Origin of the sequence: Segatella copri (assembly GCF_002224675.1) — a bacterium.
Classification (GTDB): Bacteria; Bacteroidota; Bacteroidia; order Bacteroidales; family Bacteroidaceae; genus Prevotella; species Prevotella copri_U.
In genome coordinates, this window is sequence record NZ_NMPZ01000011.1 from 1 (window position 1) to 57671 (window position 57671).

The 57671-nt window shown below is 45.7% G+C and carries 40 protein-coding genes and 1 pseudogene (1 of these 41 running past the window's edge); 12 read left to right on the top strand and 29 right to left on the bottom strand.

The genetic code is table 11. The features are described from left to right. The coding region (locus CFT61_RS08275; RefSeq protein WP_367379334.1) for an undecaprenyl-phosphate glucose phosphotransferase at positions 1–1413 on the top strand (1413 nt) is incomplete at its 5' end. 2 nt (positions 1414–1415) lie between these two features. Here the strand turns inward: CFT61_RS08275 and rmuC are convergent. Next, a complete protein-coding gene (rmuC, locus tag CFT61_RS08280; RefSeq protein ID WP_089543973.1) occupies positions 1416–2795 on the bottom strand; it encodes a DNA recombination protein RmuC in 1380 nt (459 codons plus the stop codon). Positions 2796–2992: 197 nt separating this feature from the next. Here rmuC and CFT61_RS08285 point away from each other — a divergent pair, with 197 nt between their 5' ends. Then, positions 2993–4279, top strand: coding sequence for a M18 family aminopeptidase (locus CFT61_RS08285; protein WP_089543974.1), 1287 nt, complete (start codon positions 2993–2995; stop codon positions 4277–4279). Positions 4280–4318: 39 nt separating this feature from the next. Here the strand turns inward: CFT61_RS08285 and CFT61_RS08290 are convergent, their stop codons facing one another. From CFT61_RS08290 to CFT61_RS08315, 6 genes and pseudogenes are all read right to left on the bottom strand, one after another. Next, positions 4319–5389: a RagB/SusD family nutrient uptake outer membrane protein gene (locus CFT61_RS08290; RefSeq protein WP_176425550.1), complete on the bottom strand. Its 1071-nt coding sequence runs from the start codon at positions 5387–5389 to the stop codon at positions 4319–4321. Between the two features lie 225 nt (positions 5390–5614). Further along, the gene (gene dnaA / locus CFT61_RS08295; protein ID WP_089543976.1) at positions 5615–7036 is read right to left on the bottom strand and encodes a chromosomal replication initiator protein DnaA; all 1422 of its coding nucleotides are present in this window, start codon (positions 7034–7036) and stop codon (positions 5615–5617) included. 350 nt (positions 7037–7386) lie between these two features. After that, positions 7387–8286, bottom strand: coding sequence for an MlaD family protein (locus CFT61_RS08300; RefSeq protein WP_089543977.1), 900 nt, complete (start codon positions 8284–8286; stop codon positions 7387–7389). A 75-nt stretch (positions 8287–8361) separates the two neighbouring features. After that, entirely contained in the window at positions 8362–9585 is a 1224-nt protein-coding gene (locus CFT61_RS08305) for an N-acetylmuramoyl-L-alanine amidase family protein (protein WP_089543978.1), read from the bottom strand. A 51-nt stretch (positions 9586–9636) separates the two neighbouring features. After that, positions 9637–10020 (bottom strand): dihydroneopterin aldolase, encoded by a 384-nt coding sequence (folB, locus tag CFT61_RS08310; protein ID WP_089543979.1) that lies wholly within the window; start codon positions 10018–10020, stop codon positions 9637–9639. Continuing rightward, positions 10001–10522 (bottom strand): annotated as a pseudogene (locus CFT61_RS08315) (adenosylcobalamin-dependent ribonucleoside-diphosphate reductase); the annotation flags it as partial. The gene folB and the pseudogene CFT61_RS08315, both read right to left, overlap by 20 nt. A 365-nt stretch (positions 10523–10887) precedes the next feature. Here CFT61_RS08315 and CFT61_RS08320 point away from each other — a divergent pair. Beyond that, positions 10888–11628 carry a nitroreductase family protein gene (locus CFT61_RS08320; RefSeq protein WP_089543980.1) on the top strand — a complete coding sequence of 247 codons (741 nt, stop codon included), beginning with the start codon at positions 10888–10890 and terminating at the stop codon, positions 11626–11628. A 51-nt stretch (positions 11629–11679) separates the two neighbouring features. Here CFT61_RS08320 and CFT61_RS08325 read toward each other — a convergent pair whose 3' ends face one another. From CFT61_RS08325 to CFT61_RS08340, 4 genes are all read right to left on the bottom strand, one after another. Then, positions 11680–15162: a glycosyl hydrolase 2 galactose-binding domain-containing protein gene (locus tag CFT61_RS08325; RefSeq protein WP_089543981.1), complete on the bottom strand. Its 3483-nt coding sequence runs from the start codon at positions 15160–15162 to the stop codon at positions 11680–11682. 214 nt (positions 15163–15376) lie between these two features. After that, positions 15377–17854 (bottom strand): bifunctional UDP-N-acetylmuramoyl-tripeptide:D-alanyl-D-alanine ligase/alanine racemase, encoded by a 2478-nt coding sequence (locus tag CFT61_RS08330; protein ID WP_089543982.1) that lies wholly within the window; start codon positions 17852–17854, stop codon positions 15377–15379. Between the two features lie 42 nt (positions 17855–17896). Continuing rightward, a complete protein-coding gene (locus tag CFT61_RS08335) occupies positions 17897–18739 on the bottom strand; it encodes a GSCFA domain-containing protein (RefSeq protein WP_089543983.1) in 843 nt (280 codons plus the stop codon). Then, on the bottom strand, positions 18717–21227 hold the full coding sequence (locus tag CFT61_RS08340; RefSeq protein WP_089543984.1) for a YfhO family protein: 2511 nt from the start codon (positions 21225–21227) through the stop codon (positions 18717–18719). The genes CFT61_RS08335 and CFT61_RS08340 overlap by 23 nt, the downstream gene beginning before the upstream one ends. A gap of 201 nt (positions 21228–21428) precedes the next feature. Here CFT61_RS08340 and CFT61_RS08345 point away from each other — a divergent pair, with 201 nt between their 5' ends. From CFT61_RS08345 to CFT61_RS08365, 5 genes are all read left to right on the top strand, one after another. Continuing rightward, positions 21429–22106, top strand: a complete 678-nt coding sequence (locus CFT61_RS08345) for a porin family protein (RefSeq protein WP_089543985.1) — start codon at positions 21429–21431, stop codon at positions 22104–22106. A gap of 134 nt (positions 22107–22240) precedes the next feature. Further along, positions 22241–22939: a 5'-methylthioadenosine/adenosylhomocysteine nucleosidase gene (locus CFT61_RS08350; protein WP_089543986.1), complete on the top strand. Its 699-nt coding sequence runs from the start codon at positions 22241–22243 to the stop codon at positions 22937–22939. Between the two features lie 26 nt (positions 22940–22965). Beyond that, positions 22966–23451 (top strand): S-ribosylhomocysteine lyase, encoded by a 486-nt coding sequence (locus CFT61_RS08355; RefSeq protein ID WP_089543987.1) that lies wholly within the window; start codon positions 22966–22968, stop codon positions 23449–23451. A gap of 192 nt (positions 23452–23643) precedes the next feature. Next, positions 23644–25161 carry an alpha-L-fucosidase gene (locus CFT61_RS08360; protein ID WP_089543988.1) on the top strand — a complete coding sequence of 506 codons (1518 nt, stop codon included), beginning with the start codon at positions 23644–23646 and terminating at the stop codon, positions 25159–25161. A 22-nt stretch (positions 25162–25183) separates the two neighbouring features. Further along, positions 25184–26092, top strand: a complete 909-nt coding sequence (locus tag CFT61_RS08365; RefSeq protein ID WP_142990597.1) for a hypothetical protein — start codon at positions 25184–25186, stop codon at positions 26090–26092. A 58-nt stretch (positions 26093–26150) separates the two neighbouring features. Here CFT61_RS08365 and CFT61_RS08370 read toward each other — a convergent pair whose 3' ends face one another. The 6 genes from CFT61_RS08370 to typA all read right to left on the bottom strand — a co-directional run bounded on the left by CFT61_RS08370 (position 26151) and on the right by typA (position 39456). Next, positions 26151–27113 carry a bile acid:sodium symporter gene (locus CFT61_RS08370; RefSeq protein ID WP_089543990.1) on the bottom strand — a complete coding sequence of 321 codons (963 nt, stop codon included), beginning with the start codon at positions 27111–27113 and terminating at the stop codon, positions 26151–26153. Between the two features lie 105 nt (positions 27114–27218). After that, complete coding sequence (locus CFT61_RS08375) at positions 27219–28997, bottom strand: RagB/SusD family nutrient uptake outer membrane protein (protein WP_089543991.1); 1779 nt, start codon at positions 28995–28997, stop codon at positions 27219–27221. Positions 28998–29018: 21 nt separating this feature from the next. After that, positions 29019–32072, bottom strand: coding sequence for a SusC/RagA family TonB-linked outer membrane protein (locus CFT61_RS08380; RefSeq protein WP_089543992.1), 3054 nt, complete (start codon positions 32070–32072; stop codon positions 29019–29021). Positions 32073–32111: 39 nt separating this feature from the next. Continuing rightward, positions 32112–34511 carry a glycoside hydrolase family 2 protein gene (locus CFT61_RS08385; RefSeq protein WP_089543993.1) on the bottom strand — a complete coding sequence of 800 codons (2400 nt, stop codon included), beginning with the start codon at positions 34509–34511 and terminating at the stop codon, positions 32112–32114. A gap of 145 nt (positions 34512–34656) precedes the next feature. Then, positions 34657–37482 (bottom strand): two-component regulator propeller domain-containing protein, encoded by a 2826-nt coding sequence (locus tag CFT61_RS08390; protein WP_089543994.1) that lies wholly within the window; start codon positions 37480–37482, stop codon positions 34657–34659. Positions 37483–37653: 171 nt separating this feature from the next. Beyond that, complete coding sequence (gene typA, locus CFT61_RS08395) at positions 37654–39456, bottom strand: translational GTPase TypA (RefSeq protein ID WP_089543995.1); 1803 nt, start codon at positions 39454–39456, stop codon at positions 37654–37656. 179 nt (positions 39457–39635) lie between these two features. Here typA and rpsO point away from each other — a divergent pair, with 179 nt between their 5' ends. Further along, positions 39636–39905 (top strand): 30S ribosomal protein S15, encoded by a 270-nt coding sequence (rpsO, locus tag CFT61_RS08400; RefSeq protein WP_022122065.1) that lies wholly within the window; start codon positions 39636–39638, stop codon positions 39903–39905. 99 nt (positions 39906–40004) lie between these two features. Here the strand turns inward: rpsO and CFT61_RS08405 are convergent, their stop codons facing one another. Next, complete coding sequence (locus CFT61_RS08405; RefSeq protein ID WP_089543996.1) at positions 40005–40919, bottom strand: hypothetical protein; 915 nt, start codon at positions 40917–40919, stop codon at positions 40005–40007. A 379-nt stretch (positions 40920–41298) separates the two neighbouring features. Between CFT61_RS08405 and CFT61_RS08410 the strand changes: the two genes are divergently transcribed. Next, positions 41299–42879, top strand: coding sequence for an ATP-binding protein (locus tag CFT61_RS08410; protein ID WP_089543997.1), 1581 nt, complete (start codon positions 41299–41301; stop codon positions 42877–42879). A gap of 122 nt (positions 42880–43001) precedes the next feature. On the opposite strand, the gene folK is transcribed toward CFT61_RS08410, so the two are convergent. The 11 genes from folK to CFT61_RS08465 form a co-directional block, all read right to left on the bottom strand. After that, positions 43002–43406 (bottom strand): 2-amino-4-hydroxy-6-hydroxymethyldihydropteridine diphosphokinase, encoded by a 405-nt coding sequence (gene folK / locus CFT61_RS08415; protein WP_089543998.1) that lies wholly within the window; start codon positions 43404–43406, stop codon positions 43002–43004. A gap of 95 nt (positions 43407–43501) precedes the next feature. Next, the gene (gene queA / locus CFT61_RS08420) at positions 43502–44686 is read right to left on the bottom strand and encodes a tRNA preQ1(34) S-adenosylmethionine ribosyltransferase-isomerase QueA (RefSeq protein ID WP_089543999.1); all 1185 of its coding nucleotides are present in this window, start codon (positions 44684–44686) and stop codon (positions 43502–43504) included. A 62-nt stretch (positions 44687–44748) separates the two neighbouring features. Then, a complete protein-coding gene (truB, locus tag CFT61_RS08425; protein ID WP_089544000.1) occupies positions 44749–45462 on the bottom strand; it encodes a tRNA pseudouridine(55) synthase TruB in 714 nt (237 codons plus the stop codon). A gap of 9 nt (positions 45463–45471) precedes the next feature. After that, complete coding sequence (locus CFT61_RS08430) at positions 45472–46317, bottom strand: undecaprenyl-diphosphate phosphatase (protein ID WP_089544001.1); 846 nt, start codon at positions 46315–46317, stop codon at positions 45472–45474. 32 nt (positions 46318–46349) lie between these two features. After that, on the bottom strand, positions 46350–46577 hold the full coding sequence (locus tag CFT61_RS08435; protein WP_089544002.1) for a DUF3098 domain-containing protein: 228 nt from the start codon (positions 46575–46577) through the stop codon (positions 46350–46352). A 57-nt stretch (positions 46578–46634) separates the two neighbouring features. After that, a complete protein-coding gene (locus CFT61_RS08440; RefSeq protein ID WP_089544003.1) occupies positions 46635–47513 on the bottom strand; it encodes a cell division protein FtsX in 879 nt (292 codons plus the stop codon). A gap of 430 nt (positions 47514–47943) precedes the next feature. Next, positions 47944–48726, bottom strand: a complete 783-nt coding sequence (gene lpxA / locus CFT61_RS08445) for an acyl-ACP--UDP-N-acetylglucosamine O-acyltransferase (RefSeq protein WP_089544004.1) — start codon at positions 48724–48726, stop codon at positions 47944–47946. A 30-nt stretch (positions 48727–48756) separates the two neighbouring features. After that, positions 48757–50151, bottom strand: a complete 1395-nt coding sequence (locus tag CFT61_RS08450; protein WP_089544005.1) for an efflux transporter outer membrane subunit — start codon at positions 50149–50151, stop codon at positions 48757–48759. Between the two features lie 27 nt (positions 50152–50178). Continuing rightward, positions 50179–53445: an efflux RND transporter permease subunit gene (locus CFT61_RS08455; protein WP_089544006.1), complete on the bottom strand. Its 3267-nt coding sequence runs from the start codon at positions 53443–53445 to the stop codon at positions 50179–50181. Positions 53446–53478: 33 nt separating this feature from the next. Then, complete coding sequence (locus tag CFT61_RS08460) at positions 53479–54690, bottom strand: efflux RND transporter periplasmic adaptor subunit (protein ID WP_089544007.1); 1212 nt, start codon at positions 54688–54690, stop codon at positions 53479–53481. A 157-nt stretch (positions 54691–54847) separates the two neighbouring features. Then, positions 54848–56296 carry a CCA tRNA nucleotidyltransferase gene (locus CFT61_RS08465; protein ID WP_089544060.1) on the bottom strand — a complete coding sequence of 483 codons (1449 nt, stop codon included), beginning with the start codon at positions 56294–56296 and terminating at the stop codon, positions 54848–54850. 192 nt (positions 56297–56488) lie between these two features. Between CFT61_RS08465 and CFT61_RS08470 the strand changes: the two genes are divergently transcribed. Together CFT61_RS08470 and CFT61_RS08475 are read left to right on the top strand one after the other, a co-directional pair. Further along, complete coding sequence (locus CFT61_RS08470; protein WP_256625819.1) at positions 56489–57037, top strand: DUF1599 domain-containing protein; 549 nt, start codon at positions 56489–56491, stop codon at positions 57035–57037. 57 nt (positions 57038–57094) lie between these two features. Beyond that, positions 57095–57671, top strand: the 5' portion of a protein-coding gene (locus tag CFT61_RS08475; protein WP_089544009.1) for a BT_3928 family protein. Its footprint extends 1508 nt past the window's final position; 577 of the gene's 2085 nt are visible here — the first part of the coding sequence; it begins with the start codon at positions 57095–57097; its stop codon lies beyond the right edge, outside the window.

Here is a 57671-nt window from a genome sequence, read left to right on the forward strand (position 1 = left end):
AAAGGAAACATACTGATTAGAAGGTTGGTGGTCTTAGTTGACTTCATCATCCTCAACTGCTTACTATTGGGCTTTATCAACATCGAATTCATTCATGTTCCCGACTACCTAGATCTGAAAACAAAGATTACATTCTTTATAGCAAACGTTGCTCTCGCCATCGGCGAATACAACTACTGTACTATCATTCATGTAAGACGAATCGGTTTGCAGCAAGTACTCAAACGTACTTTCTTCCTGGCACTTTGTACTACCTTCTGTTTCATGGTCTTCCTGAAATTCTTCAGTCATGGTGGAGAAATATTTACGTTCGGATTCTACTTCGGCATCTCTTACTATCTTGCTCTGATCATCAGTCGATTCATCGAGCTCAAGGTTCTGAAATATCACCGTGCCAGAGGTAGAAACAGTCGTACCGTGATCTTCGTGGGTAGCGATCCTGCCGTAAGAGAAATGTACATTACCATGACAGAAGATCCTTCTGCGGGTTATATCGTAAAGGGTTATTATGCCGATGACGACATCGCCGGAGCGCCACAGGAACTGAAAAAACTGGGTACCATGCAGGATCTTAACAAAATTTTAGAGTCCAAGATGAACGATACCATCAACGGTTCATGTTATGGTCTGGATGAGATTTTCTGCAGCTTGTCGCATAAGGAATCTGACCAGATTGTGAAGATCATGCGTTTCTGTGACAAGAACGTGGTACACTTCTATTATCTGCCTCGTCTGTTCGGCGAATATAAGTTGCATCTGGATTCCAAGAACTTTATGGGTAAGACGGTTTACACGAACCATCGTGAGCCGCTGTCTTCTATCTCAAACCGTATTCTCAAGCGTGCTTTCGATATCGCCGTGAGTGGTGTAATCTGTCTCTGTTTCTTGCCTTTCATTCCAATCATTGCGCTGATTATCAAGATTCAGAGTCCGGGTCCTATCTTCTTCCGTCAGGCTAGAACGGGTCTGAATGGTGATACATTCATGTGTCTGAAGTTCCGTTCGATGCATGTGAACAAGGATTCTGACAAGGCTCAGGCTACGAAGAATGACCCAAGAAAGTTTGCGTTCGGCAACTTCATGAGAAAGACGAATATTGATGAGTTCCCTCAATTTATTAATGTATTGAAGGGCGACATGAGTATCGTGGGTCCTAGACCTCACATGTTGTATCACACTGAGGTTTATGGCAGTTTGATTGATAAGTATATGGTTCGCCACTTCTCGAAACCTGGAATTACCGGTTGGGCCCAGGTAACGGGTTTCCGTGGTGAGACGAAGGAGCTCTGGCAGATGGAGGAGCGCATCAAGCGTGATATCTGGTATATCGAGAACTGGTCGTTCTGGCTTGACATCCGTATTATCCTCCTGACAGCCAAGAGTATTATCTGCCCGGATAAAAACGCTTATTAAAATTACTCCTCTAATGCCTTGATCTGCTTTTTGGGAGTTACACCCAGATTCTTCAGGCTCTCTACCCTTCTCATTACATTGCCGGTACCATCATAAAGCTGCTTTTTCGCTTTATCATAGGTACCGGAGAGGCGGGTGAGGAGATCGCCTATGCTCGTGAAGGTGTCCTCAAAACCTACGACCTTGTCGTAAAGATCGGCTGCCGTCTTCACTATTTTCTCTACATTCTTGTTCTGACGGTCATACTGCCAGAGATTATACGCTAACTGCAACGCCATCAGGAGATTGCTAGGAGATATGATGATGATCTTCTTCTGATAGGCATAACGACTCAAATCCGGCTGCTGCTTCATCGCTGCGATATAACTCGTTTCGTTAGGGATGAACATCAGGACGAAGCCGATGGCATCATCCACCAGTTTGGAGTAATCCTTCTCGGCAAGTTCATCGATATGCTTGCGCACACTCAGGGCATGCGACTTCATCAGCCTCTCCCGCTCCTCATCGGTCTCTGCCGCCAAGGCATCGGTATAGGCGGTGAGAGATACCTTGCTATCTATCACCACGCTCCTGCCTTCCGGGAAGCGCACGATGACATCGGGACGGAAGTTCTTGCCGTTCTCATCCTTGGTGTTCTCCTGGATAAAGAACTCCTCGTCCTTGCGCAAACCGCTGTTCTCCAGGATGGTTTCCAATACCATCTCGCCCCAGTCGCCCTGCATCTTGCTGTCGCCCTTCAATGCCTTGGTAAGGTTGGCGGCATCGGAACCAATCTTCGAGGTCTGCTCCTTCAGACTTGTTACAGCCTGCTGCTGTTCCTGCTGGAAGAGTTTCATCGTAGCCTCGAAGGTACTCTGCAGTTCCTTCTTATTCACCTCGTTCTGGGTCTTGCTCTCTTCTACCGATTTCTTGAAATCGGCAAACTGCTCCTTGATAGGTTTCAGGAGTTCATCCATCTGGAGTCGGTTGTTTTCCTGGAGGGCAGACTGCTTGGCAGCGAGCTGTTCGGCAGCAGCCTTCTGCTGTTCGATGGTCATGCGATGCATCTCCTGCTTCAGGCTTTCGAGTTTCTGCGCCCACTGCTGGTCGCTTTCTGCACGGAGCTTTTCGGCAAACAGCCGTTCGTTCTCCATCTGGGCTTTCAAGCCCTGGATCTCTGAGATATGGGATTCCTTTAAGCCCTGGATTTCTGAAGCATAAGATTGTTTCAATGATTGAACCTCAGCAGCATGATGCAGATTACTCTGTTCGATGTTAGCCTGCAGCACCTGAGCCTTCGCAATGAGCTGCGTTTTCTCTTCTCCCGCCTTTTTTCCTTCCATCAGCTTGCCCACGAAGAATCCGATGGCAAGACCTATAACGATTCCTATTACTATTTCCATTTATCTTTGTTTTAAATGATTCTGTATATCTGCCAAAATTATGAAGTGCAAAATTAATACTTTCAAAACATAACACCAAACATCATGGGGGATTCTTGTAGATATTTAACTATTATGGAAAAAACAAGTAGAAATATGAGATTAAATGAAAATTTTGCATTATCTTTGCAGCATAATTAATATATAAGATATAGACTATGATCAAAAGATTATTATCCTTTTTAGACGCTTCGCCAGTGAACTTCCTGGCTGTGAAGAATATCTCCGAGGAATTGGAGAAAAATGGGTTCAGACGACTGAACCCTCAGGAGCCGCTGGGCAAGGTAGAGGCTGGTGACAAGTTCTTCGTTACCAAGAACGACTCTTCTATCTATGCTTTCCAAATCGGAAAGAAGGCGCTGGCGGATGCCGGCTTCCACATGATCTGCGCTCACTGCGACTCCCCTACCTTCCGCATCAAGCCTAACGCTGAGATGACTTGCGAGGGCGGTATCGTGAAACTGAATACCGAGGTTTATGGCGGTCCGATTATGTCAACCTGGTTCGACCGTCCACTTACTCTGGCGGGTAGAGTGATCGTAAAGGGTGAGGATGCGATGCATCCGAAGACTCTCCTACTCCATATCCAGCGACCTCTGCTGCAGATCAGTAATCTCGCTATCCACTTCAACCGTCAGGTGAACGATGGCGTGAAGCTGAGCAAGCAGAAGGATGTGCTTCCTATCCTCGGCATCATCCATGATGAACTGGAGAAGGGTAATCTGCTGATGAACGTGATTACCGGCGAACTGAATATCCAGAAGGAGGATATCCTCGACTTCGATCTCTACCTGGCTGATGCCACTCCTGCCTGCACCTTCGGTGTGCACGATGAGTTTATCTCTTCGGGAAGACTCGATGATTTGTCGATGTGCTGGGCGGGCGTAGAGGCTCTGACGGCGGCTGATGCCCAGGATACTACTCAGGTGCTGGCGATTTTCGACAATGAGGAGACGGGGTCGCAGACTAAGCAGGGTGCGGGAAGTCCTTTTCTCTCTTATATGCTACAGCGCATCGCTCTTGCACAGAGCGGAACGGAGGAGGCGTATTATCAGGCAGTGGAGCGTGCTTTCATGATTTCAGCGGACAATGCGCATGCCTGGCATCCTAACTACAGCGAGAAGTTTGACCCAACGAATCATCCGATGCTGGGGGGCGGTCCGGTCATCAAGTTCAATGCGGCACAGAAGTATGCGAGTGATGCGGTATCTGCTGCCATCTTTGCGAATATCTGTGAGGCAGCGGGTGTGCCTTGTCAGCGTTTCGTGAACCACAGTGATGTGGCTGGCGGAAGCACTTTGGGCAATATCCTCGCCTCTTCCATCCCATTGAAGGGCGTGGACATGGGTAATGCCATCCTCGCCATGCACAGTTGCCGCGAAACCGGCAGCGTGATTGATCACGAATACTGCGTGAAGGCTTTCACGAAATTCTATCAGTTATAAGGGAGTTAGGGGAGTTAACTCCTTTAACTCCCTTAACTTTCATCTCTTTTCATACCCCTTATTCTGCACGAGCTTGGGATTCAGGTCGAGGCATTTCTGAGGAATCGGGAAAAGAATACTGGCTTTATCACCCTTGCAGACCTTTGCCTTCTCCTTCATCAACAATACATCGAGATAACAGAAACGGAAGAGCGGCTTGAGATGCTCCGTTTCTACCAGATGGGAACCGCCATTCTCACGAAGCAACCTTGCATAAGTGGAACTATCGAATATCTCATTCTCCTCCAAGCCATACCCTTCTGCGGCCAATTTATCACAATAGAAGATACAGGTTTCCCAGGCATTCAATTCCTTGCTGCGATTCTCACCAGCCGTTCCACCATTGAGCAGAGAAGCACCATCGGCCGTCTGAACCACAAAGTGGATTTTCTTACCTTTAGGACGTTTCTTATATCCTCTGGTCCAATCATCAAACGTATAGATCTCAGCATTGAAAGCCAACTTTGCCAACAGGAAGTTGATTACCGGTTGCGTGATTCTTCCCTCATAAACTCCAGCATTGGCGCTATGCTCATTCGGAAGGTAAGGCAACGCCTGCTGCAACTCACTGAAGATAAAGCGGAACACCTCGCTCCTTTCGCTTTGCGCACAGAGGTTGACGTCGGTAAGCGAAGCCACGGCAATGCCTGAAGCCGCCTCATAGATGGCCGCCTCGCCAGAAGACAGAATCACGGGAATCCTGCCAAAAAGCTCCATCGCCTCGTAATACATCATAGCTCTGATGGCACGCACCTCAGCCTTAAACTGGTCTTTTTGATTCACAGAGAGCAAATCAGACTTGTAATCGATGATATCAAGCGACTGATTCGCCTTTCCTATCACCTGATAGAGATGACTCCACACTGCATAGAGCGAGTCATCCTCCTCGCTATGCTCTACAAAGTCTATGTCCTGATAGAGAGAAGATACGGTATGGTTGTAGATTTCAGACGCAGAACCATACATGGCATTCCCGTCGAGCTGCTCCTTAGGATGCTCATTCGCACAAGAAGAGAATACCATGACAGTCCCCAGCATGAGGACCCAAATGCAAATACGTGAAATCTTCATAACCATATCTACAGTAATTGGGGTAAAACATAATCCGACTGCAAATATACAAAAAAAGAAAGATAGAAGATGTAAAAAAGACAGAAAACTTACGCAAAATTTGCGTATAGGCTGAAAGAAATGGAAAAAGGAAGCCAAGACAAATACAAACTTGTCCGACTTCCTTTTGTTTCATTTATATAAACGAGAACCACTATACCAAGGTTCCGTGCTTATCTATGTTAATTATCTCTTCACTCTCAATCCATTCTCGATGCTAGAAAGTTCATCGAAGAACTCGGCATCAATCTTCAGTCGCTCCTCTACCTTGGCGCAACTGTGGATAACCGTGCTATGATCGCGATTACCAATGAGTTTGCCCACTCTGGAAGCAGGCATCTTGATGAGTTTCTGAGCCATGAACATCGCCACCTGACGCGCCTCCACGTACTCACGCTTGCGGCTCTTGCTGTTGACTGCAGCCACCGTTACCTTGTAATGATTGCAGACCGCCTCCACGATTTCATCGAGAGTGAGCACCTTGTTGCTCTCCTCAACCTTGACGGCACGCTTGATGACACGCTCAGCCAATCGGATATCGATGCTGCTGTTATATACGATACTGTAAGCCAGCAAACCATTGATAGCACCCTGGAGATCACGCACACTGCCGTTGCAGGTCTGTGCGATGAAGGAAACCACATCCTTCGGAATCTTCAGTCCGTCCTTGCGCACCTTGTTGCTCACGATATCGACGCAGAGTTCCACATTCGGCTTCTCCAACTCCGCCACCAGTCCACAAGAGAAACGGGTGATGAGTCGGTCTGGCATATCCTTGAGTTCTACCGGAGGTCGATCGCTCGCCAGAATGATACGCTTTCCGTTGCGGAAGAGGTGATTGAAGATGTGGAAGAAGGTATTCAAGGTCTTCGCCTTGCCTGCCCAATCCTGCACATCATCCACGATGAGCACATCGATAGACTGGTAGAAATTGATGAAATCATTGCTCGCATTATGCAGCACCGCATCGGTATATTGTGTCTGGAAGAGGCGGGCACTGACATAGAGCACACGCTTCTGCGGATACATCTGCTTGGTTTTCAGACCGATGGCATTCACCAGGTGAGTTTTTCCGCTACCAGAAGGACCATAGATGAACATCGGGTTGAACTGCGTGGTATTCGGATGCTCAGCGATAGACAATCCCACCGAACGTGGCAGCTTGTTGCTGTCACCCTCCATATAATTATTGAAGGTGAGTTTCGGATCAAGTTGGGTGTCAATGTCTTCAGGCTGCTGTGGTTCTGCCGGGGTAGTTTGTGTCTGTGGCTGCTGTGCCAATCTCTTGCGCTCAGCCTCATCAATATCAGCCGGATCAGCTTCCACATCCTGGGTCAACCTGTGTTCCTTATCCGTTACCACACGATAAGTGAGCCGGATGCCATCGCCGAAATTGCGATGAAGGACCTTGCTCAACAAGCCAACATAGTTCTGTTCCAAGTATTCATATACAAATGGACTTGGAACTTGAACCAACAGAGTCTTGGTCGAAGGCTTGTACGACTCAAAGACTATCGGTCGAAACCATGTATTATATTGCTGCTCTGACACATTATCCTTTATAAGCAAAAGACTATTGTCCCAAAGCGCTTTTGGACTTGCTAACATTGACACTATTTACTACTTATTTAATTGATTTTTTACCTTAACACTACATCAGATTGCACCACCTGATGCAAATCGACTGCAAAATTACAAAAAAAAGCCCAAAGTAGCAAATCAGGCTATTTATAATATTTTAAGACTCACCTGATAACTATCTAATAATCAAGCATCTAAGAAAGTTATCCACAATTGCGTTTTAGGGGCGGTGAAACAATTTTGAAACACCCCGAAATAGCTAAAAAACAACAAGTTCTGTAGCTATTCCGGGGCGTGAAACATTGCCTTTGTTATTTAGACAAAATTTATTTTGGCATTTTCTTCAAAGAAGCCTTTAAAACGGCATATCCGAGTCTCTACTTGTCTTTCTTTCCAAAAATTGAGAAGTGAACATAGCGCTTTGGATGCGCCTTGAGATCGATGACCAGAGAGTCGGCATGCGACATGGTTGAGTTCAGATTCTCATAGAGGCGGGTATCGTTCATGAGGAGACCGAGGCTACCCTTTCCGCTGTTCAACTGCTCGGTGAACTTCTGTGCACCATCTAGGGTGGCATTCACACGGTCGAGTGTGCCCTGCACATCGAGGCTCGCCAGATTAGAGGTGAGTCGGTTGGTATTGTCGAGAACGCCATTCGCCTTCTTCATCATACCCGGAACCTGGTTGTTCAATCCAGCCATCAGGGTATTCAGCTCACGGGTGGAAACGGTGAGGTTGCTGGTGATGGTCTCCACATTGTGGAGGGAAGCAGCCAGGGCAGGATCAGCCAGGAGTGCATTCACACTGGTGAGGATGGAATCCAGCTTAGGCAGCATCTTCTCAACTACCGGAATCATTTCGGCAGCCTTGCCCATCATACCGGAATTCACCATACCAGGGATGATGCCGCCCGGTTCGATACGCTCACGAGGATTGTTGGCAAGCAGGAGACTAACCTGGAGATTGCCCATGATATCCTTAGAAATCTCTGCGGTACTACCTGCAGGGATTCTCAGATCCTTGTTGATATCCACCTTGACCTTGATGGGACCCTTTCCGGAATAGTCGAAATCCAGCTGATCCACGGTACCCACCTTGTAGCCATCGGCATAGATAGGGGTAGAAGCACCCATACCCTGGATGTCATCAAACGTCATATAGTAGGTGTTATTGGTAGAGAACAAGTTGATGCCCTTCAGAAAGTTGATTCCGAAGTACATCACCAAGATACCTACAATAGCGACCAACGCTATCCTAATTTCCTTTGTCAGTTTCATATTTATCTATTTTTGTTCTTTTTATTATACCTATTTATATAGAGCGAATCACAGGCTGCCCGAGAAGTGGAGGAACTACCGGCTGCGGTTCTGCTTGAACTCTCGGATAGCCTGGTTCACGTCATATTTCTGTCCGTTCTTGAAGGCGATGATGAAAGCCTCCGGAAACTTATCCAGCTTTTCCTTGCGCAGGCGATAGATCTCGTTGTAATTGGTGGATGCACCCAGGGTGTATTTCACCAGATTGCCTTCCTGGAAACTATCGTAATCGGTTTCGCCCTTGAAATGAGCATCGCCCTTGCGAAGGTTTCTACTACCTACAAAAATCTGAAGCTTGAAGACCGGCGCATCGGCTACCTCAGCCTTCTTCACTTTCTTCTCCACCCGCTTTGGCTGTTCAGGCGTTGCCTCTTCACGCTTCGGCTGCTTTCCCCTCGTTACGACACGAGTCTTAGGCGCAGGTTCCTGATCCGGAACAATCTTCGGGATATTCACTTCTTCGGAATCCTTGGCACGATAAGGAACGGAAACCGATCTGTCGTACTTATTCTTGTATTTTGCGAAAGCCTCGTAGATGCCACGGGCGATATCATCCACTCTGCTGTCATTGTTGAGCAGGCGCTCTTCATCAGGAGTTGTGATGAATCCCAACTCAATGAGGCAGCCCGGCATGGAAGTCTCTCTCAAGACCAGGAATCCCGCCTGATGCACGCCCTTGTCGGGACGGTTGGCACCATCGCAGACACCTCGCTGAATCATTCGAGCCAGATCTACGCTGCGCTCCATGTTCTTGCCCTGGATGAACTCGAAGATGATATAGCTCTCAGAAGATCGGGGATCGAAGCCCTGATATCTCTGCTGATAGTCCTTCTCCATCGAGATGACGGAGTTTTCCCGCATCGCCACATCGAGATTATCCTTGGCACGGTGCATACCGAGGGTATAGGTCTCGAAGCCACGAGCTATCTTTCCTGCCGGCAAGGCATTGGTGTGCACGGAGATAAAGAGATCGGCATTGGCACGGTTGGCGATATTCGCACGCTCATTGAGCGGGATGAAGACATCCGTCTTGCGGGTATAGATGACTCTTACCTCCGGGAGATTCTGCTCCACATACTTACCGAAGCGCAAGGCAACGGCAAGATTGATATTCTTTTCCTTGGATATGGCTCCGAGTGCTCCGGCATCATGGCCACCATGACCAGCGTCGATGACCAGCGTGAATCGCTTATTGGCAGCTAACGATGTCATTACAAACATGCACATCAAAGCCCATATCAGTGTTACTTTCTTACACATACTTTCTGATGATTTTGCAAAATTACTACTTTATTATCAGAAAACCTAATTCTAACTATAAGTTTTATCATTTGTTAATACAACCTCTACCCCTGCGCCGTCGCTATCGGCCCCCATCGGTGGATTCACCTTGGTGATAGAGAGTTGGAGTTTCTGGATTTCCGGGAAATCGGAAAAGAGTCTATGGGCGATTCTGCCTGCCACATGCTCCAGGAGCTTGCTGGGCACCGCCATTTCCTCTCTTACCTTCTGATAGACCTCGGCATAATTGAGGGTTCCCTGAAGATCATCGGTTTTCATGGCAGAAGAGAAGTCATAATCCAGCACCAGGTTGACAAGATAATCGTTGCCAACGATTCCTTCCTGCGGCAATACGCCATGGAAAGCGTGGAAACGCACATTCCTGAGGTATATCTTACTGCTCATCAATTTCATCTTCAGTCTCCTTATAATCTATTCCGTTTTCCAAGTTATCTATTCCATTTTCTTCATAGAGGTACTTCTTCAAGGCTCTTTCCACGCCCACCCGCCAGGTGTTGAGGGTTTCGGAGGTGAGCTGCAGCTGATTGACCAGCTTGATGACGTGGGCAACCGGCATGCGATAGCGCAGAACGCCGGATATGAGCTTGGCATAGTTCCAATACTCGGGATTGAACTTCTCGCTCAATCCTTCGACGGTAATCTTGTAGCCACGCTTGTTGACAAACTGGAAATCATATCGCTTCTGTCCTTCCGGGAGCACCGTCTTGATGATCCTGCCCTTGGTGACAGACTTGGGGAGCATGATGCCTTCATCCTCATCCTGCAAACCGGTGAATATCTCGTAGGGATGACCATTGAGCAATCCGACCAAAGCCACCCATTTCTCCTTATTGTTCTGGTATCTTACCACATCGCACTCCAATTCCTTAGGTCGAACCTCAACCACTTCCGGGCTGCCGATTGATTTCTGCGTTTCTTCGGAAACAAGTTTCGCCAATGGCTGATGGAGCTTATGCCAATCGACATTCTGAGCATCGAAATGCCCGTGCAGCTCAGCCAATCGGGTCTTCAAATCTTTCATCAAGGCGTGGCTCGCCTCTTCGAAAGTCATATTTTCAGTATATTCCATATTAAACGTTTAATAATTAGCTGCAAAATTAAAACAATATTTCTAAAATATGAAACGTTTGGGCAGATATTTCATCAAAAAACGCACGAAAAGCTCATTATGAAGCGAAAAATGTAAAAGAACCGTGTTCTTTTTGGGAAACTTTCATTATCTTTGCAGAAGATAAGAGAAATATAAAAAAGAAACAAGATATGGAATCAATCAAGAAAAGAACCTCGATTCGCAAATATGCCGACAGAGAGGTAACAGATGAACTTTTGAACAGTTTGCTGGAAGAGGCGATGCGAACTCCTACCATGGGAAACCTGCAGCTCTACAGCGTAGTGGTAACCCGCAGCGAAGAGGGAAAGAAGGCTTTGGCACCTGCCCACTTCAACCAGCCGATGGTGACAGGCGCTCCTGTGGTACTCACCATCTGCGCCGACTACCGCCGCACCACCCTCTGGGCAGAAAACCGCAAGGGAACCCCGGGATACGACAATATCCTCTCGTTTATGAATGCGGCTACCGATGCCCTGCTCTTCACGCAGACTTTTACCAATCTGGCAGAAGAGGCGGGTCTGGGAACCTGCTTCCTGGGCACCACGGTGTATATGCCGAAAATGATCATCGACACCCTGAAGTTGCCGAAGCTGGTAATGCCAGTGGCTACCCTTACCATCGGATGGCCGGATGAGCAACCTGCCCAGAGCGACCGTCTGCCATTGAGAAGCATCATCCACAACGAGCATTTCGAGGATTATACCCCAGAAAAGATTGATGACTTCTATGCCGAGAAGGAAGCACTGGAAGAGAACCAGGAGTTTGTACGCATCAACAACGTAGAAACATTAGCCCAGGTTTTCACCGATATCCGATATACCAAGAAGGATTGCGAAGCCATGAGCATCGGATTCCTCGATTCCCTCAAGCAGCAGGGATTCCTCAAGTAAATAAAAAAGCGCATCAGAATTCTGATGCGCTTTTTTATTTTACTTTCAGTTTTACTTATTGAAACCTGTAATCTCCACGTATGGAGCCTGACCTCTGCCATCCTCATCACGATAAGATACCTTGATAGTCTTGCACTCATTCGGCATCAGACTGAAATAGTTATCGCTGTAGATAACAGGGAGAATCTGCTCACCATCACCACCCTTCAGGTTCAGGCGAACCAAGAGGGCAGGTACATTGCCGGTATTGCGGATCTCTACCTCGCCAACCCACTCTTCGCCCTGCTGAACGAAACGCTTGCCGCTGACAGCAACATCTGCCTTTGGCAATTTAGAGAGTGCCTGGAGATTATCCTCTTCCTTACCCATTACATAGAAGTTGTCTGAAACCACCTGGTTGTTCTGCTCCAGAGTCAACTTGATGTAGTAAACCTCCTCATCCGGTTCGCTTACGCTAACGGCATCGAGGGTCTGGTCTTCTGCCACATTCACTTCCTTGCTCTCCTCCTTGATCAACTTTCCGTACATATCAAAGACCTGAGCCTTGGCAACCAAGCCATCCTTGGCACCACCGGCAAAGTTGACCACCTCGGCAACCTTCTTCACCGGATTATACTGGATATGCAATGGCTCACAAGCCTTCTTCACACCAAAGTATGCTGCAGTTGGCTCGAAGTAATAATCATAGGTACACCATACCATGCTTGGCCAGCAGGCATGACTCATCCAGATAAGCAGACCGAGACGGTCCTGCTGAGAAGACTCGTACATCGCACGATAGCCATCATAGTTAAGCCACTGTGCCCACTTGGTAAACTGCTCAGCACTCTGAGGCTTGCCATAACGCTTCTCCATGATGTTGTTGAAAGACTCACCTCCCTGGGCGCCCTTCAATGTATAATCATGCTGTCCCCAAGCATCACTCTGTGGCCACAGATGCTCCGGTTCCATCATTCTGCTCAGAGACTCGAAGGTAGGCACATTCGGCATACCACGCTCAGAATGCAGCTTATGGCTCTGGTTAGCGAAGTAGAAAGATGGCGACTTCATCTGGTAAGGACCATGACCGCTCACACCCAGGTCGGCAGAGCTAGGAATATACCCCAACTGTGGATGGATATCCTTGACCTGCCCTCTCAGCACCTTGTCGATGGATGCAGGAGGGAAGCCCTCGTTTCTACCGCAATAGATACCGATACAAGCATGGCTGCGGATGCGGGAGATGTAATCGGCAGAGTTCTCGAGGAACATCTTGTCGTCATCAGGATCCGGTCCGTCCCATGGGTTAGCCAACCAGAAGTCCTGCCAGATCATGATACCATACTTATCGCATGCCTCATACAGTTCCTCATCACCAATCTGACCTACCCAGTCGCGAATCATATTGTAGTTCATCTCCTTATGGTAGCGAACGGCAGCATCGTATTCACGTCCACGGTAGTTGAGGTTGGTCTCAGAGAATCCCCAGTTACCACCCAATGGATTCAACCGTTTGCCATTGATGTAGATCTTGGTCTGGGTATCCAGGTCGGCATAGCTCATCTGGCGGATACCCGCCTTATAGTTGACCTCAGAGATTACCTCGCCTGAAGCCTTGTCAGATACCTTGAAACCGGCATCATATAAATAAGGAGAACCATAGCCGTTAGGCCACCAGAGATTCATGCGCTGGTTCTTGAGCTGAGGATAATCAGCTGGAGCGAAAGCCACCTCACGCTTCTCGTTTGGCTGCAGGCTAACTTCCTGCTCAAACTGGATCTTACCGATAAAACCGGAAAGCTTCACAGTCTTAGCCACGGCATCTGCATTCTTCAGGAAGACAGATGGAGTCATGGTTGCCAATGTATCCGGCAGATTCAAAGTAGATGTTACCAGCGGATCGGAAACGCTCACACCGTTATCGTGGGTGAGATAGACATCATTCCAGATACCGATTTCACGACCTGGGGTATTGGTAATCCAGTCCCAGCCGATAGATGCGTGGAAGGTTGGGTTATCAGCACCCAACTCACCACCATTGAGGTCGGTATTCTGGAGATTCTTCTGCTTCACCACGCCGAAGTGGGCATTCTTGATGACATGCACCTCGAGCTTGTTGGCACCCGTCTTCAACTTCTTGGTCACGTCGATGCGAGAGCGGATAAAAGCACCATCGATTCTGCCAATCTTCTCACCATTCAGAAGGATATCCGCCTTCCAGTTGATACCATCGAAGTTAAGATAGGTATGCTGGTTCTTGTTGGCAGATGGCTGATGGTTGATGGTAGTACGATACCAGAAATCAGAGTTGAAGAACGACTCGGAAATCTGTCGCATATTATCATCGTAGCGGTTATCAGGCACCGCACCGATATTCATATAGCTGGTAAGCACGGTACCAGGAACGGTAGCCTGAATCCAGGCATCACTTCCCTCACGGCGCAGCTGCCACTGGTTGAGCATCAGCTTGCCATTCTTAGAAGCCAAAGTGTTGGCTGCCTCGGCACGCAAGCCACCCTTACCCATCACCTGCATCTCAGACAAGGCATAGCGACCGGAAGCATCCGGCTGGGTTAGCAGCAATCTCACATATCTGCCATGCCCCTTGCAAGCCACCTTCTCGGTCAAGCCCTTCTGCTTACCCAGGGTAGCAATATCACTCCAGTTTCTGGCATCACTGGAAACCTGAATCTTGCCCTGGCGAGCCTTGTTGACCCAGAAAAGATTCACCTGATCGAAATCAGCCACAGTACCCAGATCTACATAGAGCCACTGGGCATTCTTTGCCAATTCAGACTTCCATACACTGGAGAAGTGCATGGATGGACGCCATGAAGTGGTATTATCGATGAGTTTGACGCGCCACCACGCTGCACCCGGCATAGTAAATTCGATGCGTACGTGCTCGTAGTTGCCCGGTTTCTTCAAAGGAATGGAAACATTCAGCTTGCGGAGCGGCAGGCGCACCACATCCTGGAACTTGTTTGGGTCGGAACTTACCTGCTGTTTGGTAGCCTCACCAGGAAGTCCGGTGCCTTTCTCTTCTCCCAGCACCTCCCATTTCGTACCATTGTGTGACCCCATCACACGAATCACATACCCCTGAGTAGCCTTGTCCTGATAGTAAGCCAATTCACCTGTAAACTTCAGGTTTCTGAGGTTTACCTTCATGGCTTCCCAATTGAACTCAGCAAAAGCCTTCTCGCCCTTGATATACTGACTGGTGACCGTGTTGCCATCAATCATCTTCACCTTGTCACGGTTGGATAACTCGCCTTCATTCGTTCTTACACTCAGGAAGGAAGGAGCCTTGCTGGTGATGATACCATCTGTTACCAGATGACCTGTAAGATTGAAATCGGCATTCGAGGAAGTATATACCATACGGTTCAAGGCAATGTTCCTATAGGTATCATCCTTCACCATTTGAGGAGCCGTAAACTGAGACGGGCGTCCCGGATACTGTCCGATACCCCTTGTCCCGGTCTGATCGTCGGCATAAGTCAAGCCCAGAGCCTGGCTGAGTAAAGCTATAACCACAACTGCTTTCTTCATTATTTTTTTAAGTTTAAGTAATATACTAAGTTTTGTGCAAAGTTACAAAAAAAAACTATACGTGCAAATATTTTAAACCAATTTATTTATTCTTGCGTATTTTAGGGCAAAAAAATACCCAATGCCCTATAAAAATAAAGGAAAAGCGCAACAGGCAAATAGTCTGTTGCGCTTCTATCATTAAATTTCAATTGAACTAGTACTCATTTCATCTTTAATCCTGGTAATAAACTCTCTTCACTCGGTTGCTGATGGTGGTCAGCACTTCGTAAGGAATTGTCTCCAGAATATCACTCAACACCTGAACAGGAAGATGCTCGCCGAAGATTTCCACGCTATCACCTTCCTTGCAGTTGATGCCGGTGACATCGATCATCGCCACATCCATACAGATGTTGCCTACATAATCTGCCTTCTGACCATTGACCAGACAGTAGGCATGGCGATTGCCGAGACGGCGGTTCAAGCCATCAGCATATCCGATAGGAATGGCAGCGATGACACTATCCTTATCGAGGATGGTCTTGCGACTGTAGCCTACACTATCGCCCGCCTTCACGTTGTGCATCTGGAGAATGGTAGTCTTCAGGGTGCTCACGCAGTTGATGGTCTTGTTGTTGCGGGAGTTGATGCCATAGAGTCCGAGACCCAGGCGGCACATATCCAACTGGCGCTCCGGGAAGTGCTCGATACCTGCCGAATTGCAGATATGGCGCAGGATCTTATGATCGAAGGCAGCCTGCAACTGTCGGCTTCCCTTATCGAAGAGTTCAAACTGATGGGCAGAGAAATCATCGAAACTATCGTCATCGCTTCCCACGAAGTGAGAGAAGACAGAACGAGGGATGATGGCATTCTGATGCTTCAGCTTACCGATAAGCTCCTCCATATCGTTTTCAGGATCGAAGCCCATGCGATGCATACCGGTATCGAGCTTGATGTGAACAGGGAATCCGGTGACACCCTCCTTCTCTGCAGCCTTGATGAGCGCATCGAGCAATCGGAAAGAATACACCTCAGGCTCCAGGTCGTAATCGAACATGGTCTTGAAGGCTGTCATTTCCGGGTTCATGATCATGATGTTGCTGGTGATACCGTTCTTGCGAAGGGTGACACCCTCATCGGCAACAGCCACAGCCAGATAATCTACACGATGATCCTGCAGGGTCTTGGCTATCTCCACCGCTCCGGCACCATAGCCATCCGCCTTGATCATGCAGACCAGTTTGGTTTCCGGCTTCATGAAGGCACGGTAGTAGTTGAGGTTGGCAACCACCGCATTCAGGTTGACCTCGAGGGTGGTTTCATGCACCTTCTGCACCAGCAGTTCGGTAAGCTGATCGAAACCAAACTGGCGGGCACCCTTCAGGAGGATGACCTCATCGCGGAGGGAGGCAAAGACCTCGCTATTGATAAACTCCTCCACATTCGGGAAGAAGAACTTTTCTGAAATCTGAATCGTATCATGCTGTTTGCAGAGTTCCGGACCGATACCGATGAACTTCACTACGCCACGCTTGCGGGCAAGATCGCTCACCTCTTTATATAGCGCCTCAGGAGTCTGACCGCTCTGATAGATATCGCTCAAGATCAAAGTATGGCGACGGCCACGATGATCAGGACGGCGGTTCATGAAGTCGAGGGCGATGTCAAGTGAATTGATATCGCTGTTGTAACTGTCGTTGATGAGTGTACAGCCATGCTGGCCCACCTTTACCTCCAGTCGCATCGCAACCGGTTCGAGCAGTGCCATACGCTTGTCGATATCCTCCGCAGAGAGTCCGATCTTGGAAGCGACTGCAGCACAAACGATGGAGTTCTGGATGGAAGCATCATCGATGAAAGGAATGGAGAAGCTATCCTCTACACCTTTATATATATAGGTGATGACGCTCACGCTCTGCTGCTTCTCAATCTTCTTGACATAGAAAGGAGCCTCAGGATTCTGGAGCGACCAGAAGAGTTTTTCGCCTTTATAATCAGGATATTCAGCCACCACCTTGGTAATCACCTCATCATCGCCATCATAAACCACGGTTTCAGCATCATGGAAGAGGATGAGCTTCTCACGGCACTTCTCCTCCAGTGAAGAGAAGTTCTCCTGATGGGCTGAACCCACATTGGTAAGAACGGCGATGGTAGGCTGGATGATGTCACGGAGGGCAAGCATCTCGCCAGGCTGACTGATACCCGCCTCGAAGACACCTACCTGGGTCTGCTCGTTCATCAGCCAGACAGACAATGGCACACCTATCTGGGAATTGTAACTGCGAGGGCTGCGGGTAACGAACATGCTTGGCGAGAGCAGCTGATAGAGCCACTCCTTGACCATCGTCTTGCCGTTGGAACCCGTAATACCCACGATAGGGATATTGAATTCATCACGATGGCGTTCAGCCAGACGCTGAAGAGCCTCCAGCGTATTGACCACCTTCAGAAAGTTAGCCTCCGGATAATCAGAAGCATAGCCCTTAGGGACATCAGTTACCACAAAGTTTTTCACACCTCTGCGATACAGTTCAGGGATGTAATTATGACCATCATTGCGCTCAGACTTGAGTGCAAAAAACAGAGTTTCCTCCGGGAAACAAAGAGAACGACTATCGGTCAGGATAAAACCGATGTTGGTATCATTGTCTCCATAGCGACGCGCACCTATCAGTGTGGTTACCTTTTCAATAGTATATGTCATTGTCTTAATACTTTAAATGTTCTACATTATGCTTTTGGGCTTTCAGCCCGTCACTAACCCATACTTTTTCTCGAACCATTTTTTCCTTTCTTCCGTTCTGGCGACGAACTTCTGATGTTCCTCGCTATCGGGGTTGAAGGGCTTGTGTCCGAGGGCTTCCCGGATGGGACGCCAGTCTTCCAGGAACTGCTCGGCAGCCTTGCCGAAATAGGTTTCCCGGAATTTCTCCCAGATATATTCTACTGCCTGATCGCTCGGGTGCAGCATATCTTCCTTGTAGAATCGGTAATCACGAAGTTCATCGTTCATGATTTCGTAAGCAGGAAAATAGCTCACCACACCAGGATTCGCCTTCACCAAGCGGTCTGCAGCCAACTGAAGCGTAGCCTTCGAAAGCTGACTTCCATGATAGCCGTATTTGGCATAACGGATGGGGCTTACGGTTATGATTACCTTCAAGCCGGTATCGAAAGCTTCATCTTCCGATGTTTTATCTTTCAAACCTCGTTGCTTCAGCAAATCAATCGCCTTTTGCAGATACGCAGCACATTCCTCTACACTCAGTTCCCTTTCCTCGAAAAGGCGCTGGGGGCGCTTCTGGCAGTTATCCACGATCTCGCCCGTTTCCTTCAGAATATACACGTGATTCGTACCCAGCGTAAAGACTGCCACACGAGGATGCACCTCGGCGCATTTCTCTACCGTATGGAGAATGCTTGCCGGATTATACATCACACCGAAGGGATTCACCGTAGCACGGAAGCGATTCTCCACGAATCGGCGACCCAGATTGTCGGCAAAGCAACTACCCACGAAGAGCATCTGCTCTGCCGGCTGTATCTCGAAGTCGGCCTTCGGAATATCAATTTCTGTTCGAAACTGCATCTGTCTTCTTGCGCTTTTTGATTTCCACTCCTATACCTATTATAATAAGGAGTACCAGAACACCATAGCCGATATAAGCTACCATCTCTGTATTCTTGAGCGACTGAGGATGGAAATCGAGCACCACCTTGTGGTTGCCCGGCTTCACGTTGATGGCACGGAGGATATAATCCACACGGCCCAGTTCTACAGGCTGACCATCTACGGTAGCAGTCCATCCAGGATAGTAAATCTCAGAGAAGACGATGACGCCACCCTTGCTCGACTTCACCTCGTAGGTGAGGTTGTTTGGCTTATACTGGATCATCTTCACCACCGAAGTGTCATCCTGCTTCACGCTCTGAACCAGCTGCTCCTTGAACTTGGCATCAGCCACTGCCACATGACGGAGGTTGACCTTGCCCACGCCATCAATCTCCTCGTTGGCATTGTTGACATACTGCACCTCATCCACGAACCACGCATTACCATAGGCATATGGATTCTGTACAGGAACCGTCTGACCGCCCTGCAAAGGCAGGATGAAGTATTTGGTATTGAGCATGTTCAATACAGGGAAGATACTGTCGCCATTCACCTTGGTCATATCACCACCAGCCTCGGCCACAGCCTTCATCGTCTTCTGCATCTCAGGAGCGATATGTGCATCAATCATCTCCTGATAGCGACGGAGCTTGGCTGGATGATAACCGCCGATGCTCTTGTGGTAATAAGAGGTCTCGTTCTCATTGAAGGTATTGGAAGCGAGATTGAGCACACGGTAATCGAGCGCCTTGTCGCGGCAGATAATCTTATCGGTCTCCGTCATCTGCTGAGGAGTATCGCGCACGTTCTTATCTACGAACATATCATCGTAGAGATAACGCTTGTTCACCATCCACATATCTACGAGACAGAGTACGGCGATGCCGGCAATCATATACTCAGCACCCAACTTCTTCATCTTGTAAAGCAGCAGGAAGGCTGAACCGATGACGATGACCCAGAACGAGCGCCAGCAATCAGAAGTAAAGATGCTCTTGCGAATCTCGATGAGATTGCTCATGAGCGGTCCCTGGTATTCTGCCGGCAACTGCTGCAACGCCTGAGTTTCCTGAACGGAAATGAAATCAGGGAAGAAGACACCCGGCATCAGGGCAAAGAGCAGACAGAAGCCTGCCGTCAGACCAAAGCTGGCATATACCAGTTTGATCTTACTGGTGAGAATCTCTGGCTCATCAATGATTTTCTTCAAAGCCATCATGGCAAGCAACGGAATGGTGAACTCGGCTATCACGAGGATAGAAGCCACCGTTCGGAACTTGGCATACATCGGAATGTAATCAAGGAAGAAATCGGTGAACGGCATGAAGTTTCTACCCCAGGAGAGCAGGATGCTCAGGATGGTGGCAGCCAGCAATGCCCACTTCATCGGACCCTTGACAATAAACAAACCGAGGATGAAGAGCATACATACGAATGCTCCTACATATACAGGACCGCTCGTACCAGGCTGGTTGCCCCAGTACTGTCCGAGCTGCTGATAAATCTGCACGAAGTTAGGATCCGCCTTCTCCATCGCCTGCGTATTCTGGGCGAGAGGTACGGAAGCACCACCCTTGGCATCAGGAATCAGGAGCGTCCAGGTTTCATCAATACCATAGCTCCACTGGGTGATATAGTCTCTATCCAAACCACTGCTGGTCTGGTTAGCAGTATTCTTCTTCACCAGTTCGCTCTTTCCACGCATGGTTTCCTGACCATACTGCCAGGTATGATACAGGTTGGAGAGGTTGAGCGAGATACCGATGAGGGCACCCACGACACATACCGCAGTCGCCTTGCCGAAGCGGGCGAGTTCCCCCTTCTTGATGGCATCTACCAGAAAGGCAATCACCATGAAGAGGATGATGAAGAGATAATAATAGGTCATCTGCACGTGGTTGGCATTCACCTCGAAAGCCGAGAAGATGGCGGTGAGGAGCAGACCTTTCAGATACTTACCCCTATAAGCCAGTACCACACCCGCGATCATAGGAGGCAGATAGGCCAAAGCCCATACCTTCCAGATATGACCTGCAGCAATGATAATAAAGAAGTAGGATGAGAATGCCCAGATGATGGAACCCAGCGCCGCCAGCGATTGTCGGAAATCGAAGGCACGGAGCATGATATAAAAGCCCAGGAGATAGACAAACACATACCATACATAATCAGGCAACCACAGATGATAAGCCTTCGTTACCTGGCTGAGCACCTGGGTACTGCCGTACGAAGGCGACATCTGATAGGTTGGCATACCACCAAACACAGAGTTGGTCCAACGGGTTGTCTCGCCAGTCTGCTGTTGGAAAAGCTCTTTCTCATGTCCCAATCCCTTGCTCGCCGCCGAGTCGTGTCGGAACAGAATTCGTCCGTCCATGTCGGCAGGCATGAAGTACACGAAAGAGATCACTGCAAAAACAATCACTACCAGAATATCCAGTAGATACTTCTTCAATAATTTCATCTTTTTCTATAAACGTTTATAATTTGGTGCAAAGATAATGAGAAATGAAGACACTACAAAATAATAAAAGAAACTTTTTACTTTTTTTATCGAAGAAAAGACGCAATAGGGTTTTCCCCCTATCATTATAGGGATTCTCACGCTGCAAGATGACCGAAAATCCATACCTTTGCACCAGATAATAATTAAAATCACATCAATATGAAAAGAATCGCATTTATCATGATGGCAATACTCCTGGCAGTGATTCCATCAACAGCTCAGAACTATAAGAATAGTAGATATTACAACAAGAAGACGGGACATCTCGACTACAGATACAACCACAGTTACGGTGCTCCATACTTCGGTTTCCGAATCGGTCCGGCATTCACCTACGTGAATTCGGATGATCCCCGTCTGGATGGCGGTGACTGGCAGACGGGTCTCAACGTAGGCGTTGTTGCCGGCATTCCGCTCACGGATACAGCGCCTCTGTATCTGGAGACAGGTCTCTCCTATATAGAAAAAGGTGGCAAGAAAGATTTGGTTTCCGGCAAGAAGATGACCTACGACCTCAACTACCTGCAGATTCCTGCGGTGTTGAAATACAAGTATGATGTAGATGACCACTTCTCCATCCAGCCACAATTCGGCGGTTACTTCGCCGTGGGTGTAGGTGGCAAGATCAAGAACTTTGCCGAGCGAGAGGCCCAGAGTTCCTTCCGCAGCGACAACTTCCGCCGTCTGGATGGCGGTCTGCGCATCGGTTGCGGCATCGGCTACGATATGTTCTATGCTGACCTCACCTACGACATCGGCCTTGCCAACATCTGCCACGACAGTTTTGACAAATCGCACAATGGAGCCCTCTTGCTCAATTTTGGAGTGAACTTCTAACAGAACCCTACATTTTTCGTAGTTTGCAATATCATCATGTAACATTTCTCTGCCTATTATAAAATATAGGTGGGGAAATGTTTTTTTATGGGATTTATTTTGTAACTTTGCACCCAGAATAGAAATAAATCGATATGAAAATAGGAATTATCGTTGCAATGGACAAGGAGTTCACGCAACTCAAGACATTATTGACAGAATCGCAGACTGAGCGAAAGAATCATAAGGACTTCGTCATCGGAAAAATCGGCGAGAATGAAGTAGTGATGCAGCAGTGCGGCATCGGAAAGGTAAACAGCGCCATCGGAGCTGTGGAAATGATTGATAATTACCACCCAGACCTCGTCATCTCTTCGGGTGTGGCTGGAGGCGCAGACATCAACCTCAATGTTACCGAAGTGGTGGTAGCTACCGACTGTGTATATCACGATGCTTACTGCGGTGACGAATGCGAGTATGGACAGATTCTCGGTATGCCTGCCCTCTTCAAGACCCCTAAGGAGTATGTAGAAAAGGCACTTGCCATCAATGAACAGCCAGACAACCAGCATCCCAAGATTCATGCCGGACAGATTGTAAGCGGAGAATGGTTCGTAGATAGCAAGGAGAAGATGCGCTCTATCTTGGAGCACTTCCCTCACGCTATGGCTGTGGATATGGAAAGCTGCTCCATCGCACAGACCTGCCACATCTACAAGACTCCTTTCATCTCCTTCCGCATCATCAGCGATGTACCTCTGAAGGATACCAAGGCACAGCAGTACTTCGACTTCTGGGCTAAAATGGCAGAAGGATCATTCAATGTCACCAAGGCTTTTCTCGAAAGTCTGTAAACTATAAATTGTAAATTATAAACTATATGAATAAGATTCCAAGTTTTACTATCAATCATAACAAGTTGCTCCGCGGCATCTACGTAAGCCGCAAGGACGAAGTAGGCGGAGAAGTAGTCACCACCTTCGATATCCGTATGAAGGTGCCTAACCAGGAGCCTTGCCTCCACAACGGTGCCATCCATACCATCGAGCACCTGGCTGCCACCTACCTGCGTAACGACGAGGAGTGGAAAGACCGCATCATCTACTGGGGACCAATGGGATGCCTCACCGGCAATTACCTCCTCATCAAGGGCGACCTGGAGAGCAAGGACATCGTAGAACTGATGAAGCGCACTTTCCAGTTCATCGCCGACTTCGAAGGAGAAATTCCAGGACAGGCAGCCAAGGATTGCGGTAACTATCTGCTCCACGACCTGCCTATGGCAAAGTATGAATCGAAAAAATATTTGGAAGAGGTGCTCAACTGCATCACCGAAGAAAATTTGATTTATCCTACACAAGACTAACCCTATACAAACGCCCGCAAAGCAAAATTGCGGGCGTTTATATTTAATTAACCAGAAAAGTTTTGTTACTATTTATAAAACTCCTATCTTTGCAGATGAATCATTAGTAACAATCACCAATCGCATCAATAACTATTATATACATCTATTATTATGGTAAGATTAAAGTGTATCGATTTAAATACAACAACCATGAACATCAAAAAAGTTTTTATAGGGGTGTCCCTCGTCATGACTGCCATGGCTGGCCACTCCCAGAGTGTTTTCCAAGTAAAGCAGCAGTCGTTGCCTAATCCAGACAACGAGCCAACAGCTGTGTTCCCGGTTCCTAGCGATCGCCAGATGAAATGGCAGGAGACAGAATTCTATGCCTTCTTCCATTATGGCATGAATACCTATACCAACAGAGAATGGGGACTCGGAAGTGAAGACGTAACCCTTTTTGCACCTACCAAGAAGCCTAACCCTACTCAATGGCTCAAAGCTGTAAAGGCTGCTGGCATGAAGGGCGGTATCGCCGTAGTCAAGCATCATGACGGTTTCTGCCTCTGGCCTACATCTACTACTGACCATTCCATCGTCAATGCCGGCAATGAGAATGGCAAGACTACCAACATTCCTCGCGACTTTGCCAAGGCAGCCCGCAGTCTGGGTATGAAGTACGGCTTCTATGTTTCTCCATGGGATAGAAACAGCCAATACTATGGTACTGAGAAATATGTAAACGATGTTTTCCTGCGCCAGTGCGCGGAGTTGGCACAGTATGGCAAAGACCAGTTTGAAATGTGGTTTGATGGTGCCAACGGTGGCGACGGATACTACGGCGGACGCAATACGACCGTAAACGTAGACCGTTCTACCTATTATGATATTCCTAACCTCAGAGACTCTATCCACAAGGTTTGTCCAGACATCATCCTCTGGGGTGTGGGTGCTGAGGCAAGATGGATCGGCAACGAGGCAGGATGGGCTGGCGAAACCAACTGGCTCACCGACGAAAGAGGCTATGCACCAGAAAGCAACGGAATGTATGGTACAGAGGACGGCTGGCAGTGGGACCCAGGTGAGAGCGATGCCAAGCTCACCGACAAGGGATGGTTCTGGCACGAGGGCGAGAAGCCTCTCTCTGTAGAGCGCCTCTTCCAGATGTATCTGGAGACTGTAGGCAGAAATGCTACCTTGATTCTCAACTGCCCTCCGGACAAGAGTGGTCTGTTGCCAGAGATCGACGTTCGCGTGCTCAAGGAAATGGGCAACATGATTCGTACCCGTCTAGGCAAGGACCTGGCACGGAAGGCAAAGGTTACTGTAAGCAACACCCGAAAGGCTGGTGCCAACCGCAACTATGCAGCCAAGAACCTGACCGATAACAACAAGAATACCTATTGGGCTACTGATGACGGCGTGAAGCAGGCTACCATCACCTTCAACTGGGACAAGCCACAGACCGTTCGCTATGTGGATATGATGGAATATATCCGCAAGGGTCAGCGAGTAAGAAAGTTCCATATCGAAATCTCAGAAGATGGAAAGACATGGAAACCTATCGCAGAGAAGTGCACTACTACCACCATCGGATACAAGCGCATCATCCCGTTGAACGGCAGCACATCCGACAGTTACGGCAAGGGTTATCAGGTGAAAGGCCTGAAGGTTGTCATCGACGACAGCAAGGCTTGCCCATTGTTACATTCCATTAAAGTATTTTAAACTTTGACTCTACACTACGAATATGAAGAAATTACTCATAGCATTGTGTTTGTTACCATTGGCTGCAATGGGACAAGAAATTAAGTTCGACACCCAGGATTACAAATCCGTGGGAGTTTACGACAGATGGGAGCATTCCCCATTCCGCACAGGAGAACTGGCGGGCAACTGCGAAGTTGTGGATAATCCAGACCTCACCAACAATCCTAACAAGAAGGTGCTCGGCTTCCAGCGTTCACGCCTGGCTTCCAACATCTTCGGTGCAAGAATAGATCTGAAGAAGCCGATTGCACTCGGTCCATCTGGAAAAGTAGTTCACGTACTGATCAACCGTCCGATGGAAGGCAGAGTGATGCTGGTAGGTCTCGGAAAGAGAAGAGACAGAGCCGGACAATCGCAGGAAGTGGAGCAGTTCTGGATCAAGTCAACCACTCCTGTTCCTGCAGGTCAGTGGGCTGATGCCGTTTTCCCAATCAAGAGTGCAGAAGGTGTAGACATCTATAGCCTGGTAGTAGTTCCTCACGCAGAGTCTCCTCATGAGATGAAGGAGGATGCCCTGGTCTATATCGATGACATCAATATCCACCTGACCAACGCTCCTCGCATCACCTTGCTGAAGAGTGAAGGTACTGCCAAGAAAAAGGCTCACAGTGAGTTTGTTTCAGTAACCGAGGCTAACCGCAATGGTATGGTAACTGCGGCAGATGGAACAACCCTCAACAACCACAAGGTGGCATACGGCAAGCCATTCAAGGTAAAGATGGTTCCTGCTCCAGGATTCACCTATGGTGACTTCACCATTACCCATGGTGATCAGACAGAATCGCTCAAGAAGACAGATATCGCCAAGGATGGCACCTTCACCATTCCAGCCAAATGGATGGATGGCAACGTAACCATCGAGTGCATCTTTATTTCTACAAGCAAATAAAATTCTCTATAAAAAATTAGGGTGTGGCATAGATTCATGTCACACCCTATTTTTATTGCTACCACTTCAGTTTTCCATATTTCTCCTTATACCACAGTTGCCAGCCATTCACCAGGTTCTGCCAAACCACATAGGCGCCCGGTGCTACGGCGGCAAGAGGATTCAGGAAAGTTAGGGTGAGCCAGATGCCCACAATGGTATTCTTCTGTCCCAAAGCCTGACCAGCACTGATGCTCGCATCATAATGTCTGCCCACCGCCTTACCGATGGCAAACTGGATAATACAAACAAAGAGCGGAACGATGAGCAGCAAGGCAAGAATCCATCCCGAAACCTCGGCATGTAGGATATTGCGAACCGTCTCGCCCATCAGGATAGTAAGGTTGAAGCACCACATATAGAAGCCCAGATCCTTCACGCTCTTCACCTTATCCACCCACTTAGGCAGAAACTTGCGGCTCAGCAAAGCCAGGAGCAAAGGTACCACCAGTACCGTGGTTACGTTTCTGAACACCATCGCACTCATAAAAAGAAAGGAAACATCTGCCCCCTTCTCCACCATCGGGAAAAGACTCGGAATAATCACCATCGTAAAGACATTGGCTATCACCGTATAAGTTGTCAACGAGCCGATGCTTCCACCCAACTTCTCCGTCACCACCGCCACGGCAGCCGCCGTAGGACAGATAAAGCAGATAAAGGCTCCCTCCAGCACCAGCTTGGTTTCATAATCATCGCCGAATTCGAAAATCAGCACCACCATCGCCAATGCCAGACTGGTTCTGATCAGCTGCAATACAAAATGCCAAGCCTTCGGTTTCATCTCCTTGATTTCAATCTTACAGAAGGTAACATAGAGCAAGGCAAAGAGCACCCACGGCATCATATCAACCAGCTTCGGTCCCACCGCATCGCCCAAAGGTTCCAGGAAAGGAACATTGGCGAAGATCAGATAGCCCACGGCTCCCAATACAAGAGAACAGGGCAACGAAAACTTTCTAAAGAATGATATTATATCCATAAACACAACTTCTAAATTGGCTGCAAAGTTACGTTAAAAAAAAACATCGCAAAATAAATTGATGTTTATTTTGCGATGTGCAATCTTATTTGGATATAATCCCCATTAATAATCAGGGTTTTGTATTAAATTAGCATTTTTCTGCATTTCATCAAGAGAAATAGGAAGCAGATAGTTTTTATTGTTCCATGAACGAGTCTGCACTTCCTTTATACTATATATAGGAGTATCACTTCCCTTTGGGTAACGGATATCAATACCTTGCGCATTCTTGATAACATCTGGAGCAATCATCCATCGACGAATATCAAAGAAACGATTCTGTTCATATGCCAGCTCTATATTTCGTTCGTTACGATAACGATCACGCAGTTCATTACCAGTTATCGATTCATCTAAATCAGGCATATTAGCACGTTTGCGAATGATATTAATATATTTACGAGCCTCAGCATACTCACCTAATTCAATGCAACACTCAGCATAGTTAAGCAATATTTCTGCATAGCGAATCTGCCGATAAGGGTACTTTTGATATTCATACTGTTGGTCCATATTAGGATCTATACCTTTATGCATATAATAGCCTGTATAAGTACCATTCCAATCATCAATAGGACTATTACGCGTATCAAGACCTGGGGTGTAGAAACCATTTTCCTGCTCATAATATCCCGTCTGAATCTTTCCTATCGGATCAGAAGCATATACATCATCTGGACGTTTCTTCCATAAAGCCCCATCATAAAGTACAGTAGCATAAAAACGAGGATCACGATTCAAATAAGGATGCTTAGCCTGATCGGGATTACTCCAACTGAATCTAGTACCATCTGCCATCTCATAAGAATCAATCATCTGTTGGGTTGGCACATTTCCTCCCCAACCATGATAACCATTCGGGCTGTTAAATTTACCAAAACTAGGACATTGGAAATCGCTAGTACTATGATTGACATTATCATAATATGTAAGCATGATATCCTCTGAATTACCATGATTGATAAACAACTGCTCATAATTACTAATTGCCTCCTCCGGTGTAGAGAACCCACCTTCACCCACAAGCTTATAAACACCTAAGTCAATAACAGCCTTTGCAGCCTCCTTGGCTTTCAGCCAACGCTCCTTTCGATTATCATCGGTATAGCTCACCAACTCAGGATTTGCATAGCCAGAAGTCCAAGAAGCATGAGAATTAAACAAATCACTTGCTGCATAAAGCAGAACTCTTGACTTTAATGCCAAAGCAGCTCCCTTACTAGCTCTAGCCTTATCTGTAGAGATAGGTAAAACTTGAGCTGCGGAATCAAGATCCGAAATGATATAATCAACTGTTTCTTTTAAAGTATTTCTTTTAACAAGCATATCATCCTCAGCTTCATAAGCTTTGGGTAAAATAGGAACACCCCCATAAAAGCTTAACAACCAGGAATAATAATAAGCTCTTAAATAATGAACTTCTCCCTTTAGCTGGTCTATATCAGAACCATTCAGCCCATTATCTGCAACACGCTGGAAGAAAAGATTGCAATTGCGAATATTCTTATAAAGACTATTCCAACTGACATTATGGAATGCAATAATCCAAAAATCTGGCGCTAAAATACCTAGATAGCTAGGACTTATCGCATTGTTAACTACAGGCTGACTTTCCCATGACCAAACTTCCATTGCCTGATCGTCAATCGCAGAGAACATAACCGAATGCAAGCCATAATACTGTCCTTCGTAAATATTATTCACGAAAGCATTTGCCAAGGAATTATCTTTCCATACAGTTGCATCAGAATAGCGATCTTTAGGCGTTACATTTAAGAATTCATCACTACATGCAGAAAATAGCAAAGCGACTATTGCTAAGAAAAACAATATCTTTTTCATATTTATATATCATTAGAATAATTAGAATGTAATTGACGCACCGAAATTAATAATCTTACTCAATGGATAGTTATATCCTCTACCGCTGGTATTCTCAGGATCATAGTCCTTCATACAAGGTGCAATAGTAAGCAGATTGTAACCATTTATATAAAAACGCAAACGCTCTATTTTGATTTTACTTGTCAACACATTAGGTAATGTGTAGCCCACCTCTACGTTTTTTAAACGGATATAATCACTACTGTGAATCCAGAAGGTATTACTTTGATTAACCCAATATTCATTTGAGCGATTGTATGTGCGTGGATAGGATGTACTATGATTTTCTTCTGTCCAACGATTATCATAGAAACTTTTCAAGAAGTTACCAAAATCACCAGACTCCGTAGATTGAAAGAAAACACCTCCCATTGCTCCCTGTAACAATGCGGTAACATCGAATCCTTTATATTGAGCGCCTAGATTAATACCATAGGTAAAAGTTGGCACACTTGTACGACCATATCGGATACGATCATTACCATCCAGTTTATTGTCACCATTTATATCAGCAAACTTAATATCACCAGGACGAGCACCAGGCCAATGAGCAGGATTGCTGTCAATCTCTTCTTGTGTCTGATAGATTCCAACAGCCTTGTAAACCAAACCTGCACCAATAGGCATACCTGTTGATTTTTGATAATCAGGAGCTCCAGGAGCCTCATCCCAGAACAAAATTTTATTCTTGGCATATACTCCATTCAATCCTGCATTAAACATAACATCACCAAAACGATGATGATAACTCAGATCAAAATCAACACCCTGGTTACGCACCCTTCCCAAATTTTCATCAGGCAAAGTCATACCAGAAGTACTAGGAACAGAAGCATTTCGATGCCACAATATATCTTTACGGGTATTACGGAAATAATCGATGGTGAAAGCAAGTTCTCCTTTCAAGAATTGCAGATCCAATCCAATATTCTCCTGTGTAGCTGTCTCCCATGTAACATTCTTATTTGGCACTACATTTTCTTTCAATGCTTGATTATAAGTTGCACCAGAATTCGTTATATACATCAGATTGTTATAAGAATAAGATGCAAGATACTGATAGGCATTAATGAGATCATTACCCGTCTGCCCCCAAGACGCACGAATCTTTGCAAAGTGGACGAAAGGCAACATCTTCTTGAAATAATCTTCTTCTGAAATCACATAGCCTAAAGAAGCACCAGGAAAGAAGCCAAAATGATTAGACTGATCAAAGATATAAGATCCCTGATAACGCCAGACTACTTCTGCTAAATACTTCTGCTTATAAGCGTAATTCAATCGACCAAAATAATTAAGTCGAGCCTCAGTATAACTAGAACCCGTATTATTAATTTCACTTTGTCCACCAGCAAAAAGTTCATCAATAGCTGTTGAAATATAGTATCGACGATATGCCTCATAGGAATCGCCACGTCCTTTAATACGCTCTACACCCAAAGTAGCATTCAGAATATGATCCTCTCCAAAATTACGATTATAATTCAAGATAGCACTCAACTGAATATTATAATTATTCTCTGAAGACTGATTGAGACGAGCATCATCATATCCTTTCTTTCCTTTTTGAAGCAAAGGTTGTCCGTTTTCACCATAAGAAGTTCCATCCCAAGAATAGAGATACCAAGGGGTCTGCCAAATCTTTCTGAAACGGAATGTTTTGTCAAAAGAAGCACCCAACTTCAAAGATAAACCTTGAATATAAGGAATCTGAATGTTCAAACCGAAATCTCCGTTTAATACATAACGCTTGTCACGATCATAACCTGTTTGATCTGTACAAATAACCACAGGGTTATCACCAAATTCTATATCAGGTCCGGGAGTTCCATCAGGCCAATAAGCAGGCATATTTGGTTTTGAACGCATCAACATACGGAAGATGTTCTCAGAAGAACGTGTTGGAAACTTTCGATCTTCGAGACGTCCAGACAGATTAGCTGTCAAATCTAATCCTTTAGCCAAATTTACATCAAAGTTGGAACGTAAATCATATTGCTTGTATTTAGTTGCACTATGACGATAGAATCCATCTTGCGTTTTAGCTGACATACTAAGGAAATATCTTGTTCTCTCAGTGCCACCAGATACCGATACATTGGTATTACTCTGAGGTGACCAATCCTTTAGCGTTTCTGCAAACCAATCGGTGTTAGGATATGACCAAGGGTCAGAACCATCCGCAAACTTTTTGATTTCGTCTGCAGTATATCTTGGCATATTGCCTGCATAAGAATCAATCTCATTCAAAAGAGTAGCATATTCTGCCGCATTGCACATCTCAGGTACAGTTGTAGGGCGAGACAAACCGTAATTATAAGAGAAATCAACGGTAGGCTTTCCCTGTTTGCCACGTTTGGTTGTAATAATAATAACACCATTAGCAGCTTGTGCACCATAAATTGCAGCAGAAGCATCCTTCATTACAGAAAGCGACTCTATCGTACTTGGGTCAATGCGTTCCAAAGAACGACCAGGTACTCCATCAACAACAACCAATGGCTCTGCATTACCAAAAGTATTCACACCACGAATGCGAATTGTAGATCCATCATATCCTGGCTCAGCAGTATTAGATATGGCAAAGACACCAGGTAATCTACCAGCCAATCCATTACTGACATTGGTAACAGGTGCTTTCACCAAATCTTCACCTTTCACACTGGTCACAGCTCCAGAAAGGGTAGCTTTCTTTTGCACTCCATATCCAACAACCACAACATCATTAAGAATTTCACTATTTTCCTCTAAAAGGACCATCAGTTTATTCTTACCTTTTACAGGCACTTGCAGATTTTTATAACCTACATAAGAAACTAACAAATTAGCATCAGGACTTACCGATATAGTAAAACTTCCATCTAAGTCGGTTACTACACCATGACTAGTACCAGCTTCCTTAACGGTTACACCAATTAAAGGTTCGTTAGACTTTGCATCTACGATTCGTCCCTGTACATTCCTGGACTGTGCCATTATCGTAGTGGACATCGCACACGCTAGAAATAAAGAAAAAACTCTGTAACTCTTCATAAATTTTATCGTATTAATTGTTATAGTTATATACCTTTTCTATCGAGATTGTATGATTTCAGCCGAAGTTTTCAAGCCCTTTGATTTTATCGTAAGCTTTACTTTTCCTGCCTTTTTCGTACTTCGTACAACTGCAAGAGCACGCCCTTTCCAAGACTTATGGATTTGATCCGCATAAGTGTCAGGATCTTTAATATCAGCATTTCCTAAAGCAGCCAACACTCCAGAACCTGTAACAATAGCTTCCAACTCAACAGATGCATTAGGACATACACGACCTTCCCTATCAACAATTTCTATTTGAACAAAAGACAAGTCTGTTCCATCAGCCTTCATCTCTCGATTTTCAACCTTAGTACGAATAGCAACTGGCTCAGAGGCAGAAGACAGCATTTTAGCATCTTTAACTACTCCATTTTCAACCCCCTCGACCTTCAAAGTTCCTGGTTTAAATGGCAATGAAAAAACAGCTTTCATCTCCGTTTCACGACCGACAACTTTTTCACCAACTAATTTATCATCCAGGTATAAACGTACTATCGGATATTTAGAATAAACCTCAACCTCAATATTTTTTCCTTCATGACCTGGCCAATTCCAACTCTCCCAGGTAGGATAAGCTGTCCAAAGTCCAGTTCTGATTTTTCCATAATAACCATCTGGCTCTCTTACTGCCATATACAGTTTCTCCGTATCATTATACAAAAGATTTCGATAATGAGAAATCGGCTTACGCCACCCCGTCAAATCGATGTCGCCACAATAGGCCGCATGCCATGGATAAAGAGGACGCTCATAATGTTCACCTGGTACATCCCCATCATACCACCATCTTCCGATACCAGATTCACCCAAATAATCTATACCAGTCCAGATGAAATCACCTATAATATAATCAAAATCATGAACCAACGACCAATTTTGGTAGGTATCCTTGGCATAAGATTCAGTCTGCCACATAACCCTATCAGGCACACGCTGATGATCTTCCGCATGTTTATGAATCATATAGTTATAACCCGTAATATCCAGTTCTGCAGCTAGAGGATCATAGATTTCCCAAGCACTATCCCAAGCAGCCAACGCAGAAGTGATAGGACGATTATCGTATTCACGAATCTTACTAGCCAACTTATGAGCAGTAGTAACAACTTCTATTTTTTTTCGTTCAATGACCTCATTACCAATGCTCCATGCTATAATTGATGGGTGATTTAGATCACGAAGAACCATTCCTTCTATATCCTGCTGCCAATACTTATCAAAAAGCGAGGCATAGTCATGTGGAGTTTTAGCCTCACGCCATCCATCGAACGCCTCATCAATTACAAGCATTCCCAAGCGATCACATGCTTCTAGGAAAGCTTCTGATGGCAAATTATGCGAAGTACGTAAAGCATTGAAACCAGCACTCTTCATCATCTGTACTTTTCTAAATTCAGCCCTATCAAAAGCGGCTGCACCTAAAATTCCATTATCGTGATGCACACAACCACCATTTAAATCTAACTTCCTGCCATTCAAGAAAAAGCCTTTCACTGAGTAATGAATCGTTCTAATACCAAATGATTGGCTATATGTATCGATTATCTTATCATTATCCAGAATAGATATATGTGCATCATAAAGATTTGGGGCATTGATGTCCCATAATTTAGGGTGAGATACCTTCAATTTCTGTATAACTTCTTTTTTGCCTCTAGCAGGTATTATCACTGTAGAAACTGCATCTTCTGCATCGGCAACCTTTACAGTTACTTTCACTTCCTTATCCACAGGAGTTTCATTATTCAACATAGTTTTTACCTGAACAGTTGCTTGAGATACAGAAACTTGCGGTGTATGAACGGCCACTCCCCAATTCTCTATATGAACTTTGGGTGTATGAATAAGCCATACATGACGATAAATGCCTGAACCAGAATACCAGCGGCAGTTCTTTTGCTGTGAATTATCTACTCTTACAGCCACAACATTTTTCTTACCTGGTATAATTGCAGAGGTCGCATCACAAAAGAAAGAAGTATATCCATAAGGATGCCCACCTATTAATTGACCATTCACATATATTGAAGAGTTCATATACACCCCTTCAAAATAAAGATATACCTTCTCTTCCTTAAGAGCTGCAGGAACCATTAGCTCTTTACGATACCAGGCAATACCAGCCACCCGATATCCCCCATCATTACCAGATAGCGCCTTTTCGTCTATTGAATGTTCTATACTCCAATCATGTGGTAAGTTCACAATACGCCACTTTGAATCATTATAGTCTGATTTAGAAGCAGCCTGTTCATCCCCCAAGAAAAATTTCCATGATGAGTCTATAAGTGTCTTTCTCGGCAATCCTGCCGCATACATAACAGCAGGAAGCAAACATCCAAATCCCATCATCAGCATAATGATAAGCACTCTTTTTTTTATTTCCTTTTTCATATCAATCAAGTTTAAATGTTAAGAAATCTCGAGTGCAAAATAAGGAAAAAGAAAAAAGAAATAGGGATCCTTTTTGTATCATCGAGGGCTATTTCTAGCTCTATGACACAAAAAGAACCCCTATTGAAGCAATTGAATACCCTATTTAGTTCTGTTTTAAATATTCAGATGGTGTTTGTCCCATTTCATCCTTAAAACATTTCGTAAAATATTTAGGATTTGTAAAACCTAAAGAGTAAGCTATTTCAGAAATAGACAGTTTATGCTGTCCCAACATTGTACATGCTTTTTTCATTTTTACGTTTCGAATAAAATCCAAAGGCGACATTCCTGATATCGCTTTAATCTTTCGATATAAAGTAGAACGAGAAAGCAACAGGTCATGTGCTAACTGTTCCTGACCATATCCAGAATCGTCAATATGCTTTTCTATCAAGTTCATCACATTCTTTACAAAAGCTTTATCTGCCTCAGACATTTCAGGCATCTGCTGCTTTAAATGACTCTCCTCTATCAACCGTTCTACTCTTGCCTGATTATGATAATGGCGCAAAGCTGAAAGACTAGCCCGGCGACGCACAAAATGGACTATGAAATATATACCAACTAGTGCCAATAGGACATAAATGACAAAAGCCGTCGTAGTTTCATAAAAGGCTGGTCTGCGCACAAGAAGCATAATTTTTTCTGCATCGGTCCAGGAGCCATCAGCTTTCTGCCACCTCACCATAAAACGATGCTTACCAGAAGGAAGACTGCTATAAAAAACAAAACTATTTTTCATATCAAGATTCATCCAATCAGGATCTACCCCTTCCAATTTGTATTGCACATTTTCAATCCTACCAGGAGCATAAAGTAAAGATGCCACACATATTTTTATATTTCTACTATCTGCAGGTAAATATATAATACCCTCATGGCTATCTTCGTCCGGATTATCAAACATCATACTCATATCATTTAAGAGAACATCAGATACACGGAAACCAAAGTTATGAGGTAGTTCTTGTTTATCAGGATCATGCTTGATATGTACAAATCCATTATGTCCCCCCGCAAAGACACCTCCATTCAAATCTGGACAAAGAGCTGAACCACGAAAAGCTTTCACAGCAATATTCTCGCTATTGGCTTCATAACTCGTTTCTCTGAGAGTATGGATATCAATACTCAATAGCTTTTTATTAGTCAATATCCAAATTTTATTTCCAGAAGACTGTATAGACAAAAGAGCACCATCGGATAAATGGCTATAATTCTGACTATGAAACTTCGTTTTGGAAACATCACTTTTAACCAATCTGCTCAAAGAAGTAGTTACCCATAATGCACCTAACTTATCTACACATAGATGTTCTGGCAATTCACCTACAGACAAAACTTTCATATTTCCTACGGTTCTTGAAACAATACTATGACCATCGAAAGAATACCGATAGATATTATTCCCTTTTACACCCCAAACGCTACCCTTATTATCCACCGTAAACGCATCAGGACGAAGAATATCCTTGCCTGATGTATAAACAGCTGCAGCATGAGGCTTACGAACATATAAATTCGTTGAAGTAAGAATCCATAAATTGCCATTTTTATCTTCATTCATATCTACAATCTCACCAGGATTTGCCAATACAGCATTCATTTGAACATCCTCTCCCAATTGAATCGCATGAGACTTTCTTACAGCCTTGACTAGGCGATTTTGATTACGTAGTTTCAACCACATTCCACCTGTATGAGAACGCTTCATCAAAGAAACCTCTCCCAAACCAAGAGTACTTCCGGATGTCATAGTTCCATTCTTTAAATCATAGAGCAATACCCCATAACGATCTTGTCCCATCCATAGCATATCAGCTCCATCATAACCGAGATTAACAATATTAGCATCATGCTGAAGCGTCTCCTTCAGATTAGGTAATGTATAACTCACAGCTCCAGAATGATCAAAGTAAATTGTATATCCCATATCATATGAACCCAACCAAAGATTTCCTTCACGATCTTTCAATATCATAGTGAACATCTTATGAGAATCTATAATTCCGGATATATCAACTGGTACCAATTTACCTTTCTGGTATTTCATTGCGTGTAACTCATCGTAAGAAAGCATCCATAAATAGCCTAACTGATCATCCTGAGCCATACTAAAGAAAATCTTATCTTCTGCATTCGTACCGGAGATTTTTACTATCTGTCGCTGATAACATGTAGAGTCGGACGCCTTAGGATTAAAAAGCCACAATCCATCACCCCAAGTACCAATCCAATAATGTCCCTGCTTGTCCTGTAACATTGTATAGGGAGTAGCACCTTGAGGCATTGGGGGATATTTTATAAAGGAATTACGTATCTTATCATAAGCAAACAATCCACAATAGGTCATTGCCCAAAGGCGATTATCACGATCCACATACAATTGGCGGAAACCTATATCATGGGAATCTTTTTGCAAACCATAAGCAACAACCTGTTTCCCATCTGGGGAACAACGAAAAACATGATTGCCTGCAGCTACCCAAACTTCTTCTGTAGAGGGATTGGTGACAATATCCGTAATTGCTAAATCTTTTATTTTTTTATCTAGTATCTTCGTTGTCTTCCAAGTCTGCTTATCGTATAAAGTAATTCCTACACCAGTAGCTATCCACACATAACGATCATTATCTGTAATATATACAACACGGTTATCAGACAATAAATCTGGATGTTTATAATTAGATCTAAATGTATGTAAACGATAACCATCATACCTAGCCAAACCTGATGTCATACCAAACCACAAGTATCCAGTTCGATCTTGATAGATATCAAAGACCTCATTAGAATACAACTGATAGAAAAAAGGAATAGGACGTGCCACCATATGCTGAGCTTTTACATCATTATAAGTGCAAAAGCTAATACATATAAAAATACACCTTATTATATAAATAACATCTAGTTTTTTATTTTTTGCCATAAGTAAGTTATTCTTTAAAATGACCGTTAATTACATTAAGACAATACAAAGATAGACTTTCATGACCTATATCATACCCATATAGAATATAAAGAATCCCCTGCCAATCGAATACCTAAGTAATCGACTAGAGGGGAATTCTCACGGATCCATTTATATATAAGCTATAGCTTAATCCTTATTACTACGCTTGCGCTCCAAGTGATCGAGAATCACCTTGCGCATACGCATACTCTTAGGAGTTACCTCTACGTACTCATCCTCGCGAATGTACTCCAGGCACTCCTCAAGGCTCATCACGGTCTTAGGAATCACGCGAGCCTTGTCGTCAGAACCAGAAGCACGGACGTTGGTCAACTGCTTTGCCTTGGTTACATTAACCACCAAGTCGTTGTCGTGAACATGCTCACCAACAACCTCGCCGCCGTAAACCTCCTCACCTGGGTCGATGAAGAACTTACCGCGATCCTGCAGCTTATCGATGGCGTAAGCATAGGCAGTACCTGTCTCCAGCGCAATCATGCTACCGTTGGAACGGCGGATAATCTCGCCCTTGTATGGCTGATACTCCTTGAAGCGGTGAGCCATGATAGCCTCACCCTGAGAAGCAGTGAGCACATTGGTACGAAGACCGATGATACCACGTGAAGGAATATCGAACTCGATATCCACACGCTCGCCCATGTTCAGCATAGAAGTCATATCACCCTTACGACGGGTAACCATATCAATCATCTTAGAAGCGAACTCCTCAGGTACGTTGATGGTCAACTCCTCGATAGGCTCGCACTTCACGCCGTCAATCTCCTTGTAGATAACCTGTGGCTGACCTACCTGAAGCTCATAGCCCTCACGACGCATGGTCTCAATGAGCACAGAGAGATGGAGCACACCACGACCAGAAACAATCCACTTATCAGTGGTATCCTCGTAAGGCTGAACACGAAGAGCGAGGTTCTTCTCCAACTCCTTGTTCAAGCGCTCCTGAATGTGGCGTGATGTACAGAACTTACCCTCCTTACCGAAGAAAGGAGAATCGTTGATGGTGAAGAGCATACTCATGGTAGGCTCATCTACAGCGATTGGAGGAAGTGGCTCTGGGTTCTCGTAGTCGCAGATGGTATCACCAATCTCGAACTTCTCCAAACCGACAACGGCACAGATGTCGCCAGAATCCACATGGTCTGTCTTCTTATGACCCATACCCTCGAAGGTATGGAGTTCCTTGATCTTGGTCTTCTCCTGAGTTCCGTCACGATGGCAGATTGTTACGTTCATACCATCCTTCAAAGTACCACGGTGTACACGACCTACGGCGATACGACCGGTGTAAGAGCTATAATCAAGAGATGTGATCAAGAGCTGAGGAGTACCCTCCAACTGCTTAGGAGCAGGGATAATCTCCACAATCTTGTCGAGCAGATAGTCAATGTTGTCTGTTGGCTTGTTGTAGTCCTCGCTCATCCAGCCATTCTTTGCCGAACCGTAAACCACAGTAAAGTCAAGCTGTTCCTCAGTAGCATCGAGGTCGCACATCAGGTCGAACACCATCTCGTACACCTCTTCAGGGCGACAGTTAGGCTTATCTACCTTATTAACCACAACGATAGGCTTCAGTCCGAGCTGCAAAGCCTTCTGCAGCACGAAACGAGTCTGAGGCATCGGACCCTCGAAAGCATCGACGAGGAGGAGGCATCCGTCTGCCATGTTGAGCACGCGCTCAACCTCACCACCGAAGTCAGAGTGTCCTGGAGTATCGAGAATATTAATCTTTGTACCTTTCCAATTGATAGACACATTCTTTGAAAGAATGGTTATACCACGCTCGCGCTCCAAGTCGTTGGAATCGAGCACTTCGCCGCTGTTATCCTGGCCGTCACGGAACAGCTTACCGGCGAGCATCATCTTGTCAACCAAGGTAGTTTTACCATGGTCAACGTGTGCAATAACTGCAATGTTTCTAATGTCTTGCATTTCGTTTACCTTAAATACTTAATGAATTTGGGTGCAAAATTACAAAAAAATCCCGAAAAATTTGCATAATTCACTGAAAAGTTGTACCTTTGCACCGCATTTTAATGGAAACCACCGTGAGGAAGGTCCTAATGTGCATAACATTCATTCATAATAATTAAATTTTAAGTATCACAGCTATGTATTTAGACAAAGCAAAAAAAGAAGAGATCTTTAGCAAGTACGGAAAGTCTAACTCTGATACTGGTTCAGCTGAGAGCCAGATAGCATTGTTCTCATACCGTATTGCTCATTTGACGGAGCACGTTAAGAAGAACCGTAAAGATTATACTACAACACGTGCGTTGACACAGCTTGTAGGAAAGCGTCGTGCATTGCTCGATTACTTGTATGATCGCGACATCAATCGCTATCGTGCTATCATCAAGGCCCTCGGTCTTCGTAAGTAATCAGCGAAAGCAGACACATTGCTTAACAGAATTAAAAATCCCATCGCTCGCAAGAACGATGGGATTTTTCTTTTTATATCAACTTATTAAGATTGCTACTTACTGCGCTGAGATTGGCAAATTGCGGAACTCTACATACTGAGGGGTCTCGCCATTAGACTTGTACTTGAACGGGATCTTGACAACGCTGAACTCGGTGGCACTGGTGCTGACATTCTTGATGACAAACGTAGCCTTCATCGGGATACCAGCGAGCAAGGTATACCAATTATAGCCTAACCATCGATTCTTGCCCAAGAGGGTTGTTTCCTGATCACACTCATAAGCATCGCCACCATCATCATATACAGTAGGAGTATCGCCATAAGCTGAAATTTCATACTCCTTGTTGCCGATATTCTTGAATGTAGCAGTGATTACCACATTCCTGCCCTGACGAACACACTTCAAGAAATTGAACTGCAACTCAGGCAATGAGCAGGTAACCAAATCGGAATTGGTATTCTTGACATCTGCCACTACCTGGGTAGGCAACTTAACAGCAAACTCCACATCATTAGCCTTACCCTTGACAAGAGTAGAATTAATCTGCTTAATGGTGCGATCTACATCCTCTATCACCATAATACCCTTGACAGGAACATTAGGAGGAAGCATCTTATCAGAATAGTGACCTAACTTATCGCCACCCAAATAGAAGTGCATCTGATGTTTGACATTCTTGCTATCAAAAGCACAAGAACCGTCATCAAATGCATTGAAGTACATTTTGAGTTCACTGGAAGTGGTATTGGTTATCACGAAGTTGATATGGACATCGTTGCCATTAGCTACGCAACTGGTATATTTTACAGTACACCCAGGGATAGAGCCAGACGCCTTGCTGGTAGTCTTCTGGTCATTAGCAAGCACGTTTTCTGCCACTTTGCCCAATTTCTTGAGCCACTTCTGTGCATGGATTTGCTGTACGCTCAACAGAGAGAGCAGCAATGCGAAAATGATGGATTTCTTCATAATTGTATCGGTTTATGTTATTAATTAAATAATTGTCAGTTCGTTCCTAGAAAGAGCCTTTATCCTTAGAAAAAGAGAAAGACGCCTTTACTAATTCTTGCTTGCAAAGATAGGGAATTAAGCAATAACTTCCAAGCTTTTTGCCTAGAAAAGTAAAGGTACCAATGCGTAAATAGGCAATTTTATATCATTTGACGCTGATTTTTACGGAATGACACACACCACCATCTGTCTTTATCCTTAAGAAGTAGCAACCGAACGATGGGATTTTTCATTTTCTACTCTTATTTCGGCTTTCATTTTATTTTTTCTCCGCTTTTATATCGCCATTTCATTTTTTATTGCTAACTTTGCAACATATATATAATAAGGTGTAATTATGACTAGAGGAAAGTTGCCATTAGGAATACAGAATTTCGAAGAACTGCGCAAGGGTGGTTACCTTTACGCAGACAAGACAGATATGGTTTGGCAAATCGCCAATGGTGACAAGTATAACTTTCTAAGTCGCCCACGACGCTTCGGTAAATCGCTTCTGGTATCCACACTCCAATGCTACTTCGAAGGCAAGAAAGAACTTTTCGAAGGACTTAAGATCATGGAACTGGAGAAAGATTGGATCAAGCGCCCTGTCATCCATTTCAGCATGAACCTTGGAGGTTCTGATGCAGAATCATTATACCATTATCTGGATGATACATTAACCAAATATGAAGAAATCTACGGCAAACGCGCCACAGAAGCTACGCTCAGCAACCGTTTTACCGGTATCATAGAAAGAGCTTACCAACAATCGGGAGAGCAAGTTGCCGTATTGGTAGATGAATATGATGCACCCTTACAGCACTCCTATCTGACAGATAGACACGAAAAATGCCGCAATCTCTATCGTGACTTCTTCACAGGTCTAAAAGACTACGGCTATTGCATCAAGTGTGTCTTCCTTACAGGAATCACCAAGTTTACGCAAATTAGTCTGTTCAGCGTTCTCAACACATTAAGCAATATCAGCTTTTACAACTGCTATGCTACCATCTGCGGATTAACGAAAGAAGAGATCTTGGAAAATCTGAAAGATGAAATCCAGGTATTAGCTGTCCAAAAGAAGTGGGATATCGACCAGACCATGCATGAACTGAAAGATATGTATGATGGTTATCATTTCTCAGAAAGTCTGCAGGGTGTTTACAATCCGTTCAGTGTCATCAGTGCCTTAAAAGAACGTCGTCTGAGACCCTATTGGATTGCCAGCGGTGCTACAGAAATGCTGCCCAAAATACTCACCAACTTTGAGAAAGATGTAGAAACACTGGACGGCAGCCTCATCGACATGGATTACATCGAAACGGCAGACATCAGCAAAGACAATCCAAAGCTATTTCTTTACCAATCAGGCTATCTGACGATCAAAGGGGTGATTGGAGAAACCTACAGACTGGGATTTCCAAACAGAGAAGTAAAGAAAGCACTTCTAGAGTTGGTTGTTCCCAATATGCTCAACACCGACAAGGAAGAGACAGAGAATGCTATTCAAGACCTGAAGCAGCATTTTATCCTTGGCAATTTAGAGGAGGGCGTAACCTGCCTGAAGCAACTCATCGCCAGCACTCCTTACAGTACTCAGAAGAAAGAACAGTTTGTCTTTGAAGAGCACTTCCGATTCATCATCAAGAACCTCTTCTACATCTGCGGTTTTAACGTTGAAGAAGAAAAGCAGGTAGCTGGTGGACGTATCGACCTCGCCATAGAGACGCCAGAAATCATCTATATCATGGAGCTGAAGATGGCGGACAATGGAGGAGCTCAAGCGGCTGTGGAGCAAATTGCATCCCGCCACTACGCTGACGCTTATGCTGCCAGCAAGAAGAAACGAATCTGCCTGGCTTTGGTATTCGACAAAGAAAACAGAGGATTGATAGATTGGCAAGAAGCAGATAAGCAAATAGCTTTGGATTGCTGATTGACTGGTCACATAACTTAAACAAAAGCAAAATCCCATCGCTCGCAAGAACGATGGGATTTTGCTTTTCCCCAATAGTTATATCTTATATCCGGTATAAAAACCTTTTTATGTGGAATCATCTACAATATCTCCTTCAGAGGAGTCATCACGAAATCGCGTTCTTCCATCAGAGGATGAGGAATCTTGAAATCGGGCTCATCGATGACCAGATTATCTATCATCAGAATGTCGATATCGATGATGCGGTCGTGATATTCTCCATTTACAGACTTCAGGGTTCTGCCCATCTCCTGCTCTATACGCTGGGTAGCCTCCAACACCTGGCGAGGGGCCATGGCGGTGAGAACCAGCACACAGGAATTGATGAAGTCATTGGGAGAAGAATAGCCCCAAGGCTTGGTTTCGTAAAGAGCAGACTGGCGCTCTACCACGCCAATCTGCTCTCCTATTTTATCGATAGCCTCACGAATATTACGCTTCCGGTTGCCCAAATTCGTGCCAAGGCTTAAATATACTTTATACATACTTATTCACACTTTTACGAAAACTGTGGATAACTCAGCTTATCTACTGAATATCAATTATTTCTATATGTACAAAAAACTGTTTATTCCACCATTTAGTCTGGAAGTATCAACAGTGAGTCACCGTAGCAACCAAACATATAGCCATTCTTCACAGCCTTCTTGTATGCCTCATACACCAGGTCGTAACCACCAAAGGCAGCGGTACACATCATCAAGGTTGACTCTGGATGATAGAAGTTGGCAACAGCACAGTCTGCCAATCCGAAATCGTATGGAGGGAAGATAAACTTATTGGTCCATCCATCAAACTCCTTCATCATTCCATCTGTACCTACAGCAGTTTCCGTAGCCTTCATCACGCTGGTACCGATGGCGCATACTCGATGACCTTCCAGCTTGGTCTTATTCACCAGTTCGCAAGCCTCCTTAGAGATAATCATCTGCTCAGAATCCATCTTGTGCTTGGTAAGGTCCTCAACCTCAATCTCGTGGAAGTTGCCCAATCCGCAATGCAGGGTGATGTAAGCCTCGTTGATGCCGTTGATTTCCAATCGCTTCATCAACTCACGAGAGAAATGAAGACCTGTAGCAGGAGCAGTTACGGCACCCTCCTTATCGGCGAATACACACTGGAAGTCGTCCATATCATCCTCTGTAGCGTGATGATCCTCACGGGCATCGATGATATAGCGAGGAAGCGGAGCCTCACCCAATGCAAAGAGCGAACGCTTGAAGACGTCGTGATTGCCATCCTCATCATAGAGGAAACGGAGGGTACGGCCACGGCTGGTGGTATTATCGATAACCTCGGCTACCATCTCGTTGACATCATCAAAGAACAGCTTGTTACCGATACGGATCTTGCGCGCAGGCTCTACCAGCACATCCCAAAGGCGCATCTCGGCATTCAGCTCACGGAGCAGGAACACCTCAATCTTGGCATCAGTCTTCTCCTTGGTACCATAAAGGCGCGCTGGGAATACCTTCGTATCATTGAAGATGAAGGTATCACCCTCTTCGAAATAGTTGACGATATCCTTGAACTGCAGGAATACTGGATTGCCATCAGCATCCACCATATCCTTGCCATTCTCGTCCTTCTTATACATTTCGATGGTTTCAGACTTCTTGTGGAGCACCATGAGCCGAGACTCGTCACGACGGGTAATCTCGAAAGTACGTTCACCACTAGCAGTCTTAACCACACGCTTAGTCTTATGTGGATAAAGTGCCACCTGAGCAGCTGGCAACTTAAAGTTGAATTGTGATAGTTTCATGTGATATTATATCTCCTTTCTTAAGATGATTTACTATTAATGACATTTCTCGAAATTCGAGCCTAGTTATTGGCAAGGCTGTCTTCTATCTCCTGTGCATCGAGCCATTCCTGGAAATGGTCAAAGTCGATGCAGTTCTCTACCGAGAAGCTTCCTGCCTTGGTACGGCGGAGGGCTGTGAGGAAGGCACCGCTATCCAGGGCACGACCGATGTCGCGCGCCAGGGAACGGATGTAAGTACCCTTACCGCAAACCACACGGATGCTTGCCGTCTTCTCCTCATCGTTGTAATCGGTGAGTTCGATCTCATCCACACGCACGGTCTTAGGCTTCAGCTGCACCTCCTCGCCTGCTCTGCGCAGGGCATAAGAGCGGTCACCATTCACCTTCACGGCACTATAGGTAGGCGGGACCTGCTGAATCTCGCCAACAAACTGCTTCAGCACCTCCTCTACCAGCTCACGGGTGATGTGCTCGGTTGGGAAAGTATGGTTTACACTGTGCTCCTTATCGTAGCTTGCCGTGGTAGCACCCAACTGAAGCGTTGCCGTATATTCCTTGGTATGTGTCTGTAATTGCTCTATCTGCTTGGTACATTTACCCGTACAGAGCACCAACACACCCGTAGCAAGGGGATCGAGCGTACCGGCATGTCCTATCTTCACCTTGAAGCCGAGTTTCTTGCTGAGCAGATAGCGAACGTGCGCCAAAGCTCCAAAGCTCGACATGCGATAAGGCTTGTCGATGGCTATAATTTCTCCTTTTCTAAAATCCATATTCTTATTTTAGTCAACCATCTGCATATCTACACCGCAAAGGCCGCAGATGATGATGATGAGTCCTACAACGATACGATACCAGCCGAAAGCTGCGAAACCGTACTTGGTGACATAATTGATGAAAAACTTGATGGCGAGAATGGCAACGATGAATGCTACCACTGAACCCAAGAGTAAGGTTACCAGGTTGTTGCCCTGAGTGAGCAATGAACCGCCACCATGGCTAATCAGCTTATAAACCTCCAGGCAGGTGGCACCAAACATGGTAGGCACAGCCAGGAAGAATGAGAACTCGGCAGCCGCCTTGCGGGTGAGTCGCTGAGACATACCTCCCACAATGGTTGACATGGAACGAGACACACCCGGAATCATCGCAATACACTGGATGAAACCGATGGTCAGGGCACGCTTGTAAGTAAGCTTAGTCTGCTCGCTGCCTTTATTGAAAATCTTATCGCAGAAGAGCATGAATACACCACCAATGACCAGCATCCAGCCCACCAGCTGCACATTGCCAAGGTTTGACTCGATGAAATCATTGAAGGCAAGACCCAATACCACGGCAGGCAGTGTACCAACCACCAGGCGGGCATAGAAATCGAACATCGCCTTCCAATAGGTCTTCTCTCCTGTCTTCACTGCATCCGGATAGAAGAATCTCTTCCAATACAGGCAGATGACAGAAAGAATGGCACCAAACTGGATGATGACAGTGAAGGCGTTGACAAACTTATCCTGGATATCTACACCCAATAAGTTTTCGGCAATAATCATGTGACCTGTACTAGACACTGGCAAGAACTCGGTCAATCCCTCTACGATAGAGATAATGATAGTCTGAATAAAATCCATCTAATTTAAATATGTATATTAACAATAAACTCTTAATTGTCTTTCGGCTTGCGTATAACCGCATAGATGATAGAGAGGAAACCAATCAGGGTAACGGTTGGTGCCACTACAATACGGCGAGTACTGAAAATATCAGCATCGAAAGAGTGCTCGTTAGAGCCAGCGCCGCTCATCAGGAGGAAACCGATGATAACAATTGCCATACCAATTGCCAACAAGATGAAGTTCATCTTGTCAAATGCTAAATTCTTCTTATCCATTATATATAATGTTTAATGTGTAATGTTAATGTTTACTTTACAGAAGTTTACTCCTGATCAAATCTTGTAGAGGTCTCCCGCCTTCATCTTGAGGAACTTGTTCACCGAGATATTGGCACAGAGAGCCGTAATGATGATACCGAAGAGGAATACCGAACCGCCCGTGATGGCAAGCTCCTGCCAGCCGAGCACATTGACCAGTTCCGGCTCGTGAAGCGACCAGGCATAGAGGCATCCACCGAGGAAACCATCGGCAAGCAAAGCCGCAACTACACCCACCAATACAGCCCTCTTGATGAAAGGCTTGCGGATGAAGCCCCAGGATGCACCCACCAGCTTCATGGTATGGATGGAGAATCGGCGGGCATAGATGCCCAGTCTCACCGTATTGTTGATAAGTGAGAACGAGATAAAGGTAAGCAGAGCAGCTACGATAAGAAGGCCGATGCTTATCTTGGTGAGCGAATTGTTCACCTGTTCTATCAGGTCGTGCTGATAACTTACTTCCGTCACGCGCGAGTAGCTTTTCAGCTCCTTGGCTATCCACTTCAGGGAATCATTGTTGGCATAATCAGCCTGTGTCGTGATTTCGATAGATGGCTGGAAAGGATTCACACCGGCAAATTCGCTAGGATTGGTACCCAGATCGTGGGTAGCCTCCTGCAAAGCCTGTTCCTTGGAGATATAGGTCAGACCTTTCACGTAAGGACGTGCCTTCAGGCGCTTACACATCTGCAAGCCCTCAGGATTGGTAACATCCTGCTCCAGCATCACCTGTACCACCAGGTTCTCCTTGACATAGGAAGAGAGGTTTCTTCCCATCAATACGGAAAAGATGACCAATCCCAACAAAACAAGCACCATGGCGGTGCTGATGCATAAAGTAACGACCTGCAATCCACGATGATTGCGAGGCTTATATTGTTTCTTTCTCATGTTCTATTCTATTTATTTCTGACAGAAAAGGGCGTAATTACCCAAATTGTTTGCAAAGATACACATAAACGAAGAGATAACAAAATAAAATTGCATTTATTTGCATTTATTCAATTAATTATTAAGGGAAGAGAAGATATTACTACCATTAATAGAATCTGTTACTACCATTAATAGAATTTGTTGCCAAGCCTAATAGAAATCTTCGTTCACAAGTTTTGAATCTCCGTTCAAAAGTACCGAACATACATTCAAAAGTACTGAATGTGCGTTCAAAACTTATGAACGGAGATTTCATACCATACACACATAAAAAGGGCCGACCTCACGGCCAGCCCTTTCAAGATACTGAGTAAAATTCAAATAGGTATGACTTGAATTTTAACTAAACATAATAGTAAACGAAGGGATTAAACCCTTCCAATCAAAACTACATCTTAGTGATGACACCCTTCTGAGAACTCTCCAGGAACTGGATGATGTTCTGAATCTCCGGACCATCAGGCACCTGATCCTTGATCTGGTTGATGGCATCGAAGAGGGATGTCTGACCATGGAATACCAGTCGGTAGGCATTCGCAATATGCTTGCGAACCTTCTCGGTAACCTCGGCAGCCTCCATGATGATGGTGTTAGGACCTGCATACTTCACAGGCTTTCCACCGGCAATGATATAAGGAGGAATATCCTTAGAGAAGGTGGTACCTGCCTGAATCATCGCCAGGTCGCCTACTCGGGTCTTGGCATTCTCTACTACGGATGTTGAGTAGATGATACCGTTACCAATCACGCAGTCGCCTGCAATCTTGGTACCATAACCGAATACGCAACCGTTGCCGATTACGGTATCGTGAGAGATATGGGCACCTTCCATCAGGAAGTTGTTGTTGCCCAGAACAGTCTTGCCATCCTTGTGTGTACCACGGTTGATAACCACGTTCTCACGGATGGTATTGTTGTCGCCAATCACTACCTCACTCTCCTCACCGGTAAAGTTGAAATCCTGTGGGAGGGCAGCGATAACGGCTGCCTGGAACACCTTATTGTTATTACCCATGCGAGTACCGTTCATGATGCTCACGAAGGGATAGATGATACAGTTGTCGCCGATGACCACATCGTCCTCAATATAGGCGAATGGATAGATCTTGCAGTTGTCTCCAATCTTAGCCTTTGGAGAAACCTCTGCCTTTGGACTTATTATACTAGCCATAACTATAAACTATTAATTATTAACTATAAATTACTTAGCTCCTCCACCCAATGCATAGTAGAGATTAACTACTGCCTGCATCTTGTAGAAGTCATCAGCTACCTTTGAGAGTTGTACGTTGAGCAGTGAAGACTGTGCCTGGATTACCTCAAGGTAAGAACCGCCAGCCTCTGACATCAACTTACGTGTATCCTCCACATTCTTCTCGAGTACGGCGATGCGCTTAGCCTCCACCTTACCCTTCTCGTCAGAATAGTTGTAGAGCACCAGGGCATTGCTCACCTCGCTACCTGCCTTCAGCACGGTATTCTGCCAGGTGTTGTAAGCCTGCTCATACTGCATCTTAGCCACCTTCAATCCAGCAATGATTCTACCATTCTGGAAGATAGGCTGAACCAATGAACCAACAGCAGAAAGCAACCACTTGCCTGGATTCACGATGCCTGCGCCAGCAGAGTTGGTGAATGCACCTGTACCAGAGATAGTGATAGATGGATAGAACTTGCTGCGGGCAGTCTCAATGCCATAGAAGCACTGAGCCAGATTCATCTCGGCTGCGTGAACATCGGCACGGTTGTTGAGCAACTGGATGCCTACGCCGGTAGAGAAGGTAGCAGGAAGATTCTGATTCTCCAGCTTGCCACGGGCAATAGAATGAGCCTGGTCGCCGATGAGAAGACTCAGGGAGTTCTCTGTCTCGCGAATCTGACGCATCAGGTCGGTCTTCTGAGTCAACACTGCATAGTAGTTGCTCTCGGCTGCCTGAACAGAAGTTCCGCGATAACCAAGCTTGGTATCCTTCAGCACCTTCATCATCTCCCAGGTATTCTTGGTCAAACCTTCCATATTGTTAACCAGCTCCACCTGCTTGTCGAGCATCAACAAGGTATAATACATGTTGGCGATGTTGGCGATGAGGTTGGTCTTGACAGACACCTGATAGTCCTTCAACTGGAGCAGCGCCATCTGGGCACTGCGCTTCTGAGAGAGCAGGTTGCCGAAGAGGTCAACCATCCAGCTGGCAGTGACAGGCATGCTGTAAGTCTTGTTGGCAGCCTGACCATCCCAAGAAGAGATAGTTCCCTGAGGAGAGAAGGTCAAAGATGGGACGAAAGCCAACTTGGCACACTTCAACTGCTCTTCAGCCATCTTCACGTTCAAAGCCGCATTGAGAAGGTTGACATTATTGTTCAATCCCTTCTCAATGATCGACTGGAGCTGAGGGTCGGTGAAGACGCTGCGCCAAGGGATGTTGGCAAAGGTAGTAGTATCCTTTACAGCCAAAGTATCTGTATCAGAAGCTACATCGCGAACGATACCGCTGGTCTTCACATCCGGACGCTCATACTTTCCGTAGAGAGTCTTGCAGCTGCTCAAAGAGAGCGCTGCGAGACCCAATATGATGATATTTAAATTCTTTTTCATTGTTTCCTTTGAAGTTACATTGCGTTATTACTTCTTCTCGATACCCTTCTTGTGGTGAGCAGCGTTGGCATACTGCACCAACTCGGCAGCAGCCTCCTCGTTCAACTCATCCTCGAACTTCAATGGAGTCAACTTCTCCTGCAACCACTGGAAGAGTGCGAAGAGAGCAGGAACCACGAAGATCTGACAGATAGTACCAATCAACATACCACCGACTGCGGCAGCACCCAAAGTCTGGTTACCATTCTTACCTACACCAGATGCGAACATCAGAGGCAACAGACCGATAACCATAGCCAGAGAGGTCATCAGGATAGGACGGAGACGGGCACCGGCACCCAGGATAGCAGAGTACTTGATAGCCATACCCGTACGACGACGCTCAAGGGCAAACTGTACAATCAGGATGGCGTTCTTAGCCAACAGACCGATCAACATAATCAACGAAATCTGCATGTAGATATCGTTAGAGTGACCGAAGATATTGGTGAAGATGAACGCACCTGCCAAACCGAATGGGATAGACAATACCACAGACAGAGGCAAGATGTAACTCTCGTACTGGGCACTCAAGATCAGGTAAACGAATACGATACAGAGTGCGAAGATCAAACCTGTAGAGTTGCTTGATTCAGCCTCAGAACGGGTCAAACCAGAGTACTCATAGCCGTAACCCTCTGGCAATGTCTCCTTGGCAACCTCAGCAATCGCCTTCATACCGTCACCGGTAGAGTAACCGCTGTTAGGAGTTACAGAAACATCCATAGAGGTAAACAGGTTGAATCGGGTGATGTTAGCAGGACCATAAATCTTCTTCAAGTTCACGAACTCGCTTACAGGAGACATGGTGCCATCAGAACAACGAACGTAAATCTTGCTCAAATCGTCTGGACGCATACGGCTCTCAGGACCAGCCTGAATCATCACGCGGTAGAGCTTACCGTAGGCATTGAAGTTAGATGCATAGAGACCACCGAGGTAACCCTGCATGACAGACAATACTGAAGATGGAGAGATACCAGCCTGCTTGGTCTTGGCAACATCTACATCCACCATATACTGAGGATAGTTAGGGTTGTACTGAGTCTGAGCGGTCTGAATCTCAGGACGCTTGTTCAACTCAGCCAGGAACTTCTTCACATTATCAAAGAACTTATTCAAGTCACCACCGGTCTTATCCTGCATAGTCATGGTAATACCATTCTGCATAGAGAAACCGGAAATCATAGGTGGAGCGAAGGCAAGAACCTGTGCATCCTTGATGGCAGCAGTCTGCTTGTAGATCATACCCAACACAGAAGTGTATTCCATTGGGTTGACAAACAGCGCCTCGATACCGCCACCTGTACAAGCCTCCTTGATACGGTGGAAGAATCCACCCGGACGCTCCTCGAATGGCTTCAGCTTCACGATGATGGTACCCTGGTTAGAACCGGCACCACCGATAAAGCTATAACCCATGATGGCGTTACGGGTTGCGATGGCTGGGTTGCTAGCCAACATCTTATCTACCTGCTTAACCACCTCTGCTGTACGTTCCTGAGAAGTACCAGGAGCTGTAGAGATACAAGCGAAGATAGTACCGGTATCCTCATCAGGCACCAGACCCGTCTTGGTAGTACCCATCAGGGCAACCAGACCTACGATACTGACAGCTACCAAGCTACCAGCGATGATGCCATGGTTGATAACCCACTTGACACCACCCTTATACTTATTGGTAATCTTATCAAACTGATAGTTGAATCCAGCGTGGAATCGGTCCACGAAAGACATCTTCTTCTCATGACCCTCCTCGTGTGGCTTCAGCAACACGGCACAGAGTGCAGGAGACAGAGTCAACGCATTGATAGCCGAAATAACGATAGATACCGCCATGGTTACACCGAACTCACGGTAGAAGTAACCGGAAGTACCACCGATGAATGATACAGGAACGAACACGGCAGACATCACCAATGTAATAGAGATGATGGCGCTGGAAATTTCGTTCATCGCATCGATAGCTGCAGTAAGGGCACTCTTGTAACCCTGGTCGAGCTTGGCGTGAACCGCCTCGACCACCACAATGGCATCATCGACCACAATCGCAATCGCCAGCAGCAGGGCTGACAGCGTAAGCAGGTTGATGGAGAATCCGAAGATCCAGAGGAAGAGGAACGTACCGATCAAAGCCACAGGTACCGCAATCATAGGAATCAGCGTAGAACGGAAGTCCTGCAAGAAGATATACACTACGATGAATACCAATACCAGGGTGATGATCAAGGTGAAGATAACCTCCTCGATAGATGCGAACAAGAACTCGGTAACATCCATCAGGATGACATTCTTCAACCCTGGAGGATAACTCTTCTCCAATTCATCAAGCGTTTTCTTCACGTCGCTGGCAATCTGGGTAGCGTTGGAACCGGCAATCTGCTGAACCATACCCATCACGGCAGGCTGACCATCATTGAGCAGGTTTACGTTATACTGCAAACCACCCAGCTCAACCTTGGCAATTTCGCCCAGACGGAGAGTCTGACCGGAAGTATTGCTCTTGATGAGGATGTTCTCATACTCCAATGGAGTCTTCAAACGACCCTTGTAACGCAAGGTATATTCATACTGCATATCAGAGCTTTCACCAAAGCTACCAGGGGCAGCCTCAATATTCTGCTCTGCCAAAGCCTGAGAAACATCAGAAGGAACCAGTCCGAACTCCTTCATCTTCTCTGGCTTCAACCAGATACGCATAGAGTAGTTACGGGTAGAAGGGCTCTGCACATCACCCACACCATTGATACGCTTCAACTGAGGAATGACGTTGATCAGGGCGTAGTTAGTAACAAACTGGTCGTCGTAACGGCCATCGTCTGTAGTCAGAGCGAACATGATGACGTTGGAACTCTGTCGCTTGGTTACAGTGACACCCACCTTGGTAACCTCGGCAGGCAACAGAGACTGAGCCTGAGACACACGGTTCTGTACGTTGACCGCAGCCATATCAGGGTCAGAACCCTGCTTGAAGTAAACGGTGATCTGAGCAAAACCAGAGTTAGACGCGGAAGAGGTCATATAAGTCATGTTCTCCACACCGTTGATACTCTCCTCCAGCGGAGCAACGACAGAGTTCAACACCGTCTGGGCATCTGCACCCGTATAGGTAGCAGTTACCGTGATGGTAGGCGGCGCGATATTCGGATACTGCTCGATAGGCAGCGATACCAAGCCGATAATACCCAGCAAGACGAAGAAGATGGAAACCACCGTCGAAAGTACCGGGCGCTTTATAAAGTTTGTAAATGACATAATTTACTATTTTTCTTTATACCTTATTATATATTACTTCTTTCCGCCCATAGCAGTAGCGAAGGCATGAGCGTTATCCTGAGACTCAGCCAACTTGGCAGCCTCAGCAATCTTCTGATTGTAACGCTCCAGAGTGATAGGCTTAATCTGCTGACCATCGGTCAACTTGGTGATACCCTTCAATACGATGCGGTCGCCTACATGAAGACCAGAAGTTACGATATAGTTCTTGCCATCATCCTGTGGATTTACCTTGATCTCAGAATACTTCACCTTGTTATCCTTGGTTACGATGTAAACGAAAATCTTATCCTGAATCTGAGAGCAAGCCTCCTGAGGGATGACGATAGCACTGTTATGATCGTTAGGAACCACGATAGAACCTGCACCACCACTCTTCAGCAACTTCTCTGGGTTAGCGAAGTGAGCGATGAGAGAGATAGAACCAGAAGTTGCATCGATGACACCACTCATCTTGACTACCTTACCTGGGTGATTATAGATAGAACCATCTGCCAACTGCAACTTAACTGCTGGGAACGCAGCGATAGCAGCCTGAACACTACCATTGGTCTTAGACATGCTCAAGATCTGAGACTCAGAGAGTGAGAAGAATACCTCCATGGTGCTGATGTTGGAAACGGTTGTCAGAGCCTGGCCAGAAGCGCTTACCAAAGCACCAACCTTGAAAGGAAGGCTACCTACAACACCGGCAGAAGGGCTGGTAACAGTACACCAAGCCAACTGCTCACGGGCTGAAGCCAGAGCAGCCTCTGCCTGAGCTACCTGTGCCTTAGCGGTTGCATAGCTGTTAGCTGCTGTAGAAAGTTCATATTCACCAATAATCTTGCTATCATACAACTTCTTGTTGTTCTGGTAAGTCAACTTTGCTGTGTTAGCCTGAGCCTTGGCAGTATTGACAGCGGCAGCAGCTGAACGGACTGCAGCCTGATAGGTCTCGCTATCGATAGAGAACAAAGCCTGACCTGCTGAAACAGTCTGACCCTCATGTACAAAAACCTTTGTAATGAAGCCAGAAACCTTAGGACGAACCTCTACATCCTGAATACCCTTGATGGTAGCAGGATAGGTAGTCTGCAATGCGGCGCTAGAAGTACCGATGGTAGCCACGGCAAACTCATCATCGCCGAAGTCTGGTAAACCACCCTTCTTACTTCCACCACATGATGTCAAAGCAGCAAGAACACAAACTGCTGCAACAAACAAAACGTTTTTAATTTTCATACCTACTTATATTATAATTTATTATTTTATGTCATACCTTATTATATATACCGCCCTCTGACGGAAACTGAAACAATGCTTTTAGTTTTAAAAAGCGGTGCAAAATTACGAATAATAAACGAATAACGGCTCGCAGGGAGCCGTTATTTAACAAAAATTATTCTCTGTTTAAGTTTTCTGCCATATTCAGCCCCATATCCTGGGCTTTCTTCATCAGGAGTTCCATCAGCGGCTCGCGCTCGTTAGCCACCTTGTTGTCCAACACGGCATCCTTGAGATACTGCTTCAGTACGCCTACTTCGCGGCATGGCTTGAGCTGGAACATCTCCATGATTTCATTGCCGTCGATACATGGCTGGAGCAGTCGCTTGTAGTCACGTTCCTGAAGATCAACCAGTTTTTCGCGCACCATCTTGAAGTTATCCAGGAATCGCTGCTTGCGCACCTGATTCTTGCTGGTGATATCAGCTTCGCAAAGCGTCATCAGGTCGTTGATGTCATCACCCGCATCATTCAGCAGTCGGCGCACGGCACTGTCAGTCACCTCTTCATCCGCTATCACAATCGGACGCATGTGGAGCTCCACCAGCTTCTGCACATACTTCATCTTGGCATCCATCGGCAGTTTCATACGGCGGAAGATGTTAGGAATCATCTTGGCACCGATAATGTTATGGCTGTAGAAAGTCCATCCGATGTTGTTGTCCCATCGCTTGCTCCTCGGCTTTCCTATATCATGGAAAAGGGCAGCCCAGCGGAGCCAGAGGTTATCAGAATGCTTGCACACATTCTCCAAAACCTCCATCGTATGGTCGTAATTGTTCTTGTGGGCTTTTCCGTTGCGGGTCTCCACCTTATCCATCGCCACCAGTTCCGGCAGGATGAGATCGAGCAGTCCGGTATCCTTCAGATAATAGAAGCCGCTGCTGGGATGCTTGGAGAGCATGATCTTGTTCATCTCGTCGCAGATACGCTCGCCACTGATAATCTTCAGTCGTTCGGCATTGCGCGAGAGAGCGGCATAAGTCTCATCTTCTATCTGGAAATTGAGCTGGGTAGCAAAACGTACACATCTCATCATACGGAGCGGGTCATCAGAAAAGGTGATATCCGGATCGAGCGGAGTGGCGATGATGCCATCTTCCAGGTCATAGACACCGTCGAAAGGATCAACGAGTTCACCAAAACGGTCCTTGTTCAGGCAGACCGCCATAGCATTGATGGTGAAGTCTCGGCGGTTCTGGTCATCCTCCAGGGTTCCATCCTCTACAATCGGCTTGCGCGAATCACGGTTGTAACTTTCCTTTCGTGCACCCACGAACTCTACTTCAGTATCCTTATACTTAACCTGTGCGGTTCCGAAATTTCGGAACACCGAGAGATGTGCCTTCTTGCCCAGCTTCTTCTTGAGGGCAGAAGCCACCTCAATTCCGCTACCCACCACCACGACATCGATGTCATTGGAAGGGCGCTCCAGGAAGAGGTCGCGCACATATCCACCTACTACATAGCATTCCACAGACAGCGCATCCGCCGCCTCTGAAATCTCGTGAAAAATATCCTTATCTAGTATTTGCGCCAGTTCGGCATTGGTCAAATTTCTCATACTCATTTTATTTCGGGGTGCAAAGTTACTGCAAATCGAAGACAATACAAAATAAAAAAGCACTTTTTTTATTTTTATTGTTGAGATGCAGCGTAACTTGTCTAAAGTTACTGCAAATAATGTAAAATACAAAATAAATATTTGGCTATTTCACAATAAATGCGTAAATTTGCACCGAATTTCGAAATTATTATGGCAGATTTATTGAAAACAGAACAGCAGTTTAAAGTTGTTATGGGAGAATGTAGAACGTTATTTGAGAAGAAGCTTCACGATTATGGAGCCTCTTGGAGAATTCTGCGTCCATCTTCCTTAACCGACCAACTCTATATCAAGGCGAAGCGCATCCGCTCGCTTGAAATCAAGAAAGAATCACTCGTAGGCGAAGGCATCCGTCCGGAGTTTATCGCGCTTATTAATTATGGTATCGTAGGACTCATCCAGCTGGAAAAACCATTCGTAGATGAAGTAGATATGACACCGGAAGAGGCGATGAAGCTCTACGACAAGCACGCCCAGGAAGCCCTGCAACTGATGCTCAAGAAGAATCACGACTACGACGAGGCCTGGCGATCGATGCGAGTGAGCAGCTATACCGACTTTATTCTCACCAAGATACAGCGAGTAAAGGAAATCGAGGATATCGCAGGAGCCACACTCGTATCAGAAGGCATTGATGCCAACTATATGGACATCATCAACTACGCAGTTTTCGGTGCCATCAAAATGGGAGAAAAGTAAGAAGGCTCATCCTATAAAAAAGAAGGTTCATTCTATCAGGTAAAAGAGGAAAATGATATGACAGCAAAGCAGATTATAACAAAAACAGCGGTGAATATCGGGCGACTGCTCGTGGCTGTAACCTTCATCTTCTCAGGATTCGTGAAGGGAATGGATCCACTGGGCACGCAATACAAGATAACCGACTATCTGGAAGCGCTGCATATCGACTGGATGTTTCCCGACTGGAGCACCCTGGTGATGTCGGTACTGCTTGCCACTGCCGAGTTTGCCATCGGTATCTTCCTTCTCTTCGCCATCCGGCGGAGACTGACGAGCAAGATTACCCTTGCCGTGATGATCGTGATGACGCTGATTACACTCTGGATCGTCATCGCAGACCCAGTAAAGGATTGCGGATGCTTCGGTGATGCCGTAGTGCTCACCAATATGGAGACATTCATCAAGAACATCATCCTCCTGATATTCGCCATCCTGCTCTGGAGAAAGCCGCTGGAGATGCCGAGACTCATTTCGAGACAGACACAGTGGGTGGTGATCAACTACACCTTCCTCTTCTCCATCGTGATGAGCACCTGGAGCCTATGGTATCTGCCGCAGTTCGACTTCCGCCCTTATCACATCGGTGCCAACA

Coding starts and splice junctions, on each gene's coding strand:
- rmuC (WP_089543973.1), bottom strand. CDS start 2,795: ATGGAAATAGTAATAGGAATCGTTATAGGTCTTGCCATCGGATTCTTC.
- folB (WP_089543979.1), bottom strand. CDS start 10,020: ATGAAATTGATGAGCAGTAAGATATACCTCAGGAATGTGCGTTTCCAC.
- CFT61_RS08340 (WP_089543984.1), bottom strand. CDS start 21,227: ATGAAATTATTGAAGAAGTATCTACTGGATATTCTGGTAGTGATTGTT.
- CFT61_RS08410 (WP_089543997.1), top strand. CDS start 41,299: ATGACTAGAGGAAAGTTGCCATTAGGAATACAGAATTTCGAAGAACTG.
- CFT61_RS08465 (WP_089544060.1), bottom strand. CDS start 56,296: ATGAGAAATTTGACCAATGCCGAACTGGCGCAAATACTAGATAAGGAT.
- CFT61_RS08385 (WP_089543993.1), bottom strand. CDS start 34,511: ATGAAAAAGGAAATAAAAAAAAGAGTGCTTATCATTATGCTGATGATG.
- CFT61_RS08390 (WP_089543994.1), bottom strand. CDS start 37,482: ATGGCAAAAAATAAAAAACTAGATGTTATTTATATAATAAGGTGTATT.
- CFT61_RS08375 (WP_089543991.1), bottom strand. CDS start 28,997: ATGAAAAAGATATTGTTTTTCTTAGCAATAGTCGCTTTGCTATTTTCT.
- typA (WP_089543995.1), bottom strand. CDS start 39,456: ATGCAAGACATTAGAAACATTGCAGTTATTGCACACGTTGACCATGGT.
- CFT61_RS08290 (WP_176425550.1), bottom strand. CDS start 5,389: ATGAAGATTTCACGTATTTGCATTTGGGTCCTCATGCTGGGGACTGTC.
- CFT61_RS08370 (WP_089543990.1), bottom strand. CDS start 27,113: ATGGATATAATATCATTCTTTAGAAAGTTTTCGTTGCCCTGTTCTCTT.
- CFT61_RS08455 (WP_089544006.1), bottom strand. CDS start 53,445: ATGTCATTTACAAACTTTATAAAGCGCCCGGTACTTTCGACGGTGGTT.
- CFT61_RS08345 (WP_089543985.1), top strand. CDS start 21,429: ATGAAAAGAATCGCATTTATCATGATGGCAATACTCCTGGCAGTGATT.
- CFT61_RS08325 (WP_089543981.1), bottom strand. CDS start 15,162: ATGAAGAAAGCAGTTGTGGTTATAGCTTTACTCAGCCAGGCTCTGGGC.
- CFT61_RS08440 (WP_089544003.1), bottom strand. CDS start 47,513: ATGAGAAAGAAACAATATAAGCCTCGCAATCATCGTGGATTGCAGGTC.
- rpsO (WP_022122065.1), top strand. CDS start 39,636: ATGTATTTAGACAAAGCAAAAAAAGAAGAGATCTTTAGCAAGTACGGA.
- CFT61_RS08365 (WP_142990597.1), top strand. CDS start 25,184: ATGAAGAAATTACTCATAGCATTGTGTTTGTTACCATTGGCTGCAATG.
- CFT61_RS08300 (WP_089543977.1), bottom strand. CDS start 8,286: ATGAAACTGACAAAGGAAATTAGGATAGCGTTGGTCGCTATTGTAGGT.
- CFT61_RS08405 (WP_089543996.1), bottom strand. CDS start 40,919: ATGAAGAAATCCATCATTTTCGCATTGCTGCTCTCTCTGTTGAGCGTA.
- CFT61_RS08470 (WP_256625819.1), top strand. CDS start 56,489: ATGGCAGATTTATTGAAAACAGAACAGCAGTTTAAAGTTGTTATGGGA.
- CFT61_RS08380 (WP_089543992.1), bottom strand. CDS start 32,072: ATGAAGAGTTACAGAGTTTTTTCTTTATTTCTAGCGTGTGCGATGTCC.
- CFT61_RS08435 (WP_089544002.1), bottom strand. CDS start 46,577: ATGGATAAGAAGAATTTAGCATTTGACAAGATGAACTTCATCTTGTTG.
- CFT61_RS08430 (WP_089544001.1), bottom strand. CDS start 46,317: ATGGATTTTATTCAGACTATCATTATCTCTATCGTAGAGGGATTGACC.
- CFT61_RS08305 (WP_089543978.1), bottom strand. CDS start 9,585: ATGTGTAAGAAAGTAACACTGATATGGGCTTTGATGTGCATGTTTGTA.
- lpxA (WP_089544004.1), bottom strand. CDS start 48,726: ATGGCTAGTATAATAAGTCCAAAGGCAGAGGTTTCTCCAAAGGCTAAG.
- CFT61_RS08450 (WP_089544005.1), bottom strand. CDS start 50,151: ATGAAAAAGAATTTAAATATCATCATATTGGGTCTCGCAGCGCTCTCT.
- CFT61_RS08360 (WP_089543988.1), top strand. CDS start 23,644: ATGAACATCAAAAAAGTTTTTATAGGGGTGTCCCTCGTCATGACTGCC.
- CFT61_RS08285 (WP_089543974.1), top strand. CDS start 2,993: ATGATCAAAAGATTATTATCCTTTTTAGACGCTTCGCCAGTGAACTTC.
- CFT61_RS08320 (WP_089543980.1), top strand. CDS start 10,888: ATGGAATCAATCAAGAAAAGAACCTCGATTCGCAAATATGCCGACAGA.
- CFT61_RS08355 (WP_089543987.1), top strand. CDS start 22,966: ATGAATAAGATTCCAAGTTTTACTATCAATCATAACAAGTTGCTCCGC.
- folK (WP_089543998.1), bottom strand. CDS start 43,406: ATGTATAAAGTATATTTAAGCCTTGGCACGAATTTGGGCAACCGGAAG.
- CFT61_RS08460 (WP_089544007.1), bottom strand. CDS start 54,690: ATGAAAATTAAAAACGTTTTGTTTGTTGCAGCAGTTTGTGTTCTTGCT.
- CFT61_RS08335 (WP_089543983.1), bottom strand. CDS start 18,739: ATGCAGTTTCGAACAGAAATTGATATTCCGAAGGCCGACTTCGAGATA.
- queA (WP_089543999.1), bottom strand. CDS start 44,686: ATGAAACTATCACAATTCAACTTTAAGTTGCCAGCTGCTCAGGTGGCA.
- CFT61_RS08330 (WP_089543982.1), bottom strand. CDS start 17,854: ATGACATATACTATTGAAAAGGTAACCACACTGATAGGTGCGCGTCGC.
- dnaA (WP_089543976.1), bottom strand. CDS start 7,036: ATGTTAGCAAGTCCAAAAGCGCTTTGGGACAATAGTCTTTTGCTTATA.
- CFT61_RS08350 (WP_089543986.1), top strand. CDS start 22,241: ATGAAAATAGGAATTATCGTTGCAATGGACAAGGAGTTCACGCAACTC.
- truB (WP_089544000.1), bottom strand. CDS start 45,462: ATGGATTTTAGAAAAGGAGAAATTATAGCCATCGACAAGCCTTATCGC.